47 protein-coding genes, 2 tRNA genes, 2 other RNA genes, 1 pseudogene and 1 CRISPR repeat array (1 of these 53 only partly in view) are annotated in these 57,543 nt (G+C 64.5%); of the genes and pseudogenes, 33 read left to right on the top strand and 19 right to left on the bottom strand.

Going from position 1 to position 57,543, the window contains the following annotated elements; all coding sequences use genetic code 11:
- Positions 1–88 precede the first annotated feature (88 nt).
- Complete coding sequence (locus FBT96_RS13125; protein WP_136907375.1) at positions 89–1,267, bottom strand: MFS transporter; 1,179 nt, start codon at positions 1,265–1,267, stop codon at positions 89–91.
- Between the two features lie 274 nt (positions 1,268–1,541).
- On the opposite strand from FBT96_RS13125, the gene FBT96_RS13130 reads away from it, so the two are divergent.
- A tRNA-Ser gene (locus FBT96_RS13130) sits at positions 1,542–1,631 on the top strand.
- Positions 1,632–2,251: 620 nt separating this feature from the next.
- Positions 2,252–2,327, top strand: a tRNA-Phe gene (locus FBT96_RS13135).
- Between the two features lie 105 nt (positions 2,328–2,432).
- Here FBT96_RS13135 and FBT96_RS13140 read toward each other — a convergent pair.
- The 4 genes from FBT96_RS13140 to FBT96_RS13155 are packed head-to-tail and all read right to left on the bottom strand — an operon-like array spanning position 2,433 to position 6,607.
- The gene (locus FBT96_RS13140) at positions 2,433–2,756 is read right to left on the bottom strand and encodes a helix-turn-helix transcriptional regulator (protein ID WP_136907377.1); all 324 of its coding nucleotides are present in this window, start codon (positions 2,754–2,756) and stop codon (positions 2,433–2,435) included.
- Positions 2,753–4,249: a hypothetical protein gene (locus FBT96_RS13145; RefSeq protein ID WP_136907379.1), complete on the bottom strand. Its 1,497-nt coding sequence runs from the start codon at positions 4,247–4,249 to the stop codon at positions 2,753–2,755. The genes FBT96_RS13140 and FBT96_RS13145 overlap by 4 nt, the downstream gene beginning before the upstream one ends.
- Positions 4,236–5,999 carry a site-specific integrase gene (locus tag FBT96_RS13150; RefSeq protein WP_136907381.1) on the bottom strand — a complete coding sequence of 588 codons (1,764 nt, stop codon included), beginning with the start codon at positions 5,997–5,999 and terminating at the stop codon, positions 4,236–4,238. Before FBT96_RS13150 ends, FBT96_RS13145 begins: the two co-directional genes overlap by 14 nt.
- Before the next feature lie 5 nt (positions 6,000–6,004).
- A complete protein-coding gene (locus FBT96_RS13155; protein WP_136907383.1) occupies positions 6,005–6,607 on the bottom strand; it encodes a hypothetical protein in 603 nt (200 codons plus the stop codon).
- 549 nt (positions 6,608–7,156) lie between these two features.
- Between FBT96_RS13155 and FBT96_RS13160 the strand changes: the two genes are divergently transcribed.
- From FBT96_RS13160 to FBT96_RS13185, 6 genes are all read left to right on the top strand, one after another.
- Positions 7,157–9,592: a type I restriction-modification system subunit M gene (locus tag FBT96_RS13160; RefSeq protein WP_136907385.1), complete on the top strand. Its 2,436-nt coding sequence runs from the start codon at positions 7,157–7,159 to the stop codon at positions 9,590–9,592.
- Entirely contained in the window at positions 9,592–10,875 is a 1,284-nt protein-coding gene (locus FBT96_RS13165) for a restriction endonuclease subunit S (protein ID WP_136907387.1), read from the top strand. The genes FBT96_RS13160 and FBT96_RS13165 overlap by 1 nt, the downstream gene beginning before the upstream one ends.
- 39 nt (positions 10,876–10,914) lie before the next feature.
- The gene (locus tag FBT96_RS13170) at positions 10,915–13,986 is read left to right on the top strand and encodes a type I restriction endonuclease subunit R (RefSeq protein WP_136907389.1); all 3,072 of its coding nucleotides are present in this window, start codon (positions 10,915–10,917) and stop codon (positions 13,984–13,986) included.
- Positions 13,976–14,695, top strand: coding sequence for a M48 family metallopeptidase (locus FBT96_RS13175; protein ID WP_136907391.1), 720 nt, complete (start codon positions 13,976–13,978; stop codon positions 14,693–14,695). Before FBT96_RS13170 ends, FBT96_RS13175 begins: the two co-directional genes overlap by 11 nt.
- 742 nt (positions 14,696–15,437) lie before the next feature.
- Entirely contained in the window at positions 15,438–15,947 is a 510-nt protein-coding gene (locus tag FBT96_RS13180) for a DUF6634 family protein (protein WP_136907393.1), read from the top strand.
- Between the two features lie 358 nt (positions 15,948–16,305).
- The gene (locus FBT96_RS13185) at positions 16,306–16,776 is read left to right on the top strand and encodes a 3'-5' exonuclease (protein WP_136907395.1); all 471 of its coding nucleotides are present in this window, start codon (positions 16,306–16,308) and stop codon (positions 16,774–16,776) included.
- Positions 16,777–16,779: 3 nt separating this feature from the next.
- Here FBT96_RS13185 and FBT96_RS13190 read toward each other — a convergent pair whose 3' ends face one another.
- The gene (locus FBT96_RS13190; protein WP_136907397.1) at positions 16,780–17,424 is read right to left on the bottom strand and encodes an NYN domain-containing protein; all 645 of its coding nucleotides are present in this window, start codon (positions 17,422–17,424) and stop codon (positions 16,780–16,782) included.
- 342 nt (positions 17,425–17,766) lie between these two features.
- Here FBT96_RS13190 and FBT96_RS13195 point away from each other — a divergent pair, with 342 nt between their 5' ends.
- The gene (locus FBT96_RS13195; protein WP_136907399.1) at positions 17,767–19,377 is read left to right on the top strand and encodes a magnesium transporter CorA family protein; all 1,611 of its coding nucleotides are present in this window, start codon (positions 17,767–17,769) and stop codon (positions 19,375–19,377) included.
- A gap of 623 nt (positions 19,378–20,000) precedes the next feature.
- On the opposite strand, the gene cas6 is transcribed toward FBT96_RS13195, so the two are convergent.
- Positions 20,001–20,951, bottom strand: coding sequence for a CRISPR system precrRNA processing endoribonuclease RAMP protein Cas6 (cas6, locus tag FBT96_RS13200; RefSeq protein WP_169583439.1), 951 nt, complete (start codon positions 20,949–20,951; stop codon positions 20,001–20,003).
- Positions 20,952–21,096: 145 nt separating this feature from the next.
- Here cas6 and FBT96_RS13205 point away from each other — a divergent pair, with 145 nt between their 5' ends.
- From FBT96_RS13205 to cas1, 5 genes are all read left to right on the top strand, one after another.
- Entirely contained in the window at positions 21,097–22,524 is a 1,428-nt protein-coding gene (locus FBT96_RS13205) for a Cas10/Cmr2 second palm domain-containing protein (RefSeq protein WP_136907403.1), read from the top strand.
- Positions 22,521–24,152, top strand: a complete 1,632-nt coding sequence (locus FBT96_RS13210; protein WP_136907405.1) for an RAMP superfamily CRISPR-associated protein — start codon at positions 22,521–22,523, stop codon at positions 24,150–24,152. The genes FBT96_RS13205 and FBT96_RS13210 overlap by 4 nt, the downstream gene beginning before the upstream one ends.
- The gene (locus FBT96_RS13215; RefSeq protein ID WP_136907407.1) at positions 24,145–25,386 is read left to right on the top strand and encodes an RAMP superfamily CRISPR-associated protein; all 1,242 of its coding nucleotides are present in this window, start codon (positions 24,145–24,147) and stop codon (positions 25,384–25,386) included. Before FBT96_RS13210 ends, FBT96_RS13215 begins: the two co-directional genes overlap by 8 nt.
- A gap of 3 nt (positions 25,387–25,389) precedes the next feature.
- Positions 25,390–27,429 (top strand): TIGR03986 family type III CRISPR-associated RAMP protein, encoded by a 2,040-nt coding sequence (locus FBT96_RS13220; protein WP_136907409.1) that lies wholly within the window; start codon positions 25,390–25,392, stop codon positions 27,427–27,429.
- 83 nt (positions 27,430–27,512) lie between these two features.
- Positions 27,513–27,952: direct repeats of the CRISPR family, unit length 37 nt; unit sequence GTCTCAATCCGCATTCATGCGGGCGTGGTCGTGCCAC.
- 225 nt (positions 27,953–28,177) lie between these two features.
- Entirely contained in the window at positions 28,178–30,025 is a 1,848-nt protein-coding gene (gene cas1, locus FBT96_RS13225; RefSeq protein WP_212635391.1) for a CRISPR-associated endonuclease Cas1, read from the top strand.
- A gap of 205 nt (positions 30,026–30,230) precedes the next feature.
- Here cas1 and FBT96_RS20740 read toward each other — a convergent pair whose 3' ends face one another.
- Positions 30,231–30,386: a hypothetical protein gene (locus FBT96_RS20740; protein WP_169583440.1), complete on the bottom strand. Its 156-nt coding sequence runs from the start codon at positions 30,384–30,386 to the stop codon at positions 30,231–30,233.
- Positions 30,387–30,426: 40 nt separating this feature from the next.
- On the opposite strand from FBT96_RS20740, the gene cas2 reads away from it, so the two are divergent.
- Together cas2 and FBT96_RS13235 are read left to right on the top strand one after the other, a co-directional pair.
- The gene (gene cas2, locus FBT96_RS13230; protein ID WP_136907413.1) at positions 30,427–30,717 is read left to right on the top strand and encodes a CRISPR-associated endonuclease Cas2; all 291 of its coding nucleotides are present in this window, start codon (positions 30,427–30,429) and stop codon (positions 30,715–30,717) included.
- A gap of 132 nt (positions 30,718–30,849) precedes the next feature.
- On the top strand, positions 30,850–31,713 hold the full coding sequence (locus FBT96_RS13235) for a CBASS oligonucleotide cyclase (RefSeq protein WP_136907415.1): 864 nt from the start codon (positions 30,850–30,852) through the stop codon (positions 31,711–31,713).
- Positions 31,714–31,725: 12 nt separating this feature from the next.
- Here the strand turns inward: FBT96_RS13235 and FBT96_RS13240 are convergent, their stop codons facing one another.
- Positions 31,726–33,129 carry a tyrosine-type recombinase/integrase gene (locus FBT96_RS13240; protein ID WP_169583442.1) on the bottom strand — a complete coding sequence of 468 codons (1,404 nt, stop codon included), beginning with the start codon at positions 33,127–33,129 and terminating at the stop codon, positions 31,726–31,728.
- Positions 33,130–33,540: 411 nt separating this feature from the next.
- Positions 33,541–33,971, bottom strand: a pseudogene (locus FBT96_RS13245) (hypothetical protein); the annotation flags it as partial.
- 351 nt (positions 33,972–34,322) lie between these two features.
- Here FBT96_RS13245 and FBT96_RS13250 point away from each other — a divergent pair.
- From FBT96_RS13250 to FBT96_RS13270, 5 genes are all read left to right on the top strand, one after another.
- A complete protein-coding gene (locus FBT96_RS13250) occupies positions 34,323–35,438 on the top strand; it encodes a sulfate ABC transporter substrate-binding protein (RefSeq protein ID WP_249306492.1) in 1,116 nt (371 codons plus the stop codon).
- A gap of 197 nt (positions 35,439–35,635) precedes the next feature.
- On the top strand, positions 35,636–36,715 hold the full coding sequence (locus tag FBT96_RS13255) for an efflux RND transporter periplasmic adaptor subunit (RefSeq protein WP_136907421.1): 1,080 nt from the start codon (positions 35,636–35,638) through the stop codon (positions 36,713–36,715).
- Positions 36,712–37,758 carry an efflux RND transporter periplasmic adaptor subunit gene (locus FBT96_RS13260; protein ID WP_136907423.1) on the top strand — a complete coding sequence of 349 codons (1,047 nt, stop codon included), beginning with the start codon at positions 36,712–36,714 and terminating at the stop codon, positions 37,756–37,758. The genes FBT96_RS13255 and FBT96_RS13260 overlap by 4 nt, the downstream gene beginning before the upstream one ends.
- Positions 37,755–40,838: an efflux RND transporter permease subunit gene (locus tag FBT96_RS13265; RefSeq protein WP_136907425.1), complete on the top strand. Its 3,084-nt coding sequence runs from the start codon at positions 37,755–37,757 to the stop codon at positions 40,836–40,838. Before FBT96_RS13260 ends, FBT96_RS13265 begins: the two co-directional genes overlap by 4 nt.
- Positions 40,839–40,895: 57 nt before the next feature.
- A complete protein-coding gene (locus FBT96_RS13270) occupies positions 40,896–41,612 on the top strand; it encodes a hypothetical protein (RefSeq protein ID WP_136907427.1) in 717 nt (238 codons plus the stop codon).
- 66 nt (positions 41,613–41,678) lie between these two features.
- On the opposite strand, the gene rpmG is transcribed toward FBT96_RS13270, so the two are convergent.
- The 7 genes from rpmG to gatC all read right to left on the bottom strand — a co-directional run bounded on the left by rpmG (position 41,679) and on the right by gatC (position 46,613).
- Positions 41,679–41,846: a 50S ribosomal protein L33 gene (rpmG, locus tag FBT96_RS13275; protein ID WP_011750518.1), complete on the bottom strand. Its 168-nt coding sequence runs from the start codon at positions 41,844–41,846 to the stop codon at positions 41,679–41,681.
- A gap of 130 nt (positions 41,847–41,976) precedes the next feature.
- Positions 41,977–42,687 carry a DUF533 domain-containing protein gene (locus FBT96_RS13280; RefSeq protein ID WP_136907429.1) on the bottom strand — a complete coding sequence of 237 codons (711 nt, stop codon included), beginning with the start codon at positions 42,685–42,687 and terminating at the stop codon, positions 41,977–41,979.
- Between the two features lie 219 nt (positions 42,688–42,906).
- Positions 42,907–43,312, bottom strand: an RNA gene (gene rnpB / locus FBT96_RS13285) — RNase P RNA component class A.
- 162 nt (positions 43,313–43,474) lie between these two features.
- The gene (locus FBT96_RS13290) at positions 43,475–44,164 is read right to left on the bottom strand and encodes an N-acetylmuramoyl-L-alanine amidase (RefSeq protein WP_136907431.1); all 690 of its coding nucleotides are present in this window, start codon (positions 44,162–44,164) and stop codon (positions 43,475–43,477) included.
- The gene (locus FBT96_RS13295; protein ID WP_136907433.1) at positions 44,161–44,838 is read right to left on the bottom strand and encodes a hypothetical protein; all 678 of its coding nucleotides are present in this window, start codon (positions 44,836–44,838) and stop codon (positions 44,161–44,163) included. Before FBT96_RS13295 ends, FBT96_RS13290 begins: the two co-directional genes overlap by 4 nt.
- A gap of 12 nt (positions 44,839–44,850) precedes the next feature.
- Positions 44,851–46,329 (bottom strand): Asp-tRNA(Asn)/Glu-tRNA(Gln) amidotransferase subunit GatA, encoded by a 1,479-nt coding sequence (gene gatA, locus FBT96_RS13300; protein WP_136907435.1) that lies wholly within the window; start codon positions 46,327–46,329, stop codon positions 44,851–44,853.
- Positions 46,326–46,613: an Asp-tRNA(Asn)/Glu-tRNA(Gln) amidotransferase subunit GatC gene (gene gatC, locus FBT96_RS13305; protein ID WP_055209390.1), complete on the bottom strand. Its 288-nt coding sequence runs from the start codon at positions 46,611–46,613 to the stop codon at positions 46,326–46,328. Before gatC ends, gatA begins: the two co-directional genes overlap by 4 nt.
- A 114-nt stretch (positions 46,614–46,727) precedes the next feature.
- Between gatC and FBT96_RS13310 the strand changes: the two genes are divergently transcribed.
- Positions 46,728–47,420, top strand: coding sequence for a metal-dependent hydrolase (locus FBT96_RS13310; protein WP_136907437.1), 693 nt, complete (start codon positions 46,728–46,730; stop codon positions 47,418–47,420).
- Positions 47,421–47,705: 285 nt separating this feature from the next.
- An RNA gene (ffs, locus tag FBT96_RS13315) (signal recognition particle sRNA small type) lies at positions 47,706–47,804 on the top strand.
- Between the two features lie 42 nt (positions 47,805–47,846).
- Here the strand turns inward: ffs and FBT96_RS13320 are convergent.
- Positions 47,847–48,971 (bottom strand): hypothetical protein, encoded by a 1,125-nt coding sequence (locus FBT96_RS13320; protein WP_136907439.1) that lies wholly within the window; start codon positions 48,969–48,971, stop codon positions 47,847–47,849.
- A gap of 242 nt (positions 48,972–49,213) precedes the next feature.
- On the opposite strand from FBT96_RS13320, the gene FBT96_RS13325 reads away from it, so the two are divergent.
- From FBT96_RS13325 to FBT96_RS13360, 8 genes are all read left to right on the top strand, one after another.
- The gene (locus FBT96_RS13325) at positions 49,214–50,983 is read left to right on the top strand and encodes a DNA polymerase III subunit gamma/tau (RefSeq protein ID WP_136907441.1); all 1,770 of its coding nucleotides are present in this window, start codon (positions 49,214–49,216) and stop codon (positions 50,981–50,983) included.
- A gap of 89 nt (positions 50,984–51,072) precedes the next feature.
- Complete coding sequence (locus FBT96_RS13330) at positions 51,073–51,417, top strand: YbaB/EbfC family nucleoid-associated protein (protein ID WP_023922022.1); 345 nt, start codon at positions 51,073–51,075, stop codon at positions 51,415–51,417.
- Between the two features lie 14 nt (positions 51,418–51,431).
- The gene (gene recR, locus FBT96_RS13335; RefSeq protein ID WP_136907444.1) at positions 51,432–52,031 is read left to right on the top strand and encodes a recombination mediator RecR; all 600 of its coding nucleotides are present in this window, start codon (positions 51,432–51,434) and stop codon (positions 52,029–52,031) included.
- Positions 52,031–52,378, top strand: coding sequence for a TfoX/Sxy family protein (locus tag FBT96_RS13340; protein WP_136907446.1), 348 nt, complete (start codon positions 52,031–52,033; stop codon positions 52,376–52,378). The genes recR and FBT96_RS13340 overlap by 1 nt, the downstream gene beginning before the upstream one ends.
- 74 nt (positions 52,379–52,452) lie before the next feature.
- On the top strand, positions 52,453–53,118 hold the full coding sequence (gene fzlA, locus FBT96_RS13345; protein WP_055209376.1) for an FtsZ-binding protein FzlA: 666 nt from the start codon (positions 52,453–52,455) through the stop codon (positions 53,116–53,118).
- A gap of 183 nt (positions 53,119–53,301) precedes the next feature.
- The gene (gene queG, locus FBT96_RS13350) at positions 53,302–54,318 is read left to right on the top strand and encodes a tRNA epoxyqueuosine(34) reductase QueG (RefSeq protein WP_136907448.1); all 1,017 of its coding nucleotides are present in this window, start codon (positions 53,302–53,304) and stop codon (positions 54,316–54,318) included.
- Positions 54,319–54,355: 37 nt separating this feature from the next.
- Complete coding sequence (locus FBT96_RS13355) at positions 54,356–55,306, top strand: DMT family transporter (protein ID WP_136907450.1); 951 nt, start codon at positions 54,356–54,358, stop codon at positions 55,304–55,306.
- 82 nt (positions 55,307–55,388) lie between these two features.
- A complete protein-coding gene (locus FBT96_RS13360) occupies positions 55,389–55,583 on the top strand; it encodes a hypothetical protein (protein WP_136907452.1) in 195 nt (64 codons plus the stop codon).
- 352 nt (positions 55,584–55,935) lie between these two features.
- Here the strand turns inward: FBT96_RS13360 and FBT96_RS13365 are convergent, their stop codons facing one another.
- The gene (locus FBT96_RS13365) at positions 55,936–56,805 is read right to left on the bottom strand and encodes a branched-chain amino acid aminotransferase (protein WP_136907454.1); all 870 of its coding nucleotides are present in this window, start codon (positions 56,803–56,805) and stop codon (positions 55,936–55,938) included.
- A 148-nt stretch (positions 56,806–56,953) separates the two neighbouring features.
- Here FBT96_RS13365 and FBT96_RS13370 point away from each other — a divergent pair, with 148 nt between their 5' ends.
- Together FBT96_RS13370 and FBT96_RS13375 are read left to right on the top strand one after the other, a co-directional pair.
- A complete protein-coding gene (locus FBT96_RS13370; RefSeq protein ID WP_013068473.1) occupies positions 56,954–57,454 on the top strand; it encodes a MarR family transcriptional regulator in 501 nt (166 codons plus the stop codon).
- A protein-coding gene (locus tag FBT96_RS13375; RefSeq protein WP_136907456.1) for a response regulator crosses the window boundary here: on the top strand, positions 57,454–57,543 show its start. The gene runs 621 nt beyond the window's last position; 90 of the gene's 711 nt are visible here — the first part of the coding sequence; its start codon is at positions 57,454–57,456; its stop codon lies off the right edge, out of view. The genes FBT96_RS13370 and FBT96_RS13375 overlap by 1 nt, the downstream gene beginning before the upstream one ends.

The raw sequence follows: 57,543 nt of genomic DNA on the forward strand, positions 1-57,543 counted from the left end.
GGCGGGGCGGGCGCTGGCCGGGGGCCTTTGGGCCCCCGTCTGACAAGGAGAACCGTCTCGCAGGGCGAAGGCGATAGCCTTCGCCCCCTCAATGAGGGCGGGCGCGCGAAAACAGATAGACCGCCAGCCCCGCGACGACCGGGATCAGGAAGAACAGGAACAGCACCCGGTAAGCCGCCACCGGATCGCCCGCACTTGAGGCGGCGGCAAAGACCGGACGCGACAGAAAGAGCCCGATCCCCGCCCCGGCGATGGAAAACAGGTTCAGAAGCGTCACCCCCCGCCCGACCAGATGCGGCGGCAGAAAGGCCCGGCCATGCGCCATCAAGACCGGAAAGGAGGCGCCGAAAAACCCGACGGCCGCCAGAAGCGCCGTCGCCTGCCACAGCCCAGCATCGGGCGCGAAAGCCAGCGCGGCAAGCGCCAGACAGAGCACCAGATTGCCCGCGATCGCCACCCGCTTGTGGCTGCCCAAAAGCCGATCCGCCGGACCATAGGCGAAATTGCCCAGCACCATCGCCCCGCCCATCACCAGCGTGACCGAGCCGATCAGCGCCGCATCGGCGCCATGCAGCGCGCTCAGCCAGGGCCCCGCCCAAAGGCCCCGGATCGCCGCGGCGGCCGTGTAATTGGCAAAGATCAAGGGCAGGATCAGCCAGAAGCCGGGCAGGCGCAGGATGTCGAAGACAGTGCCCTTTTGGCCCTTTTGCACGATGCGCTCGGGGTCGCGGGTAAAGATCAGGATCGCCAGCGCCACCAGCAGCGTCACCGCGGTCAGCCCCCACAGCGTGCCGCGCCAGCCAAAGGCGGCGATCGCCGCGGCCAGGGGCGCCGCGCCTGCCAGATTGCCCAGACTGCCGACCCCGATCACCGCCGCGGCCAAAGTGCCGAAGATCGCGGGCGAGAAGCTGCGGGCGAAGATATAGTAAGACCCCATCAGCACCGGGGCGCAGCCGATGCCGATCAGCACCATCGCCAGATGGATGCCCCAGGGCCCGGTGGCCAGCGCGAAGGTGGCAGCGCCCCCGCCCCCGCCCAGCGCCAAAAGCCAGCCCACGGTATGGCGCGGCCCGATCCGGTCGAGCGCCTCGCCCACCGGGATCTGCATCAGCGCGAAGGCCAGATACCAAAGCCCCAGCGACACGGCCAGATCCTCGGCCGTGGCGCCCAGTTCCGTCTTCAGAACCGGCGTCAGGACCGCAAGGCAGGCCCGATAGAACTGGCTGAGCACATAGCCCGCCACAAGAAACGCAATCGACAGACGCATGATCCCTCCCCGGAGCCGCGCCAAGCTGCCTTGGGCCGGGCGCAAACACAAGAGGGGCATGTCACGATCCCGATCGCGGGCCCCGCAAGCTGCGGGTCTCGGCCCGCCCGGGATGGCGGGGCGGCCGCCCGGGCAGATTGATCCCTGGACCGGCGGCATTCCGGCGCGTTCGGGACGGTTTACCGGGTTCGGCAACGCCGCCATTCGCCTGTGGCCACCTGCCGCACGGAAAAAGCTCTTGTTCTGCCCGCACGTGCCGCATATACGAGCAGGCGGAGCGGTGGCCGAGTGGTCGAAGGCACACCCCTGCTAAGGGTGCAGGCGGGGAACCGTCTCGAGGGTTCGAATCCCTTCCGCTCCGCCACTTCCCCTCGGATGCAGATTGCGCTCGAAATCAACCTGTTGGCACCGGGCCCCTCGCCCCACACCTGCCCCCCGCACAGTGACGTTTTGCCGAAGCTCGCTCCTCGGCCCCCGAAGGGCGCCTGCGGGACCGCGGACCGGAGCCGAGGTCAAGGCGGTCAATACCCGTGATCGGAACGTCACCAAGGCAAAGCCCGCCCGTCGGCGCGCGCCTCCGGAAACCGAGGTTGGGCCGGCGGCTCATCGCAGGGACCTCCGGCTCGGCGTCGCCCTTCTGACCGGCCGAACCGCTCTCGGGCGCGCCGTCATCAAGGCCGTGGGACAAGGCGTCGGGAAAAAGACGACGCGCGGCCATGCAACGAGTTTCACGCCAGAGCCTCGCGGGCCTGCCCGAGCCATCGCGCCAGCCCGGACCCGCCTGCCACGGAACACCTCCTGTTTCCTCCGTTTCGGCTCTCCGCCCTTCCCGGGCAGGTCGAAGCCAGCCCTTCCATGAGCAGGCCGTCGGAAGCGGCCGATTTTTACGCAAGAATTTGGCGATACCCTCTGGACAGTCCCTGCGCCCTCGTCTAGTAACCCCCCACCAACACCGGCTTGATGATCTTGTCGAGCAGGCCCGGTGCCCAGATAGCTCAGTTGGTAGAGCAGCGGATTGAAAATCCGCGTGTCGCTGGTTCGATTCCGGCTCTGGGCACCACTTAAATATCTCTGCAAAAACAGCCACATATGCCGTAACCTGCTTGTTGGTTTGTGCTTGTTTGCGGGCACGTTTTCGATCCCGTGGCACAACGGTGGCACAAGATCATGCTGCTGTCGAAGATTCACCTCCTTTGGCCATGCGGCTCTTCATCTCGATGACCGATGCCTGCGGCCCGTAGTTGGCATCGTTTTGGATATGCGCCTCGAGGCTGGCAACATAATCGGCCACCTGAGAGACCACGAAACGGGTGCTGCAGAATCCGGACCCGGGAACGCCCAACTTGACCTTGCCCGGAAAAGCCGGGTTTTCACGACACCAACGGTCGATCGTGGCGCGAGACACATCGAACAGACGCATCAGATCTTTGGTCGTGCAATAGTGGCGACTGGCAAGCCAATTCGGTAGGTATCTGGTCGTATTGCTCATTTGGCGTCTTCCATGCGCAAAGGGTCAGGTGAGATTTCATCTGATGGGTCGCACTCCGCCCCATCAGGCAATGGCAGGGCGGCGACACCGCCATCGCCAAAATAAGCCTGCCATTCCGCGTCGAAGATGCCCGCTGTTATTCGGTTTTGAGCCTGCTCAAGAGCAAGCATTTCGAACGCGCGTGTGCGGTAGGCCTCGGCCGTGCGCTCTGAACGGTGATCGCACGCGGCCATCGCGAGTTCGACACCACGTGTACCGAGGCGGCCGAAGCTGTCATGCAAATGTGTTCGGGCCGCATGGCATCCGGTCCCGAGATACTTGCTCCAAAGATATGAAGGATAGCGATCATGCACGTCAGTATCGTCGTAATTCGTGAACAGCGCTCGGCCACGAGCGAAGCAATCTTCTCTCAGCCTTGTCAGATGCTCTGAAGCGGCACCCTGCAAGATCAGCTGATCGAGAAAAAATCCAAACACCGGGATGACCGGGGCATTGAACGGTCGGCGTGTCTTGGAAACGTGGAACCGCAACCAATACTCGCCACCTTCCCAACGGATTTGATCTCCGAAACGGAGCTGCGTGTCCGCTACACGCAGCGGGAAGGGACACAAAAGAGTCAAGGCCACCGCCGCGTTGCGGAGATGCTGAGCGCGTCGCGGATGCGCCATGGCCGCTGCCCGACCTAGCAAATCGAGCGCCAAGCCGAAGATGTCGGAATATGTCGGCAACTTTGCAATCTTGGCCTCTTTTTGTGGGACGGATCGCAATGAGCGCGCATCGTGCAAACGTAAGCGTGCAGCCAGGTGCTCTTCGAGGTCAGGAGAGATCCCGATGTAGCGCGCGAAATCCCGGATTTGCCGCATGGAGGAAAGCACGGTCTTCGGGGAGAGGGGCTTTTCGCGAGTGGCCATCGATCTCTCGTAAGCGGTCACCGTCTCGACGCACATCGACACCGAAAGACCGACGTCTTTCGCAGCTTTCGCGAGTTCGCAGACCTTTGTTCGCATGGTGATTATCATGGCCGGTACGGGAACGGTTCCATTGCCGCCGACCAAACCGGCTTCCATGTGGAGAAATGCAACCTGAAGAGCATCGGGCAACTCATGTAGATGCACGGACATTCGTCTCGCACGCGCGGGGTATGGGGCGCGGACGCCGCTGCCCGGGCTGCGCAGAGCGATCACTTTGTCGAGGCTTCTCAGCAGCGGATGTGCGTCAAACAAGCGCCACATCGTTTTGCGGGCGAGGGAGAGGTCAGAGACGGTCATTTCAAGCGTACCACTGCGCAATGCCGCCACATCGACTTCCTTGTGGCGCACTGCGACGGAGATGATCCGATCAAGCTTTTCCAGTCCCGCCACGCTAATATGGCCCAGAATGACCAAGCGATCGATATCATCGACGTTGATGATCCCCTCCCAGTGCGGGCGTGCTGAGATTTCCCGTATCGATTCTCGGCGACTGTCCGCGCGGCCAAAATTACTGGATGCCATCAGTGACCCCCGCCATTTTTGCCACTTCCGATTGTACTTGGCGCAAAGCCGCCTCCTGGTCGATCCACGCATAGTGTAGGCGCACAGTATTCGGGGTAACGAAAAGCAATCTTGCGGCGCCGGAATAGTCGCCTGGGTGATCTCGCAAATATAGCGTTGCCAGCCCGTGACGATAATTGTGGGGGTGCATGGGCATGCCAAAGTCTCGGCTGGAGTCAGCAAGCCAATTACGGATAACTTGGGCGCAGAGCACCTCTCGCTCAAAACCTGGAAAGAGAAACTCCGAGCTTGCCGCATGGGGAAGCATTGGGCGGATCTCCCGTATGTACCACCACAGAACGTCAAGTGCGCGTGTTGGTCCGGAGTTCAGTTTTGCTCGAACTGGGCGTCGATTTTTGACGTCACCTGCATCGACCAAAACGTAAACGTCTCCACCTGCGCGACTAGGCAAAATCAGAGACGGGTTCGCGCCGTGAATGCGCAGACACCGCAGGTTCGAGATCCGCAGCGGGGTGCTCCACAGCGCGATAGCAGAATAGGCGGCCAGAACGCCCAGGGAGATGGCTTTGTGCCGCTTCTGTTCGAAATCTTTATCCGTGGCTTCTTTAAGAAAAGCCATTGATGCCTGTTGAAAACGCAGATGCAACGACAAAAATGTCAACTCGACGCGGCGATCACGCAATAGTCTGCGGCAAAAAATCTGTATCGCTTCCGGCATTTGCGTTGCGTCCTCTCGCCCTTTTTTAAGGTGCCGGTTATTTTTCAGGGCAGCATCGATATAATCGGATGCCAAGTTAATATGCGCCGAAATCTTTCGAATTTTTGCAGTGTAAGTGCGCATTGTTCTCGCAGATATCTTTCTGGATTTATCTGTTTCGGCCATCCAGGCTCGCATGACAGAGTTGAAGACATATCGATCTAGGAGGCGCGTCAGACAATTATCATTCGAAGGCACGGTGGCGACATTCAATGCCGTATCGACATATTTCCGTAGCGCTGCCTTATAGGAATTAATCGTCGCCTCGCTTTTCCCCCCAACGCGTTCGTCGAGAATTTCGTCATAGGTGCCGCCACAATAGTCGCGTACGACCTCGTCAATCTGCGCATCGATGTGCGCGGGGAAAATAGGAGCAGATTGGCGCCGCACGACCGCAATGTCGGGCAACTCAACCGGAAGCAATGCATCGACGAGCGGACATTGGGCACGTTCGTTGCGCAGCATTGAGATGGCTTTGACGATGCTCCGACGCCGCCCAACTCCAAGATCATCACACAATCGCAGGAGCCAATCGCGCTCCAGGTCTCGAGGAGTGAGGCCGGCCCTTCGCGCCTCATCCGCAAGGATTTTGATCGACACGAGAGCCGGGCCTCGGACGGCCTGAGATGCCTGCATTGCCGTTATCAACGCTGTCCACTCATCTTGCATATTCTTGCGAACCAAATATTCATCCGCAACCCCATGAAATCTTTTGAGTATCGTGACAATTTTTTTGCGCCAGGCATCGTATGCGGCGGGGGTTCGGAAGTTGTCCGGGAACGCCCTGCGGGCAAACCGCGCCTGAAATGCCGGGAGGTCGGCCAACACGTCGCAGAGACGATTTGCGTTGTAGATCTCCGGAACGCGCAAGACTTGCGCCGTGTAATCGCGCAGGGTTCCCGCGCTCCAGGGCTTAGATTCGGCCATCCAATCGAGCACCTCCTGCATCGTTGCGGCAGACGTATCAGTGTTTTCAACGTGGGTGCTTTTCATTTCCGTTATTTCCGATTTGTTTCGCTATTTTTCGGCAGAATACGAAGGCCCGTGTTGTTACCGCTGCCGAAAGGATATGAGCCTTCGTCATATTTTTCGTTGCTTTTGCAGGCGTTCGCTGTCGAGTCATATTGACCCAGAAATTTCTGCCTTTCATGCCGCAAGGACAAGCCAAGTGGGCCCTTGGGGCCGTGTCGCTTTTCGAGCCATGTCGCCACGGGTCTACCGTTCATCCAGGCGGTGATGTGAAGGGGAAGATACCGGCGGATTCGAGGGCCGATATCGACATGTATTGGCAAGTTCCAGTCTGGGTTACGACTGTTTCCCGCATTCCTGATTGTGTGCGGAGTTACGTTGATCATCCTTGCGACATCATCGACAGACAGCAGTGGTGCTGACATCGCCGTGATCATATCACTCGGCACCCTGTCGATCCCCCACATACGGCACCATAGGTCTGCCATGTCGACCCGGCCATTGGGCAACTTCGGGCAACCAAGATGCTCTAAGTATGCTTGAGCGACGACCGGAGAAATCGCCAGATGGCGATATGCGACGGAGCGCATCGCGACATGACTGGTCGCGTATATTTTTTCGGCGTTGCTCATGCCGTATTTTATAGAGAGACGCGTCAGAAATTTTCAAGGAAATATTCAGTCTTTTTTATCGTCGCCGGCAAAATAATGATATTTTCTTGGGTCAAAGTATTTCCTGAAGTGAATCCGGATGTTGAAAAAATTCAATGTTGATATTTTACTTCAATATTCAATTTCTACTCCGGCGCGCGATTTAGATGCCAATGTCGTTAGTGTGCCGAAAAAAGTTCGAAATCCACAGTGAAGCTAAGTGATTCGGCATGTTTCCGGAGTGATTTTTCAACAGATCGCCGGATACCTCGGGACCGAAGCGGCATCGGAGGCTGCGCTTCTGGCCAGCCATAGGCCGCCTTCGAGGTCGAAGGAGAACGCATCGCCCAAAACTGACTGCGGTCCGTGGTCGGCCCCGGGGCATTGTCCCGCAGGCAGTCCCCGCCGCGAGTAAGACGGCGAAGCACTGAGCCAAAGCCTCAGCGCGGCGCGCGTCATCCGGACCTCGAGCATAGCCTTGAAGGGGGGCGATCATTTCGGTCATAGTGCCCATCAACAAGCGAGGGCCGCATGGCGATTAAGAAAAGCGATATTTATCGATCTCTTTGGGACAGCTGCGATCAGCTGCGGGGCGGGATGGATGCCTCGCTCTACAAGGATTACATCCTCACGCTCTTGTTCGTGAAATACGTCTCCGACCGCGCCGGTCAGCCCGATGCCCTGATCGAGGTTCCTGCAGGCTGCGCCTTCGAGGACATCCGCAAGCTGCGCGGCACAAAGGACATCGGCGAAGGCATCGACACTGCGATCGCGGGGATCGCCGAGGCGAATGATCTGAAGAACGTCATCGACCGGGCCTATTTCAACGACACCGAAAAGTTCGGCAAGGGCCCGAAGATGGTGAACACGCTCACCGCGCTGATCAACATCTTCAGCCGGGAGGAGCTGAACTTCAGCCGCAACCGGGCGGATGGCGATGACATTCTGGGCGACGCCTATGAATATCTGATGCGGAACTTCGCCACCGAATCCGGCAAGAGCAAGGGCCAGTTCTACACCCCGGCCGAGGTTTCGCGTGTCGTCGCTGCAGTTGCGGGCGTGAACCGGGCCACCAGCCCGCAGCAAACGGTCTACGATCCCACCTGCGGCTCGGGTTCACTGCTACTCAAGGCGGCCGATGCGGCCCCCGTTGCGCTGACGATCTACGGGCAGGAATTCGACATCACCACCCGCGGCCTTGCGAAGATGAACATGATCATGCACGGCCGCGAGGATGCCGAAATCGCACAGGGCGATGTGATCGGCGAACCCCAGTTCAAAGCCTCGGAAACCGGAATCCAGACCTTCGATTTCGTCGTCGCCAACCCGCCGTTCTCGGCCAAGGCCTGGGGCACGGGCCTCACCAAAGACACCACATTCGGCCGGTTCGACCTTGGCATGCCCCCCGAAAAGAACGGCGATTTCGCCTTCCTGCTCCATATCCTCGGCTCGATGAAACCCACGGGCTCGGGCGCGGTCATCTTGCCCCACGGCGTCCTGTTTCGCGGCAACAAGGAGGCCGAGCTGCGCGAAAAGATCCTCCGGCGCGGCTACATCAAGGCGATCATCGGCCTGCCCGCGAACCTTTTCTATGGCACCGGCATCCCGGCCTCGATCATCGTGCTTGACAAATCCGAGGCCCGCCCCGAACGCCCCGTCTTCATGATCGATGCCGCCCGCGGCTTCATCAAGGACGGCAACAAGAACCGCCTGCGCGAACGCGACATCCACAAGATCACCGACGCCTTCGCCCGGCAGGCCGACATCCCCGGCTATTCCCGCCTTGTCCCCTGGGCCGAAATCACCGGCCACGACTTCAACCTGAACATCCCGCGCTACATCGACGGCTCCGACCCGGAAGACCTGCAAGACATCGAGGCGCATCTGAAGGGCGGCGTGCCCAACCGCGACATCGACGGGCTGGCCGAATTCTGGGCGGTCATGCCCGGCCTGCGCGCCACCTTGTTCGGGCCGAACCCGCGCCCCGGCTATTCCGACCCGCTGGTCGAACCCGAGGCGGTCCGCGCCACCATCCGCAACCATCCCGAATTCGCCGCCTTCCGCGACCGGGTCCATGCGATCCTTGACGGCTGGGCCGGGACGAATGCCGAGCTGATGGATGCCATCGCCCCGGGCGATCATCCCAAGGCGCTGATCCGCATCCTCGCCGAGGACATGCTGACCCGCTTCGACGACGCGCCCCTGATCGACAAATACGAGGCCTATCAGCGGCTCATGTCCTATTGGGCCGAGGTGATGCAGGACGATGTTTTCATCATCACCGACGCCGGATGGGAGGCGGCGCGAGAGCTGCGCGAGGCGCGCAAGGAAACCGACAAGGACGGCAAGGTCAAATGGCTTGAGGAGGCCGATCTGACCGTGAACAAGGTCCGCCTTGTGGCCGATGTCATCCCGCCCCGGCTGATCGTCGCGCGGTTCTTTGCCGATCTGCAAAAGACGCTGGAGGAGGCGCAGGCCCGCGCCGAAGAGCTGGGCCGCGAGATCGAGGAGATCACCGAGGAACACGGGGCCGAGGGCGGGCTGTTGGCCGATGCCCTGACCGAGGCGGGCAAGCTGACCGCCGCCTCGCTCAAGGCGCGGGAAAAGTCGGGGCAGGCCGAGCCCGAGGAGCGCGTGCTGTTGAAACAGCTGGCCAAGCTGATGGCGGCCGAGGCCGAGGCGAAACGCGCCGCAAAAGCGGCCGAGGAGGCGCTGACCGAGGCCACGCTGAAGAAATACCCCGAGCTGAGCATGGACGAAATCCGGTCGCTGGTCGTCGATGACAAATGGCTGACCGACATCGCCGAGCGGATCGAGGCCGAGGTCGAGGCCCGGACCGAACAGCTGACTGCAAGGGTTCGGGTGCTGACGGAGCGGTATGGGCATACGTTGGGGGAGATGACGGAAGCATTTGCAAATCTTGCCAAGAAGGTTGCCGACCATCTTGCCTCGATGGGATTCAAGTGATGCATGAGGCAGCACTTCGGGCGGACAAAATTCGTCGCGCTTGTATAGGTTTTGTCCCTGATGAATGGGATCTTATGTCCGTCGCGGAAATCGTCGAGCGGAAACCGAACGCGATCGTCGGCGGCCCATTCGGTTCGGACCTAGTGTCTACCGATTACGTGCCATCGGGCATTCCCGTGATCCGAGGGACGAATATGTCCGCGGCGATTGTATCTGGTGACTTTGTTTTTATTTCGCACGCAAAGGGCAAGGCCCTTGAAGCGAACATGGCGGTTCCGGGCGATATCATCTTCACCCAGCGAGGTACACTTGGGCAGGTTGCTCTAGTTCCAGATGCTCCCTACGAAAAGTATCTGATCTCACAGAGCCAAATGAAACTCAGCGCTAATGGCGATTTCGTTCATAAGCCGTATCTTCTGCACTATTTCGCGAGTTTTGCGGGGCAGAAACAAATCTTGGACAGTGCCATCCAGACCGGCGTCCCCCACACGAATCTTGGCATTTTGCGCAACTATGTGCTTCCTCTCCCTCCCATGGCTGAACAGGAAGCCATCGCCGAGGCGCTTTCGGATGCGGATGCGCTGATCGAGGGGTTGGAGCGGCTGATCGCCAAGAAGCGGCTGATCAAGCAGGGCGCGATGCAGGACCTCCTGACCGCCAAGCGCCGCCTGCCGGGGTTCTCGGGGGAGTGGGTGAAAACAACCCTCCGCAAACTGCTAAAGAGCGCACCGTCTTATGGTATCAATTCTGCTGCTTGTCCTCTCGGTTCGGGAGGTTACGACTACTTGCGCATCACTGACATCAACGAGCATGGTCAATTGCGGCAAGAAGGGCGCGCGGAGGTTCTGCACCCGGCTGCCGTTCATTACTTTCTTCAACCCGATGAAATTGTCGTCGCGCGAACTGGAGCGAGCACAGGCAAGGCTCACCGTTATGTGGGACCGGCAGAGCGCACTGTGTTCGCCGGCTTCCTTATAAAGTTGACTCCTGCGGCCGACGAGGTGGCATCCAGCTATCTTTTCCAGTTCATGCAGACGGATGCCTATTGGTCGTGGGTAGCGGAGAATTCGGCGCGCAGTGGCCAGCCAGGCATCAATGGGCAGCAGTTGTCCGGTATGACCTTGGTTCTCCCCCAAGACATTGGCGAACAGGAAGCCATTGCCGATGTCCTTGCCGATATGGACGCTGAAATCCAAGCCCTCGAAACCCGTCTCGAAAAAGCGCGGGCGGTGAAGGAGGGGATGATGCAAAACCTTTTGACCGGGCGGATCCGGCTGGTCTGACGGTATTTTCAACCGGTTCTTCCGAAACGGAGGCAGGGCATGAGCAAGATCGGCGAGGCGGAGCGCAAGGCGCAGGACCGGGTGATCGGCCTTTTGTGCGGCGGCACCTCGGGCACGGCGGGCGGCCTTGGCTGGCGTTATCTGGGCGATTGGCACGGCCGCGCGGGCAATGCCAACATCGAACCCGACCTGCTGCGCCCCTGGCTGGAAGCGCGCGGCTATCCGCCCGAGGTGGTGACGCAGGCGATCACCCGCCTGACCCGCGCGGCGCGGATCGAAGGCGAAAAGCTGTTCGATGCCAACCGGGGCTTTTACGATCTGCTGCGCTATGGCCTTGCCATCGCCCCCGGCCCGGGCGAGGCGCCGGTGACCGTCCGCTTCATCGACTGGCAAAACCCGGGGGCGAATGATCTGGGTCTGGCCGAGGAGGTCTCGGTCAAGGGCAAGGACGCGAAGGCCTGGACCAAGCGCCCGGATCTGGTGCTTTATGTGAACGGCATCGCCCTTGGCGTGATCGAGCTGAAGAAATCCACCGTGGGGGTGGGAGAGGGCATCCGTCAGACGCTCGACAACCAGCGCCCCGAGTTCATCCGGCATTTCTTCACCACGGTGCAGATCACCTTCGCCGGCAACGACAGCGAGGGGCTGCGCTATGCGCCCATCCAGACGCCGCAACCCTATTGGCTGGCGTGGAAGGAAGAGAGCGCGATCAAGGGGCTGCTTGACCGCGACGTGACGCAGATGATGGCGCCCGCGCGGTTCCTTGAGCTGATCCACGATTTCACCCTGTTCGATGGCGGCCTCCGCAAGATTGCCCGCCCGAACCAGTATTTTGCCGTGAAGGCCGCGCAAGAGCGGGTGGCGGCGCATCAGGGCGGGATCATCTGGCAGACCCAGGGCTCGGGCAAGAGCCTGATCATGGTGATGCTGGCGCGCTGGATCCGCGAGGCCATGCCCGATGCCCGCATTCTGGTGGTGACCGACCGCAAGGAACTCGACCGGCAGATATCGGAAGAGGTGTTCGGCGGCACCGGCGACAAGGTGCGCCGGGCGCGGTCGGGCAATGACCTCATGGCGGCGCTGGCCGATCCGACCGACCGGGTGATCTGCTCGCTGGTCCACAAGTTCGGCAAGCGCGAAGAAAGCGAGTTGGCCGGGCTGATCTCGGAAATTCAGAGCGCCCGGATCGGCGCGCCGGTGGGGGATTTCTACGTCTTCATCGACGAAGCGCACCGGACGCAGTCGGGCAAGCTGGCAAAGGCGATGCGGCAGGTGCTGCCGCGCGCCATGTTCATCGGTTTCACCGGCACGCCGCTGTTGCGGTCGGACAAGGAGACCTCGCTGGAAACCTTTGGCCCCTATATCGGGCGGCCCTACCGGTTCGACGAGGCGGTCGAGGATCGGGTGGTGCTGGATCTGCGCTACGAGGCGCGCGACATCGACCAGCGGATAAGCTCGCCCGCCAAGATCGACACCTGGTTCGAGGCCAAGACCAAGGGCCTGACCCCGGGGGCCAAGGCGACGCTGAAGCAGCGCTGGGGCACGTTGCAGCGGGTGCTGTCGAGCCGCGACCGGCTGGAGCAGATCGCCAGCGACATCATCATGGACATGGAGATGAAGCCGCGCCTGAAAGCGGGCATGGGCAACGCCATGCTGGTAGCGGGCTCGATCCCCGAGGCCTGCAAGTTCTTCGAGATCTTCCGGAAGTCGGGTTCGGTTCTGGCCGACAAATGTGCCATCGTGACGTCCTACAAACGCACGGCCTCCGAGATTACCGGTGAGGAAACCGGGATGGGCGAAACCGAACGGCAGTATGTTCACCGGGTTTACAGCGACCTGCTGGGCACGACCTCGGAAGAAGATTACGAAGAGGAGGCGCTGCGGCGGTTCAAGAAAGAGCCTGCGCAGATGAAGCTGTTGATCGTGGTCAGTCGCCTGCTGACCGGGTTCGACGCGCCGACGGCGACATACATCTACATCGACAAGCAGATGCGCGATCACGGCCTGTTTCAGGCGATTTGCCGGGTGAACCGGCTTGATGGCGACGACAAGGATTACGGCTATATCGTCGATTACAAGGATCTGTTTCGCAGCATCGAAAGCGCCGTGGACGATTACACCTCCGAGGCGTTCGACGCCTTTGACAAGGCGGATGTCGAGGGGTTGATCAACGACCGGGCGGAACAGGCGGACCGGGATCTGCGCATCGCCCGGGAGGCTTGGCTCGGGCTGATGGAGGCCGTCGAGCCGCCGAAGTCGGATGACGAGATCTTCGCCTATTTTTCCAGCCCGCAGGGGATCGACAAGGATCCGGATGCCGATGAAAAGGCGCGCCGTCGGCAGGCGCTTTACAAGATTTCGGGGCGATACGCGCGCGCCTTCGCCAATATCGCGGCCGAGCCCGAGGGATCGGACTTCAACGATCTGGAACTCGACGAGTGCAGGCGCGAGGTCGATCGGGCGATCGGCATCCGCGATGCCGTCCGGTTGCACAGCGGCGATGCCGTCGACATGAAACTCTATGAGCCGGCGATGCGGCACCTGATCGATACCTATATCCGGGCAGAGGACTCGCAGGTCATCTCGCATCTCGATGATATCAGCCTGATCGATCTGGTCGAAAGCAAGGGGGCCGCGGCGGCGGAGGCCTTGCTGCCCGCCTCGAAGCGCAAACGCGAAAATGTGGCCGAAGCGATCGAGAACAACGTCCGCAAGCTGATCATCGAGGAGACCCCGGTCAACCCGCGGTTCTATGAAAAGATGTCAGAGCTGTTGACCGATCTGATCCGTCAACGTCGGGATGACGCGATCGAATATGCGGAGTATCTTGAGCGTATCGCAGCACTTGTTCGGGATGCGAAAGCTGGTCATGGGCAGACCTACCCCGAGGCGATGGACAGCCCCGGCCGCAAGGCTCTTTACGACAACCTTGGTGGCGACGAGGCGATGGCGCTCCAGGTAGATCATGCCATACGGGAGACTGCCCCCTTTGGTTGGCGAGGGAATGCGATGAAGGAACGCCGGGTTCGACGCGGCCTCGAGCAGGTGCTGAATGACCCTGAAACCGTGGAGCGGATCTTCGAGATCCTGAAAAACCAGAGTGAATACTGAAATTTCGCAGATCGGCGGCATCGACGTCGAGATCCTGCGCAAGAAGATCAAGAACCTGCATATCGGCTGTTATCCCCCGGAAGGTCGGGTCAGGGTTGCGGCCCCGCTACATGTGAGCAGCGATGCGATCCGGATCGCCGTCCTGAGCCGTCTGAGCTGGATCCGGCGGAAACAGGCACAATTTCAGCGTCAGGAGCGCCAGACACCGCGGCGTTACGTGTCTGGGGAGACGCATTTCCTGTTCGGCAGGCCGCTCCGGCTTGAGGTCGAAGTCTGGGAGAAAATGGTTCACCGAATTTCCCGCTCCGGGAATGATCGGCTGCGGCTCCGGGTTCCAGTCGACAGCACGCCCGATCAGCTTGGGCGATGGCTTGATGTCTGGCTGAAGGCTGAGCTGCGAAAATTCGCTGCACCAAGGATGTCGCTGTGGAGCGATCGCCTGGGTGTGATGCCCGCCAAATGGGGGATCCGCCCGATGAAAACGAAGTGGGGCAGCTGCAATCCCGAAAAGGCGATCATTTGGCTGAACTCCGAACTGGTGAAAAAACCAGAGCGGATGATCGACTACGTGATCGTCCACGAGCTCGCCCATCTCGTCTCGCCTGTCCATGATGATCGGTTCACGGCCATCCTTGATCAATACCTGCCAAGGTGGCGACAGGTGCGTCAGGAGCTGAATTCCCTGCCGCTGGCGGCGTGGACAGACTGAGGTCTTGTTCGATCTCCTTGTCGGAGCCTCTAACCGAAAAACTCAGCAATGGCGAAAGCATTCTGCGTCGCGCTCCATTGTTCGCAAGCATGCGCTTACGGGATGAAACCGGCCGGCATCTGAATTCAGGCTGCTCGTTTCATTTTTCGCATTTCTTTTATAATCAATGCGTTACACTTGACTTCACCCGATTCTGGGTCCATCATATCCCCATGATATCGTTCCCCGAATCCTGCCAGGGTCCCTCGCTGCGCTGATCGCCATCGGTCGGTCACGGCCGGGTCACCCATCCGTAAATCCCTGATCTTGCGAGGCCGCGCCCGGCTGTGGGCGGTTTTCGCACGCCCATGAACGCCAGCATGCCCCGACCGATCGTGGTCGGCCGAGGGCGCATGACCGGAGCACACCATGTCCACGCCAACGCCCTCCCACCTGTGGGCATGCCTCCGCATGTCTGCCGCACCGCCGAAGCCCGACCGGCCGTGCCGGGCGCAATTGCCGATATTCGCAACGCCTCTCTCGGGCCGCGGAACGGTTTCGTCCCGTTATTCGCGCACGGCTCTGATCGCCCTTGGCCGCGCGCGTCTCGATTCCATGTCTGCCCTAGGCCTGAGCTTGCGGCAGCTGCAATCCTGGGTCGCGGCGGTGCGCGGCTATTCCGACCGTCCCCGTCATCATTGATCGCAACCCCGCGCGGCCAATCCGCGCAGAGCCCCCCACATTCTCGATCCCGGAGCCCCACATGACCCCTGACGATATCTTCGATCCGCTGCGCCCGATGCTTTACGTCACCGACTGCCTCCGGACCGGCAAGCTCACGGAGTTCGATCCCGGTATCGCTCCCCTGCTTCTGACGCAACGGCTGATAACAGGGGCCAACCCTTTCGCTGAAGTCCTGCGCCAGGATCTCCGCGACCTTTGCGATCGCATCGACACTATTGCCGGGACGGTTCCGGAGCCGTCGACGCTTGCCGACGCCCCGCGCATCGACAGGTGGTGCGGCGCGATCGTGGATGAGTTGCCGGTACTCGTGGGGGTCGTCACTGGTCATCCCCGGCTGAGGCACGGTGCGCGTTGCATCACGTCGCCGCTGGTCCGCATCGAGCCTGATAAGGGGTGGGCGCGCACATTTTCGCGTTATTATCGCCTCGGCCGCCCCGACCGGTCTTGTCTGACCGATCTTCTGGCCGAAGGACGGCTGCGCCCGGATACCCGAGCCTTCGATATTCCTGCTTCGGGGGTCTGGAGCTGAGCTGGAAGCCCGGGCCGAGCCACGAGGGGCTAAGGGCGGCCCGTAATGTTGCGACATCGGATCCGAAGAACCCTCGTTCGCGGGTCCCACGGTGGATGGCGCACTGCGCACGAAACGGACGGGCGCCAGTCACTCATTGCGAAGGTGCCGACGTTGAGGGGGCTGCGACGAGATGGCAAATCCGAAAATGTTCCATATGGATGCCACAATGCGATTTCAGCACCTGAACGAAATGACATGTCGTTCTTGAAGCATTGAAATAGTTGGCGTTAGGCTGTGATCTCCGCGCCGGACGTTACCGCCTGGACCGTGAGACAGACATTATGCCCGTTCCCCCTTCAGGATCTTATTCCCCGCCATGACCCCCGTCTTTCTCGACATCGAAGCCTCGAGCCTCACCGGTTGGCCCATCGAAATCGGCCTGTCCCGGCTCGGCCCGATCGGCATCGAGACATGGTCGTGCCTCATTCACCCTCGCCCGGGCTGGAGCGAGGCTGACTGGGATCCGCGCTCCGCAGAGATCCACGGCATCGCGCGAGAGCGGCTGCACACCGCCCCCGCCGCCGATCTCGTGGCCGAGGCGGTCGAGGCGCGGCTTGGGCCGCATGTCCTGTCAGACTGCCCCGAATTCGACGGCAAATGGCTGGCCCTGCTGCTGCGCCGCCCGGTGCAGCTTTGGCATTTCGACGATGCCGTCCGCGAGACCTTTGGTGCCAAGGCCCTGCCTCGGGCGCTCACCTTGCTCGACGCCCTGCCGCATCCGCATCGCGCGGGGCCGGATGCGGAAGCGATGGCGCAGGTCTGGCTTGAACTGGTGCAGGGCCGCTGAGCCTCAGCCCTCGGGCGGGGCGTATTCGTCGGGCCGCCGCGCCTTGCCAACCGTGGCGCCCATCACCGCGCGCTGCAGATGCCCGGCATTGAGCTTGATCTTGCCGCCCGAGGCATGGCGCAGGATATGCACCGAAGGGTCGCGGCCGGGCGGCGCCACCGTCGTCAGCCGCTTTTCGGGGAAACGCCGCGCGAACATCGCCGCCGTCGCCGCCTGATCGGAATCGGCCGTCAGCAGATAGGCATGGTCGAACACATCCTCGAACGCGTCATGCATCAGATGGATGGCGAGGTTGATATCCCCCGCCTTCTCGGTCGGCTTCTCCCAGCGATCGCCGCAATTGCGGCACATCATCCGCTCATGCACGTAATGGCCCAGCGCCACCTCCACCCCCTCGGCCCGCTGCGCCGCGATCACCTGCTCGTGCCGCCAGCGCTTGCCCGCCGAGCCGGGATAGAACGCCGTGCAATAGACCACCCGCACCAGCTTTTGCGTCTTTTGCGGCAAGATCACCTGGCCCAGCCGCCAATAGCTGAGCCATTTCAGATGCGGCTGCCCCAGCCGGTCGATCGCGTGATAAAGGTTGAACCCGTCGATATAAAGCGCCGCGCGCGCGACCTTCGTTTCCTGTTGATCTTTTTCACTCAATCTGCTACCTCGCAAACATCCACGCGAAGCGGTACGCCGCCAGCAGGCCCTCGACCCCGGTCGGGGGTTTTTCTTTTTCACCCCTTTCCTGAGCGCATTTTGCCGCCCTCGCAATGAAATTTCTTCGAGAACGCGACGCCGTAACGCCGCAAGCCTCCGCTTCCACCTGGAGAGAATTGGATTTCCCTTGCCCGGCGGGACTGCGCCGCCTAACCCTGTTCGGGATTTGAGCCCCGACCTGTGCGAGAGACAATGCTGCCTGCTGCTCATCTTCAGTCCGGACGATCGGCGCCAACCATCGCCGTGGCCGATTTTCGCCAGATATTTCACTGGCCCCTGTCCTTGCGCGACCCTTCTGATGCGCGCCGAAAGATCAAGGATCTCCGCGCAAGCCTCGGCGCCGAATGGGGTGAGCGGACCTCAAAGGACGACGGCATTGCCTATGAGGAAGCGGTTTATTTCCACGATTTCGTGCAGGAGTTCCTCTATACCCGGGCCGAAGATCAGGATGCCCGCGGGCATTGGCATTTCGATCGCTCCGATATCGAGGAACTTCGCGTTGCGCTTCCCGGAGATCCCGTTGGCGACATCGAGATCGGCGGAACGGATTTTCGCATCGAACGTCTGGAACTCGACATCTTCGAATTCGGCGTCGCCATCATCACGCTCGAGGTCGTGGCGAAACAAAGGCAAGACCTGAACCTTGCCCGGGTCATGGACCTGATCGAATATGTGCGCCGCGCCTTTCCCGGTTTCTGGAAAACCGAAGACGGGATCGAGCGCCCGGGCTATTGCCCGCAGGCCGTCATGCTGACACATCGTTCCGGCAAGATCCGCAATCGGATCCTGCGTCCGCAACCGTCCTCGGACGCCCGAAAGGCGCTGAACTCCAATCGCGTGCCGGAACTCTTTCCCTGGTGGGCCGAATTCGCCCGTGGACTGCGCTTCACAAGTCGCCGCAACGGCGCGCTGGAATGGCGTCATGTGCTTGACGAACGCATCCCCGCCATGAGCTACATCCGGCTCGAGGATCATCCGGGCACGGCGGACCGCGCCGTTTTCGAACAGATTTCCGAGGCCGACTGGCACCGCATCGCCGAAGCCGACAGTTCCGGCAACTCGCTGAAAATGCCGTATAACGATCACTTCCTGCGCAACACCCTGCCCACCGCCTTTTACGACCGTCACGCCCCCGGCGACACCTTTTCAAGCACCACCCGCATCACCTATGCCGGGCATCATCACGCCTTTGTCGGCAACGGCTGGTTCTTCAAGACCCACATCGTCAACCACTTCGAGGGCCACTATCGGCGCATGCATTTCATTGCCATCCTCGAATTCGCGGCGATGCTGACCTTTTCGCGCCGGATCACCGACATCGTGCGCGCCGCCACCGACACCCGGGACCGGGGCGCGCAGGAGGCGCTGGCCGACCGCGTCCATGCCACCCGGCAGGATTTCCTGAACTTCATCCACTGCTACCACTTCACCCATGTCTCGAACCACCTTCAGGCCCGCGAGATGAACGAGCGGCTGCGCGCCAGCATGGGGCTTGATGCGTTGCGCGCCGATGTCGAGACCGAATTGCAGAACGCCTCGGATTTCGTCGGCATGATCGAGCAGCGCCAGATGGCGCAATCGCAAAGCGATCTGACCGAATTCGCCACCCTGTTCCTGCCCGCAACCCTTGGCGCCGGGTTTGGCGGCATGAACTTTCTGGCCGGGCTCGATGTCAACGCGCAGGGTTCGGCCACCGCCATCACCGGCACGGCGGTGGCGCAGCTCTTCACCTGGGGGGGCATCGCCTATCTGCTGGCGGCGCTGGTGCTGGTCTGGTTGCCGCAGCGGGACGAGCGTCTGCCCGAGGCGCGGCGCAGGATTCTGGATCGTCTGCTGGGCGCGGCGGCGCTTTTGGGGCTGGCGGCTTTCGGGACATGGAAGCTGTTCGGATGAGCCCGGGCGCGCAAATCCCGGTTGGAAAAACGGCAACACCTTGGCCGGGAATGCATAATCGCGCCGGAAGTCGGAAAATTGTGGGTCCGGCCCCGGTTTTTGCGTCATTGGTCGGCTCATCGTTGGAAATATGGCTGCAAACTTTCTTCTTGACCAAGGGGCTCCAGAGGGCCAGTCTGAGGCCCATGCCCGCATGAATGCGGATTGAGACCCCATGACACACATGGTGTCCTCCTTAACAAGTCTAAGGCCCATGCCCGCATGAATGCGGATTGAGACTGGGGTAGGAACCTCCCTGCTTCTCATTGAGTCTGAGGCCCATGCCCGCATGAATGCGGATTGAGACCAGTGCAGCCGCTCGGCTGCTTCATCAAGCGTCTGAGCCCCATGCCCGCATGAATGCGGATTGAGACAGACCGAGCATGACGTTGGACATGGTAGTGCTCCCTTCCGTCTGAGGCCCATGCCCGCATGAATGCGGATTGAGACCGGTGTTCGAGCGTCGCCGTCACCATTTCGCTCTGAGCCCCATGCCCGCAGGAATGCGGGGAAAGCGGCGAAAACACCAAGGCCGGGCGCGTCACCCAGCGCCCGGCCTTGCCATGTTCGGGGCAGGGGCGTGCTCAGCCCGGTTTGGCCAGCTGCAGGTCGTAGCGCCCCGCGCCCTTGCTTGTGTGCGAGCCGATATGGGTGGTGGCGCCGAAATGCAGCATCGACAGATCGAGCGGCGCCGGATCGGCCAGCACCAGCCGCCCCAGCACCCCGCCACCCGGCACCACCCGCCCCTGTCGCCGCGAGCCGCTGGCCCAGGGCGCCGGTTCGACCGCCTGCCAGATCCCCTCGGGGCTGGTCTCGGGACGGATCAGGCAGGGGGTTGCGCCGTGCCACAGCGCCATCGCCGCGCTGCGCCGCCAGGCCGCCTCGATCACCGTGGCGGGCTCGGCGTGGCGGTGATCGCCCGCGCGCAGCGACAGCGGGGTCAGAAAGTCAAGCGCGGCCATCCGCACCGGCCCCTCATGCGCGGGCAGGCCCTCGGCGCGGCCAAGGCCGAGATCAAGGAGCGCAAGGCGCAGCTTGCGGTTGCCTGCCATGTCGAGGCCAAGCGCCAGCGCCGCCCGCAAGGCCTCGGCCGCTTCCTCGGCCCAGTCGCCCGCAAGGCCGAACAGATCGAGCGTCAGCCGATAGCCCTCGCGCTGCGGGTCGAGCGAAAAGACATAGGGTTTGGGCAGGTCCTGAAAGGCGCAGGGTGTGGTGTCGCGGTGAAAGAAATTGATCCGGCCCTGGGGGCGGAAGAACAGTTCCGCCGCCGTTGGCACCCCGGCTTGCGCCCCGCCCCGGTCGAGCCGTTCGGCCCCCAGCGCCGTGCCCCATGCGCCGCGCAGCCGCGGGATCGCCGACATCGGCTCGAGCGGTTGCGGGCTCCAGATCAGCGCCGAGATGCGGGTTATGCGCCAGATCCGGTGCAGCCCCGATAGATCGACCGGCGTTGCCGCAGCCTGTGCGAGCGCCTCGGCCAGCCGCGGATGCGCTTCGGGCAGGGAGGAGCAAGCGACAAGGCGGTCTGAAAGGGGCACGGGCACCGGAAATCCTTTGTGACGGTGGCCAGAGTGGCAAATCTGTCGCGGCGCCACAAGCCGGGGCGGCCGAGGTTTTTCTTGCCAGCCCGCGACATTCCGTGCCTGATGGGGCGGTGATGGGTGATGTGGGCGGGCTCGACGCATGGCGCAGAAGGTGCTTGTGGTCGAAGGCGTGAACTTCGATCAATGTCTTTATGATACCAACGATTTGTCGGTGATCCGCGGGGCGTCGCTGTTGCTGGACGGGGCCTTGCCGGTGATCTGCGGTGCGGTGACCAGGACGGGGGCGCGGATCGGTGCCAGTCTGGGCGGGGCCTCCAGTTATGAAATCGCCTTCGAGGGCGCCGAGCCGGCCGAGGTCGAGGCGGCTGTTCGTCGTGCGCTGGCGCAAGACCCGTGGCGGGCCTTGTCTTGGGTGGTTTCGGTGGCGGATACGGCGACCGCCGCGCGCGGGCGCAACCGGCGCCAGCAATTCCAGACCTGGACGGTCAAGCTCAGCGATGTTCCCGGCGCGGTATGCGAGGATGCGCTGGATCGGGTGCGCCCGGCCAGTCCGGGGCGGGACGATGCGATCAAGGGGCCACTCTCGCCCGAGACACGGATCCGGCTTGAACATGGGCGTCAGTTCCGGCGTCAGTTCTTTCGCAACGGCACGCGCAATCTGGTGGAAGACGACATCCTTTGCGCCTCGTTCGAGGAACTTGTCACCCCGCCGCCGAAAGGGCTGCGCGAGGGGATGAAGGGCAAGATCGCGGTGGTGCATTTCGACGGCGACCGGATGGGCGATCTGCGCCGTCTGGTTGGCGATGATGCGGAATTTTCGGCGCAGATGGGAAAGATGACCGAGGACATCCTGACCCGGCTGGTCGCAGGTGTCCGGAGGCGGCGTGCCCCCGAGGATCGGCGCTTCCGGATGGAGGTGCTGCTGTGGGGCGGCGACGACATCACGCTGGTGGTGCCTGCCTGGGACGTGCTGCAGGTGATCGGTGATTTTCAGGCCGCGATTGCGGGGGTGAAGATCGCAAGCCTTCCCGTCAGTTTCACCGGGGCGGCGATCGTGGCAAACTACAAGGCGCCGGTGCGAAAGCTGGTGCATCTGGCCGAACGTGCCGTGAAAGTGTCGAAACAGGCGGAGGTGCGCGGGGCCGTGACCTTCGACATCTTCAAGATGTCGCCGCCGGAGAGACCGCTCGAGGCGCATCGGGCGCAGCTTTTCCCCGGTGCGACGGCGCGCGACATCGCTTTTTCGGGAGATGACTTCGGTGGCCTGATGGCCCTTCTCGCCGCACGCCGGGAAGCACAGGAAAGGGGGCAGTTCCTGTCACGTTCGCGCGCGCATGATCTTGTGCAAGCAACGCCGGAAGACCGTGACGATCTGCTGAAAAAGTATCATCTGCGGGTCTTGCAGGTTTCGGCCGCCGATCATCCGCAGGACGCCTTGGCAAATCTTTATGCGTTGCCGCAAATGGAGGGGGTGGAGCGGGATCTCTCCCTTGACCTGATGCTCTGGCTCGATCTTGACGAGTTGTATTATGCACCGCCGCAAGACAGCGCGGAGGCCGCAGCATGAAGCGATTTCAGGCGCGACTGAGCGTGACCTTGCGCAGCCCGTTCATCTTTCCGGATTCCGAGGCGGTGATCCCGGGCATCGACATTGTCGCACACAGGAACCGCGCGGAATGTCCTCTGCTGCCACGCGATCAGTTGAAGGGCGTTTTTCGGGATGCCTTGGCCAAATCCCTGCGCGCCGGCGCGCCAGGGCCGACGGTCGAGGATATCTTCGGCGTGGCATCTGACGACGGTGGGATGCGCGGCGCCTATGAACCAAAGCCCGGGTTGGTGCTGTTTTCCGATGCGATCGCGGTTGAGGGGCAGGACTTGGGGCGCGTCATCTCGCACCGGGTCGAGATCGATGCCGAAACCGGGGCAGCAAAGGAAGCCCACCTGTTGTTCGTCGAACTTGTCGCTCCGCGCAGGCAGGCCGTGCGGTTCGAAGCCGATATTGTATGGTTCTGCCGGGATACTTCGGTTGGCGATGCGTTGCGACGCGCGCAGAGCTGGATCTCCGCCATTGGTGCAATGAAGTCTTCAGGGTTCGGCGAAGTGCTCGACATCCGGATCGGCGACGAAACCGTGGTGGATTTGGCCGGGCTGACGCCTCAGGCTCCTCCCGCCGAGCGCACGTGCTACGTGTTCGGGTTCGATCGCCCCTATCTGGTCGACGCGAGGATCGCGGCCGACAACGTGCTGGTCGGGCAGGTTACCGTTCCCGGCGGTGTCATCAAAGGTGCATTGGCGCGCAAACTTGATCTGGCCGGGGTGCTGCCTGGCCATGCAAGGGCACTGACGGATATGTCGATATCGCATGCGCGCCCCGAAGGCGCGCAAGAGGTCTTGCCCTTGTCGGTTGTGCGTAGCGCGGCCACGGGGGAGGCGTTCGATTTGTGGCAAAACCCCGATACCGATCTCGATGACATCCAGTTTCAGATCGACTGGAAACACGGTTTTGCCGATCAGGAGAACCGGGAAGTCAGGGTCCACACGGCCGTGACCGAGGAAACCGAGATCGCCGAGACGGGCAACCTGTTCGTGATCGATGCCGTCGATCCGGCAGACGGGCGATATCGAGTAGAGGTGGATTATCGCCGTGTGCAGCCTGAATCCCGTGATCTTCTTCATGCAATGCTGATGGACGGCTTGCACGGGATCGGGCGTACCGGCGCGATTGCGACGGTGCAGGCATGTTCCGCCGTCGAGCCAGTTGTGGACAAGCTGACCGGCACCGTGTTTGCGGTCAGCTTGATGACCGATGCAATTCTCGCATCGCCGGTGGACGAAACGGAGGCTGGCGCCGCATATCAGGCTTACTGGTCGAGAGTTCTCCATCCGCACCCGGTGGAACTCATCGAGTTTCTCGCTTCCCAGCGCGTTGTGGGCGGTTATCTTGCCAAGCGCTACCGTAGCGGTGCCGCGCAAAACTACCGTCCATGGTGCGTGAGCAACGCCGGTTCCACCTTCCTGCTGCGCGGCGAGACCCTCGGTGTTGCGCTTTCGGAGTTGCGCAAGGCACGTCTTCCGGCCCCTTTCTTCGACGGTTCGCCGATGACCTGGGACACCTGCCCATTCCAGCCCGAGAACGGGTTCGGGGAAATCAGTGTGACCGCCGTCGATCTGCGCGAGGACCCTCGCCATGGCTGATTTTCGCATATCGGATTTTCGGTTCGAACTCGAAGTTGTATCGGATCTTCATATAGGCTCCGGGCAAAGTGAACTCATGCCGGCCTTCGCCAGGGCGCGCGCCAGCGACGAGGCCCCCGAGGTGGCCGAAATCGTCAGGGATTGCGATCACTTGCCGGTCATTCCCGGGACCAGTCTGAAGGGCTGCCTGCGCAGCTTGCTGGAGGACGAGGCGCAGATTCTGCTGTTCGGCACTCCGAAGTCGAAAGCCGATGATGGTGGTGGCCGCATGGGGGTCTTGCGCGTGCGCGACGCCCATCATCTTGCCGCCCCCGAAGAGACGCAGCCGACCCCGATGCAGAACGGCACCTTCGTCCTGATCAAGAATGCGATCGACACGGGGCGCGGTACGTCGAAGACGAATTTCCTGTTTGCCAAGTGGATGGTGCCGCAGGGAACGATCTTCTCTGGCTGTCTTCGACTCGAATTGTGGGGCGACTATCCGCTTCAACTTCGAGCAGCGGAAGCCTTGTTCCGCCTTTTCAAAAGTCTCGCGCAAGATGAGGGCGTGTCCTTGGGAAAGGACACCAACAGTGGCGACGGCCGTGTCCGGCTCCGGGGTGAGATCCGCGAAACCCAGTTCGTCGCTCAAGACGGTTCGCTCGTTCCCGGACCCGAACGGATCTTCGAAGTGCCGGGGGAACCAGACCTGCGCTTCACCAGTTTGCGCATGTCGCATCGCGGTCCGAGTTTCACCAGCGATTTCGCCTATGATCGCGAAAAGGAAAAAAAGCGAAATCCGAATGCGCCGCATCTTCGGGCATTGCGACGGAACGGTGTGCCGGTGATTTCGGGCTCGGCGGTTGCCGGAGTTCTGCGCGCCGATTTCGCCTTCCTGCTGCGCAGGCAGGGGCTGGAAGAAGCCGCAGTCACCGATCGGATCACCCGACTGTTCGGGGCGACGTCCCGCGCAGGTCGCCTTGTCGTTATTGCCGAGGACGTTTCCGCGACGGGGAGGCAAACGCTCATGTCGAACAAGATCGACCGTCTCTCGGGCGGCACCATCGACAATGCCCTCTTTGCGATCGACGCCGATCATGGCGTGAAATTTACTCTGCGCTTGGGGCTTTCTGATCTGGCCGACGACGCCGACCGGGAGCTGCTCGGCGATCTGGTCGCGATGGTGCGCAAGAACGGCGTCGAACTCGGTCATTCCGTCAACGCCGGGTTCGGCTGGTTCCGTGTCGAGGAGTAGCAGATGTCCACATCCGACAAGACCCGCGACAACGGCTTTCGGCACAAGCCCCGGCATGATGGGCCTTCGTCCGGGCCCGGCAAAGCCGGAAAACACCACAACGCTCCGATCTCCTTCGAAACACCCCCGGCCCCGTTCCGCTTCATTCCGCTTCCCGAAAAGGTTCATCTGGCCGAGCCCGCGGTGCGCGCGGCTTGGGAGGCTGGCACGCTCCACTCGCATCCGCTGCCGGGCGGCTTTTCGGGCAGCTTGACGGTCGAAATCGCCTTCGACGGGCCGATGTTGGTGGGGGGGGCAGCCACCGGGCCTGCAGATCAGGCGCAACAGGTGCGGCCCGTGTGCCTTGGCGCGGAATACGTCCTGCCCGGCTCCACCCTGCGAGGGCTTCTGCGCAGCGTCACCGAACTCGTCAGCGCCTCGCGCATCCGGCAGATGAACCTGCATCGCCGCTACGGCATCCGGGATTTCTCCCACCCGCTGTTCAAGGACACCGACCGCAAGCGCCCGCGCGCGGGATGGCTGACCCTCGTGAACGGCAAGGCTGTCCTGACGGAAACCGAATGGTACGAAATCCGCATCCGCGATCTCACCGAAGAGGCCAATTCGGGGCAATTCCATTACGACTGGCTGAACATGAATATCGCTGAGCGCTACGCGCATGTTGGGTGTGTCGCCGAGGGCAGCGGCAAGCGTTTCGTATTCGACCAACCGACCGCTTTCGCAAAAAAGGGCAATCAGGCGCATCTGGTTGTCCCGCGAGACGGCGGCGACGTTGATGGTATTTTCGTTTTTTCCAACGCCTCACCGACGCTGGAAGGCTTGAGCGTCGAAACCCTTGACGCGCAAGACCTCGTGAAGCGCAAGCGGCTGTTCAAGAAAACCGAGGCCGTCTTCGCGCATGAACCTTTCGGGGAGCCGCAGCCCATTCCCGATGATGTCTGGGAAACCTTCGAACTCAACAACTCTTCGCCCTCGCGCCACAAGCCCGAACGCGAGGGGAACTGGAAGGAACTCTGGCCGACCCTCAAGGCGGGCGGGCGCATTCCCGTTTTCTGGCTCTCCAACGCTGATCTGAAGCGCGAGCCGCACGACCAGGCGGTGGCCGACTTCGGCCTTGTCCGGGTGTTCAAGCGCGCGCATCTCTATTCGGTCAAGGACAAGCTCGATCTGACCGATGCGGGCGCGCATATGACGCTGCCGGGCAGCCCCGACTATCAGCCGGACCTGACCGAGGCGCTGTTCGGCTATGTCCACGAACCCGAGAGCAAGACCGAAAACACCGCCGCCCTGCACAAGGACCGACATCTGGCCGGGCGGCTCGGCTTCGGGTTCGGCTATCTGAGCTCGAACGCAGATGTCCGCACGAGCGACACCTGGGAAACCGTGCAAAGTGCCCCGAAACCCTCCTTCGGTCCCTATTATCTGGCGCAGGGGCAGCATGACTGGTCAGACCCCGCCTCGACCCTCGCCGGGGTCAAGACCTATCCCGCGCGCGAGGCGAACGAGGCCGCGCTGAGATCCACGCTGCAAAGCTGGATCCCGACCAAGGGAAACGCCGCAAGGAACACGAAGATCCGCTCGAAACTGGTGTTCCTGCTGCCGCGCAACCGGGGCGACAGGATCACCTTCGCCGCCGAGATCCGTTTTCACAATGTCACCCCGGTCGAACTGGGGGCGCTTGTCTGGGCGATGACCTTTGGCGGCGCGCCGCAGTTGCGCCACATGATCGGTCGCGCCAAGGCCGCCGGGGCCGGGCAGGCGCGCCTGACCCCGGTTGCGGTGCAGCTGCGCCACGGCGACGAGGAGAGGCCCGAGGCCGAGGCCTTTTGCGCCGCACGGATGCGCGATTTCGAAACTTTCATGGGCGAGGGCTGGCGCGAGAGCGACACCGTCCGCGCGCTTCTGGCCCATGCCGATCCGGCCCGCGGCCGCGATCTCGATCGGGCCGGGCAGCTGAGCTATCTGCCGCTTCAGCTGCACCGCAAGCTGCGCGATCACGCCCGCACCTCGCCCAAACCCCGGATGCTCGGCCCGGACGGCTGAGCCAGGACCGGCCCTTGCCACCGAAACGCATCAGAGCCGGAGGCAACTCCGGCTCTGAAGCGTTTCAACGCTCACATTTCTAGCGCCAAATCCGCATTCATGCGGGCGTGGTCGTGCCACCCAATCCGAACTACCCAGCCGCTGTGATGGCGGGTCTCAATCCGCATTCATGCGGGCGTGGTCGTGCCACTCCGCTTCACCGCCCAAGGAGGGCGACACGTCTCAATCCGCATTCATGCGGGCGTGGTCGTGCCACGAAGAGGAGCCAGTAAATGGCCCATTCGAGTCTCAATCCGCATTCATGCGGGCGTGGTCGTGCCACACAGTAAATCAGCCGAGCGACCGGTTGCTAGTCTCAATCCGCATTCATGCGGGCGTGGTCGTGCCACGGAGGGGCTGTCGTTCGTTGTCGTCGCTGCGTCTCAATCCGCATTCATGCGGGCGTGGTCGTGCCACGTAAGAGCCGGCGCCTCCGTTGCTGGCAAGGTCTCAATCCGCATTCATGCGGGCGTGGTCGTGCCACACACCCTCTGCAATCCGCGCCCGGAAATCAAGGAAAAAGTGGCACTTCCAACCATCCTCACCGCCGCAGGGGCAAAACGGCCCCGAAACCACCGATTTTCTGTTTCATGATCCGATTTTCTGTTACATTCCAGAGCGCTGCACATTTTCCAACGAGGTTTCCCTGTCTGACACCCTGTTCGAGCGGATCACCACCTGGGAGGCCCTCGATCGGGCCTGGGCCAAGGTGCGCGCCAATGGCGGCGGTGCCGGGGGCGACGGTGTCACGCTCGACGATTTCGCGCAAGCCGCTGCGGCGCGGCTGTCGGCCCTTTCGGCGGCCTTGCGGGCCGGGATCTACCACCCCGCGCCGCTGCGCCGCCTCGACATCGCCAAACCCGACGGCGGCAGCCGACCGCTGGCGATTCCCGCCATCCTCGATCGCATCGCGCAAACCGCCGTCGCGCAGGCGCTCTCGCCGATCTTCGAGCGCGAATTTTCCGACGCCAGCTTTGGCTATCGCCCGAACCGCTCGGTCCGCATGGCGGTCGAGCGCATCGCGATGCTGCGCCGACGCGGCTTTACCCATGTCGTCGAAGGCGACATCGTGCGCTATTTCGAGAATGTCCCCCATGATCCGCTGCTGACGCTGCTCGAGACGCAGCTGCCCGATGAGCCGCGCCTGTGTGCGTTGATCGGGCTATGGCTGGAACATGGCGGGCAGATGCTGGGCACCCCGGGGCGCGGGCTGGCGCAGGGCTCGCCGCTGTCGCCGCTGCTCTCGAACCTCTATCTTGACAGCTTCGACGACACCTTGACCGCCGAGGCGGCGCTGGTGCGCTTTGCCGATGATTTCATCCTGTTGACCCGCAAGGAGGCCGATGCCCATGCGGCGCTGGCGCGGGCGGCCGAGGAACTGGCGGCCCGCGGTCTTGCCGTTGATGCGGCAGGCTCCAAAGTCACGGATTTCGACGCGGGCTTCGCCTTTCTCGGGCATCTGTTCCTGCGCTCGCTGGTGCTCAAGTCCGAAGGGGCCGATCCCGTTCCCGCGCCCGCATCCGGGGCCGAAACCGAAACCGATGCGGGATATGACCCCGGTCCCCGGGTGTTGCGCCTGTTCGAGCCGGGGCGCCGGCTTGGGCTGGGCAACGACAGTTTCCGGGTGCTTGCCCCCGATGGCGCGGTGCTGGTGCAACTGGCGCAACACCGCGTCGGGCGTATCGAGATCGGGCCTTGTGCCGGCATCGACGATGACGCGCTGCGCCAGGCGCTCGGTGCGGGGATCGAGATCGCCCATCTGGATGGGCTGGGTCAGGTTCTGGGCACCACCATGCCGGCGGCGGGCGATCATGGCGCGTTGCATCTTGCGCAGGCGCGGGTGGTGCTTGATCCGGCACTTCGGTTGGCGTTGGCGCTTCAGCTGGTGTCGGGGCGGATCCGCAACCAGCGCGCCCGGCTGCAGGTGCTCAACCGCCGCGCCGAAACCGCCAAGGCGGTCAAGGCTGCGCAGGAGCTGGGCATCTGCCTGCGGCGCCTGCGCGGGGTCAAGACGCTCGAGGCGCTGCGCGGCGTCGAGGGGCTGGCCGCCGCAGTCTATTGGCCCGCGCTGGCGTCGCTCTGCGCGGGGGCGCCGAAACGCTTCACCCGGCAACGCCCGGCGCGCGATGCGTTGAACGCGGTGCTCAACTACCTCTGTGCTCTGCTGGAACGCGACATCCGCGCCGCGATCCTGTCGGCGGGGCTGCATCCGGGTTTCGGCGTCCTGCACGCCAGCACCGATCGCGGCGAGGGGTGCGTCTACGATCTGATGGAGGGGTTCCGCGCCCTTCTGACCGAGGGGGTGGCGGTGACGCTGTTCAACCGCAAGGTCCTGCGCCCCGAGCATTTCACCGAAGATGGTGCGCGCATTTCCCCGGCCGGGCAACGCGCGATCATCGAGGGGTATGAGGCCGCGCTTGACCGGGTCGTGCGCTCGAACCACAGCGGCGCGCGGCACAAGCTGCGCGTGGTCATGCGCGAAGAGGCCCGCGCCTTTGCCCGCCATTGCCGCGCCCCCGACCAGGGCAGCTTCGAGCCGCAGGTTCAGGACTACTGAGCCACGCCCTCCCACCCCGCCGCCCGCAGGAGCACGGCAGCCGGATCCCTTTGGCGGAGATCATGGCTCCGATCCGCATTCATGCGGGCGTGGTCGTGCCACCTATGAAATTCTCGATGTTCCTGAACGCCACGTCTCAATCCGCATTCATGCGGGCGTGGTCGTGCCACTTAGATACAGAAGGAGGCCAAAATGGCCCAAGGTCTCAATCCGCATTCATGCGGGCGTGGTCGTGCCACTCACCCTCTGCAATCCGCGCGCGGAAATCAAGGAAAAACTGGCTTTTCCAACCCTCGGCACCGCCAAGACCGACGGAACCCGCAAAACCTTCGGATTTCTTGCGTTGCGAGCGGATTTCCATAATAATCGCGGCCTGTTAGCGGTTTTCCAACGAGGATTGCATGGCCAGGGGCGAAATGCTGACCGTCTTTTCCTACGACATCGGCGCCAATCGCAAAAGACGAAAAGCCGCAGCCATCCTTGAGGAGGCGGCCAGCCGGGTGCAGAAATCGGTCTTTGAAACCCGGATGTCGCGCAACCGCGCCCAGGCGGTGGCGCAGCGCGTGGCGGCGCTGCTCGACCCGGGCGACAGCCTGCGGGTCTATGTTCTGGGCGCCGACGGCGAGACCAGCAGCCGGGTCTATGGCGATGCCGTGCCGCTGGAGCCCGAAGGCGACCACTGGCTGTTCTGAGCCGCGACACGGCCCGCTGGCTCTGGCCCTTTGTGCGGAAAGCTGACAGGATCGGTCGTGCGGCCTTTCGGGGCAAGGACATTTCAACGAACCCGATCGGGGGCCGTCGCGGTCCCGTTTGCAAGGTGTTTCATGGCGACGACGATTTACGATGCCTTCAATCAGTTCAGATCGAACCTGGAAATCACCAGCCTGCAGGAAAGCACGACCTCCACGCGTCAGCAAAACGTGCGCGAGGCAGTCGAGGCCGATTTTTCGGTGCAGGAGTCGTTTCTGGCGGGGTCTTACCGGCGTCACACGATGATCGCGCCACTGAACGCGGCGGATATCGATGTGTTTGTGGTGCTGCATCCGAAATACCATGCTCCGCTGGGACAACGCGATCTTTTGTCGGCGCTCATGACGACGCTGAAGAAAAAGTATCCAAGGACGCCAAAGATCAAACCCGACGGGCAGGCGGTGACGATCACCTTCACCGATTTCGAAGTCGACGTGGTGCCCGGGTTTTACCAAGTAGGTGGCGGGTTTCTTATTCCCGACGCCGGACTGAATCGCTGGATTGCCACGGACCCGAAACGCCACGTGGAAATGTGGTCGATAGTGAACAAGGGCCACAACGGGATGATGGTTCCCCTGATCAAGATGATGAAATGCTGGAACCGGCAGCAGAGGTATCCGCTGCGGTCGTTTCACCTTGAAGTGATGGTCATGCATGTTCTCCAAGGTATCGTCATCACGGACTATCCCAGCGGTGTTCGCTGGGCCTTTGACAAGATGCGAGGCGCGATCCGGGCGAGGATCGCCGATCCTGCGGGATACAGCGATGACATTGCGCCGGGGCTTTCGCCCATGGACAGGGAAAGGCTTGCACGCCGGTTGGATGCCGCGTTCAACACCGCGATGCAAGCCGAGAGCAATGCTCAATACGGGAATGTAAAGACCTCCATGGATTTCTGGAGAAGCCTGTTCGGAGATTTCTTTCCGGCGTACGGCTAGCGATTGGGGCCCTCAGCGATCTTTGCCAGAACGCTTTCCGGACCGCCGTTCTTTGGGTTCCTTCAAACTCGGCGCGTTCGTTTCGATGTAATCAAGCGCGGCGGCCAGTTGATTCAACGCCGATTTCTGGGGGTCTTCGATATGGTCCAAGAGATGCCCAGAGGCGAAGTAATGTTCCAAAGACCGGGTCGTCCCCTCGTCCGTTGAGGGCGCGTTATGGGCGAGGATTTCATCGATCACGCGCGGCGAGACCTGCAACGCTTTGAGAATTGTCGCTCCTGTTCGCCGCAGGTCATGCCGATGCCAATTGTGGGTTCCGCTCTCCCTGTGTATGGCGCGTGTCATTCGGTCCCAATTGCCCAGACGGCCTCCCGTGGCATTCTGAAAGACATAGTCGTCGGGCCGACGGTTCTGATAGGTCGGCAGCGACCGCAGCAAGGCAATCGCCGCATCTGACAGCGGCAGGTTTTGTTGCCGCACCGGCCCCTGGATCGTCTTGACCCGCGGCTTGTGCCAGATGCCAAGGTTGTCACGGAAATCTCGCCAGCGCATCGCTTCGAGTTCACCGCGACGCGCCAAGGTCAGCAGCAAGAAACGACAGGCAAGGGGGCGGATGTCGTCGATCGGCGCCACACGCATCCCAAGCCGCGTAGGTGCGGGCCATTTCAACAGTTGCAGCACGGCTCCAAGCTCGGTGTGGTTCAGGGCCCGATCGCGCCGCCCGGTAATTACCGGATCGCTCGATGCCGGATCAGCCGTCTTGCGCAGATCCACGACATCCAGACTTACCGGACGCCCGAGCCCCTCTTTTTCGAACGGGGCACGATGTGCGCACCAATCCAGAACGGGCAGGAGATACGCCCGCGCTCTCGAAACCTGTCCGTTCGCCGACGCGCGACCGGATTTCGGGATGTAATTCCGCATCGCCTGTGCGAAGTCTCGTGCGGTCAGTTCCGTAACATGCGCCGACAGAAGAGAGGCGAACACGCCCTCGATCCGCCGTCGGGCGTCACCCGGTCGGCCAGTTTTGGTTCGCTCCCAGATGCCACGACTTGGCGCCATCTCCCTCTCGTATTCTTCTATGATAGCGGCAAGGGTCGGGATCGCCTCACCGTCCTGCGCCTGAGAGGCCGCGATGGATTTTTGCGCTTTCGCAGTTATGTCATCGCCATTGCGTACACGGATACGATATTCGGCGGCCAAGGCGCGGGCATCAGCGAGACCGAGGTCAGGGTAATGACCTAGGACAGCGCCCTGCAACCGCCCAATTGGGTCACGCAGTCGAAACGCGAACGTAATTTTGCCGCTGGGGTATGCCCTCACCAACAGCCCTGTTTCCCGCGTATCGGATATTTCTGTCCGTGCCTCGACTTTCAGCCCGCGCAGGTATGCAACAGTGAGTTCGCGCTGTGCCATCGGCTTTGTCTCCTTGATGCCGATTGATCGCATATCTCGGCCCGTGGCACAACGGTGGCACAGAATGCGCGCGGTATGGCGATGTCACAAGAAGAGAGTTGATCGACTGTTGGAAATATTTTATGTCATCAATACAATGATCTAAGCGGAAAAACTATTTCCAGGATTGCCTCATGTCGGCTCATCGAAGGCTAAGATTTAATGCCCTTGCACGGATTGAAAATCCGCGTGTCGCTGGTTCGATTCCGGCTCTGGGCACCACTTCAAACACCTGATAACAAAAACCACCTAATTTCGACTTGTGCCGGTCGCGTCATTTAGCTCGCGTTCAGGGCACCATTGCCCGCTCGTCAGGGGCTTTTGCGCAGCTCACGCCTGAGGCATGAGCCCCCCCCCCTTTCCGCTTCGGGATCAGGCCATACGGACGATCTCGGCCGTCCCGAGGGCCGAGAAGCGGCAGATGACCGAGCGGCAAGTGCCATTGGGTCAAATCCCGCCGCGAAGGATGCGGAACTGGATTTCGGCGGTCTTGGCGATCATTCAGCGATACGTGCCCCGAAGTCCCTGAGCCGCGCAGGTGAGGGCAGCTTCGCTTCGATCCGGCTTCGGACATGGTATCCGATCCAGCGTTTCCAGAACGCCCGTCCGTGGCGGCGCATGACGCGGAGGGTTTCGTTTCGGGCGATTGCGGCAAGGCCGTCCTCTTTCCACGGGTGCCCGGTCTTGCGGATCGGGATGATCGCGGCACCGCCGTCGGCGGCCACGGTGCCGATCCGCGCGCCTTCCGGGATCTGGTTGAGCCCCCCCGGCGGCATCGGGCTGTCGCCGTCGCCGCCGGAAGATGGCTTGCTGCTGCAAAACCGCCAACTACATGAATTCAAACAGGGACTCCTCAACAGCCAAAGCTGTGCGACACCCGCTCGGAGAATATAATTCTATAAACACGACAAACTAAGGCGCGATTATTTCCTTGCTAATCCCGACTAACTCGGTGGATATTATTTACATCACGCCGATCACCCGCCGGAAAGGAGATGCCGATGATCCGCCATGTTCAGACCGCTCCCGCCGCATGCCTGCGCGCGCCGATGCGGGAGATGACTTGCCTCGGCCCGCGCCATCCGGGCCCCCACGCTCCGGGTCCGGTTCCGTCCCGCCCGCTTCCGCCCCTCTTTTCCTGATCGAGAGACACCATGCTCACCACGATTTCGCTGTCCCGCCACATCACCGCCCAGGGCCACAAGACCGCAGACCATGCCGACGGCCGCGTCACCATCGCCGATGGTGCCCGTCGCCTGACCGGCTGGCCGATCGCCCGGATCGCCCGCACCACCACCGCGCTGGTGGCGCTGCTGCTGGCGGGCCTCGTCGCCACGCCGCAGCTGCAGGCCGAAACCCTGCTCAACGTCAGCTACGACCCGACGCGCGAACTTTACCGCGAGGTCAATGCCGCCTTCACCGACTGGTGGACCGCGCAGGGCCATGACGCGCCGCAGATCGAGACCTCGCATGGCGGCTCGGGGGCGCAGGCCCGCGCGGTGATCGAGGGGCTGAACGCCCAGGTCGTCACGCTCGCGCTGGCCTCCGACATCGACAAGATCGCCAAGGCGGGCAAGCTGCCCAAGGACTGGCAGGGCAAGCTGCCGCACAATTCCTCGCCCTATACCTCGACCATCGTCTTCCTGGTGCGCGAGGGCAACCCGAAGGGGATCAAGGATTGGGGCGATCTGGTCAAGGAGGGGGTCGAGGTGATCACGCCGAACCCGAAAACCTCGGGCGGGGCGCGGTGGAACTATCTGGCCGCCTGGGCCTGGGCGGAAAAGAACGGTCAGGATCCGAAGGCCTTCCTGCATGACCTGTTCGCCCATGTGCCGGTGCTGGACAGCGGCGCGCGCGGGGCGACGACGACCTTTGCCCAGCGCGGCATCGGCGATGTGCTGCTGGCCTGGGAAAACGAGGCGTACCTGTCGCTGAAGGAGCTGGGCGACGATCAGTTCGACATCGTCGTGCCCTCGGTCTCGGTTCTGGCCGAGCCGCCCGTCGCGCTGGTCGAGGGCAACATCGCCAATGACGATCAGAAGGAGCTGGCGACGGCCTATCTGAGCTTCCTTTACAGCCCCGAGGGCCAGGCGATCGCCTACAAGAACTTCTATCGCGCCTGGGATGCCTCGAAGGCCGATCCGGCCGATGTGGCGCGGTTCCCGAAGCTTGACCTTGTGGACATCGCGCATTTCGGCGGCTGGGGCAAAGCGCAGCCCGAGCATTTCGGCGACGGCGGCATCTTCGACCAGATCTACACCGCGAAATAAGCCCGGCCCCGGCCCGGCCCCGACCCAGCTTGCGGCGCCCCTTCGGGGGCGCCTTTCGTTTTGCCGCAACGGCATCGGGGCTTGCGCGCATCAACGCTTCCTTGTCGGTTTTCCTGCCCTATGATCGCGCGAACGTTCGGCAAGAGCGTCCCGAATCAATCCGTCCGACGCCCGGAACCGCGACAAAGGGAGAGACGATGCGCAAGACGGCGTGGCAAGGCCCCGCCCTTCCGGCCCTTGTGCTGGCAGGCCTGATCCCCTTCGCCCCTCCCCTGTCCGCCGAAACGCCGCTGGCGGTGGAGGTCGTGACCGCCCATACCGCGCCGGTCTTCGTGCATTTCGAGCTGTCGGGCAGCATCGAGGCGGCCGAAGCGGTGCCCGTGGGCTTTCGCGCCGGCGGGCGGATCGTCGCGCTGAAGGTGCAGGTGGGCGATCAGGTGCAGGCAGGCCAGGTGCTGGCCGAGCTGGACCCGACCCAGGCCGCCGCCGCGCTGCGCGGCGCCAAGGCGCAGGCCGATGCGGCGGCGGCGATGCTGACGCAGGCGGAACAGGCGCGGACCCGGGCGGCAGAGCTGACCCAGCGCGGCGCGGCGACGCAGGCGGCGCTGGATGCCGCGACCGAGGCGGCGCTGTCCGCCCGCTCGGCCCAGGATCAGGCCCAGGCGGCGCTGGCCAAGGCCCGGCAGACGCTGGCCGATTGCACCCTGACCGCGCCCGCCGCGGGGATCGTCACCGCCCGCTCGGCCGAACCCGGCCAGATCGTCGGCGCGGCGCAGACGGTGCTGACGCTGGCCCGCGACGGCGCCCGCGAAGCCGTGCTGTACGTCCCCGATTTCCCCGCGCTCGACCGCTTTCGCGACCGCCGCGTGACGCTGCGCCCGGTCGAGGGGACCGGCCCCGTCATGGACGCGGTGGTGACCGAGATCGCCCCCCTTGTCGCGGGCGCCACCGGCACCGTGCGGGTCAAGGGCAAGCTGCGCGAAGACGCCCCCGCCCCGGGGCTGGGCACGGCGATCGTCGCCGTGCTGGATCTGCCGCTCGGCTCGGCGATGGGGCTGCCCTGGACCGCGCTGGTGACCAAGGACGGCGGCCCGGCAGTCTGGACGGTCGATCCGAAAACCCTGCGCGCCACGCTGCGCCCGGTGCGGGTGTCACGCTACACCGACCGCGGCATCGATGTCGCCGAGGGCCTCTCCGAAGGCGCGCTGGTTGTCGCCCGCGGCGCACATCTGCTTTACCCCGGCCGCGCCGTCCGGCCGACGGAGACGACGCCATGATCCGCCCGGTCCTGCTTCTCCTGCTGGCGCTTGCCCCTGCCTCCGCGCGTGCCGAGGCGCCGGCCCGCCCGGTGGTGTCGGAAATCGTCACCGGCTCGGCGATCGCCACGCGCGATTTTCCCGGCGTGATCGCGGCCGAGGTGGAAACCACGCTCGGCTTTCAGACCGCGGGCCGGATCGAGACCCGGCCGGTCAATCTGGGCGATGCGGTCACCGCCGGGCAGGTGCTGGCGACGCTCGATCAGGTGACGCTGGCCGAGGATGTCGCCGCCGCCGAGGCCGGTCTGCGCGCGGCCCGGGCCGAGGCGGATTTCGCCCGGCAAAGCCTTGAGAGGGCACAGGAATTGCAACGCCGCGGGGTGGCTCCGCTGGCCACGCTCGAAGCCGCCGCGGCCAAATCCGCCGCCGCCCGCGCCGCGGTCGACCGCGCCCGCGCCGATCTGAGCCGGGCCCGCGATGCCGAACGCTTCGGCCGCCTGAGCGCGCCTTCGGCGGGCGTCGTCAGCCAGATCCTGGCCGAACCCGGCGCCGTCGTCACCCCGGGCACGCCGGTTTTGCGTCTGGCCACCGCCGCCGGGCGCGAAGCGGTGATCGACGTGCCCGACGACATGCTGGCGGTGCTGCCGAAAGACGCCCGCTTCACCATCGAGACCCGCGGCGACGGCCCGCAGACCCTGCCCGGGCGGCTGCGGCTGATCGAACCCGTCGCCGATGCCTCGACCCGGGCGCATCGGCTGCGGATCTCGCTGGCCGACGGCGGCCATGCCTTTCGTCTTGGCACGCTGGTCACCGCGCGGCTCGATCTGCCCGAGGCGCCGCTTCTGACCCTGCCCATGGCCGCGATCCGCCCCGACACCGAGCCGCCGCAGGTCTGGCGCCTCGGCCCCGACCGGCGCGCCGAGGCGGTGGCGGTGACGCTCGGCCAACGCCTTGACGACCGCGTCGTGATCAGCTCGGGCCTGACCGCGGGCGACGAGGTGGTGATCCGCGGCATCCGCTCGATCACGCCGGGCCAGCAGCTTGGACCAAGGGTATCGCCATGAATTTCAATCTGTCCGACTGGGCTTTGCGGCATCGCTCGATGGTCTGGTATCTGATCCTCGTCTCGCTTGTGGCGGGGGTTCTGGCCTATCGCAACCTCGGCCGCGAGGAAGACCCCTCCTTCACCATCAAGATCATGATCGTCACCGCGATCCTGCCCGGCGCCACCGCCGAGGAGACGCGCGAACAGGTCACCGACCGGATCGAGAAGAAGCTGCAGGAACTGCCGAACCTGAAGTTCACCCGCTCGGAAACCTTTCCCGGCCGCGCCGTCGTGCAGCTGGAGCTGACCCCCGAAACCCGGGGCGAGGCGGTGACCCGGACCTGGCAGAAGGTCCGCAACATGATGGCCGACATCCGCCCCGATTTCCCGGCGGAATTCGCGGGGTTCTATTTCAACGACAGCTTCGGCGATGTCTATGGCTCGATCTATGCCTTTACCGCCGACGGGTTTTCCCCGCAGGAGGTGAAGACCCGGGTGGAAAAGGTCCGCTCCGCGGTGCTGACCCTGAAGGCGGCGGGCAAGGTCGAGCTGATCGGCACGCAAGACCCTGTTGTCCATGTCGAATTTTCCGCCCGCAAGCTCGCCGCGCTGGGGCTGGATCAGGCGCAGGTGCTGGGCACGCTGGCGGCGCAGAACGCCATCGTGCCCTCGGGCGTGATCCGCACCGCGGACGAGCTGATCGCCGTGCGGATGTCGGGGCGCTTTGCCGATGCCGCCGAACTGGCCGCGGCGCCGCTGCGGGTGGGCGAGATCTTCTTTCGGCTCTCCGATGTGGCGACCGTGCGCGCGGGCTTTGCCGACCCGCCCGACACCCTCTTTCGCTACAAAGGTCAGCCCGCGGTGGGGCTGATCATCGGCATGAAACAGGGCGCCAACATCCTTGAGTTCGGCGCCGAGCTGACCGCGGTGATGGACCGGGTGGCGGCCGAATTGCCGGTCGGCATCACCCTGCACAAGGTCGCCGATCAGCCGCAGGTGGTCGAGCAATCGGTGAACCACTTCCTGCGCGCGCTGGCCGAGGCGGTGGCGATCGTGCTTCTGGTCTCGTTCGTGTCGCTGGGCTGGCGGGCGGGGCTTGTCGTGACGATGTCGATCCCGCTGGTGCTGGCGCTGACCTTCGTCATTCTGGATGCGATGGGGGTGACGTTGCAGCGGATTTCGCTGGGCGCGCTGATCATCGCGCTGGGGCTTCTGGTCGATGATGCGATGATCGCCATCGAAACGATGATCGCGCGGCTGGAGGCCGGGGACACGATCGCCAAGGCCGCCTCGCATGCCTGGACCTCGATCGCCTTTCCGATGCTCTCGGGCACGCTGGTCACCGTCGCGGGCTTCATTCCGATCGGGCTCAATTCCAGCCAGGCCGGGGAATATACGCTGTCGCTGTTTTACGTGATCGCGATTTCGCTGATGCTGAGCTGGGTTGTCGCGGTGCTGTTTGCGCCCTTGATCGGCGCCAGTTTCCTGCCGAAGACGATGCCGCATCACGACGCCACCCCGGGCCGGCTGCGGCGCGGCTTTCACGCGCTGTTGCGGGCCGCGATGCGGGCGCGCTGGCTGACCATCGTGCTGACGGTCGCGCTCTTTGGCGCCTCGCTTTACGGCATGCGTCAGATCGAGCAGCAGTTCTTCCCCGCCTCGGACCGGCCGGAACTTCTGATCGACGTGACGATGCGGCAGAATTCGGCGATTGCGGCGACCGACGGCGCGATGGCGGAGCTTGACCGCTGGCTCGCCACCCGCCCCGAGGCCGCCTATTGGACGACCTATGTCGGCCGCTCCGCGCCGCGGTTCCTGCTCTCGCTCGATGCGCCGACGCCGGTGCCCTTCATCGGGCAGATCGTGGTGATGACGACCGGGCTCGCGGAGCGCAACGCGCTGCGCCAGGCCTTGGCGGAGCATGCGGCGAAACTGCCCGGGGTCGATGTGTTCTCGAAGCTGATCGAGCTGGGGCCGCCGGTCGGCAAGCCGGTGCAATACCGGCTGATGGGCCCCGACCGCGGCCTGTTGCTGACCGAGGCGCGGCGGCTTGCCGAACGGCTGGCGCAGGATCCGCGGCTGTCGAACATCACGCTCGACGAGGGCGAGCCGGTGCGGGTCGCCCGCGTCGTGCTGGATCAGGAGCGGCTGCGCCAGCTTGGCCTGACGCAAAAGGACGTGGCGCAGGCGCTGCAGACGCTGTTCGAGGGCGTCACCATCACCGAATTGCGCGACGGTCAGACGCTGGTCGATGTGCTCGCCCGCGGCGCCGAGGCGGACCGCTCGCGGGTGGGCTCGCTCGCCTCGCTGCAGCTGCCCTCGCCCTCGGGGGTGCCGGTGCCGCTGCTCAGCTTCGCGACGCTCGATTGGCAGATGGAGGCGCCGGTGCTGCATGCCCGCAACCGGGTGCCGACGATCACCGTCAAGGCCGCGGTGGTGGGGGCGAACCAGCCCGCCACCGTCACCCGCGATCTGGCCCCGGCGATTGCCGAGCAGATGGCGCGGCTGCCCGCCGGAACCACGATCGAGCCCGGCGGCGTGGCCGAAAGCAGCGGCGAAAGCCAGGCGCCGATCGTCGCCGTCGTGCCCTTGATGGTGCTGATCATCCTGACCCTTGTGATGGTGCAGATGCAAAGCTTCCGGCTGATGTTCATCGTTCTGGCGGTGGCGCCGCTCGGCCTGATCGGTGTCGTCGCGGCCATGCTGCCCTCGGGACAACCGCTTGGGTTCGTGGCGATTCTGGGCGTGCTGGCACTGGTCGGCATCCTGATCCGCAATTCGCTGATCCTGATGGCCGAGGTCGAGGTGCTGATCGGCGCCGGGAAAAGCCGCTGGGACGCGGTCTTCGAGGCCTCGGACAGCCGGGCGCGGCCGATCCTGCTGACCGCCGCCGCCGCCTCGCTGGCGCTGATCCCGATCTCGCGCGAGGTGTTCTGGGCGCCGATGGCCTTTGCGATGATGGGGGGGATCATCGCCGGCACGCTGATCACGCTGGTCTTCGCCCCCGCGCTTTATTGTGCCGTGTTCCGGGTGCCCGCGCCGCCGCGGCCGCCCCGCCCGCCGCGCCCCGAACCCGAGGCGCTGCCCGGAAGGCCTTAACCTTCCGTTCACCAAACCCTGTCATCCTCGGGCATCGTCGTTGTCCGAGGCCTGCACATGCTGACGCCCCTGCCTTCGCCTGCCCTCCCCAGCCCGCTGCCTGCGGGCACGCAGTCCCTGCCGCTGCCGCACGGGGCCCAGACCGTCCGACAGGGGCCGATCCCCCTGCCCGATCTGCCGGACCTGCCCGATGCGGCCCCGACGCCCCAGCCCCGCCCCGGCCCCGCGGCCGAGATGCCGCTGCCGGGCGCCACAGCCGACCGCGCGGCCCCCCTGATGGCGCGGGCCACCGCGCTCTCGGCCGAGGCGCTGGCCAGAGCCACCGCGGCGCCGCAGGGCAGTGCCGCCACGCCGATGTCGCTGGTGACGGCGCAGATGCTGGTCGACCCCACGGCGCTGCAGGCGGTTCTGGCGCAGCAGGCGGCCACCCGCGCCCTGCCCGGCGCGCATCACCGCCGCGCGCCCCATTCCGACGATCCGCCCGCGCCGCTGCTGGCCGCCGCGGACGACAGTTTCGATCCCCATGCCCCGCATCCGCCGCCGGTCCCGCCCGGCGCGCAGGGCACCCGGGCCCCGCCCGACACCGACGGGCCCGACACCACCGCCCCGCCGACCGGGCGCAAGCGCCAGCAGGATCCGGCGCCGCTCCCGGCGCATCGTCCCGATCTTGCCCTGCCGCCGCTCCTTGGTGATCTGAGCGCGCGCCCGACCCTCTGGGGGCTGGCCGGGGCGGTCTTCACCGGCGTCTTTGTGCTGGCGCTGCTCTTGATCTGACCGCCGCGCGGCAAAGCAAAAGGCCGCCCCGAAGGACGGCCCTGAACCCGTGCGGTCCGCAAGATCTTACTTGATCTTGCCTTCCTTGTATTCGACGTGCTTGCGCACGACCGGGTCGTATTTGTTCACCGTCATTTTCTCGGTCATGGTGCGGGCATTCTTCTTGGTCACATAGAAGTGCCCGGTGCCCGCCGTCGAGTTCAGACGGATCTTGATCGTCGTCGGCTTCGCCATTCTCAGTCTCCCAGAGTCGGATGCGCCTGCATCCGCGAAATCCTTGAAGCCTGCCTTTTAGTCAGCCGCCGCGCGGAGTCAACCGCAAAGGCGCGCGACGGCGCGTTTTTTCGCAGCATCCCGGGCCGGATCACGCCGCGGGCTTGCCCATGCCCAGATGCACCTGCGCCACGGTCTCGGGATCCAGCGCCAAAGCCGCCGCAAGATTGCGCAGATAGGTCTTTTCCGCCTCGGTATCGACGGTGATCGCCATCAGCGCGGCGGAATAGACCTGCACCCGCGCCGCCTCGTGGACATCGGCCGCCAGCCCGGCAATGTCGATCGGCGCATCCAGCTCGGCCTGCACGAAGGCCACTTCCTCCGCGCTCGCCTCGCCCAGATGCGCGAGGATCTGCGCCCGTTCCGCCGCATCGATCGTGCCATCGGCCTTGGCGGCCTGAATCATCGCGCGGATCATCAGCTTGGCATGGTCCTCGGCGCCCGCCGCCACCGCCGGATCGGCCAAAGCCGTGCTCAGCATGTCACCCAGGCCCTTCGCCCCGGTCCCCGCCGCCGCGCTCATCGAGCCCAGCATCGTGCCGATATTCGTCTGCGCCGTCTCGGTCGCCGCCGCGGCCTGGGTGCCGAAATTGGCCAGCATCCGGCTGACCGTCTCCTTGCCGCCCGGAACGCCCATCCGGGCCGCCCAGTCGCCCATCTGCTCGGCCATGCCGCCAGGCTTGCCCGCATCGCGCAGCGCGCCCTTCATCGCGTCGATCCCGCCCGCCTGCTGGAATTTCTGCACGCCCTTGGCGGCGGCGAAGCCCACCGCCAGCGTGGCCAATGTCTTGACGAAACTCATCCCGTTCCTCCCGGTTTGGTGGTGTCGACCCGGCCCGGAGCGCGCCCGGACCGGTCCTCGGCGCGGCAGGGATCGTCCGGAGGCGACCGATCGCGTCTCCCCGCTGCCCCTTGCCTTCGTTTCCCAATCTCGGGGCACACCCGCCCCGGTTCAAGAGGAATCACGTCAAAGCGAAGAGCCCCGAACGCCGCAGGCCGCCGCCGCCCCGAAAGGAGGCAGGCGCGCGGAAGACCTGTAAGCCGGATTTTGTCCGGGGTTGCCCCCTGGATGACCATTCCTCTGGGTCTGCGGTCACCCGCAGCCTCAAGCCGCCAACCCGGACACCTCGGGGCGAAGCTCCCCTGCCGTCCCCCGTTTCCGGTTGCGGCGCGGCATCCCTATTCGGCGTTGCTCCCGGTGGGGCTTGCCGTGCCGGTCCTGTTGCCAGTCCCGCGGTGGGCTCTTACCCCACCGTTTCACCCTGACCCCGCAAGCGGGGCGGTCTGTTCTCTGTGGCGCTTTCCCTGGGGTTGCCCCCGCCGGGCGTTACCCGGCACCGTTGCTTCATGGAGTCCGGACTTTCCTCGGCCGCCCAGCTATCCGCAGGAACGGAGCTATGGGCCGCCGCGGTCATCCGGTCTTCCGCGCCCGGCCCTGATACGCCGCGCCTAGGCCAAAGGTCAATGGGGGCTCTGCCCCCATACCCCCGGGATATTTGGAGCAAGATAAACAAGGATCCCCATTTCGGCTTTTATCTTGCCACAAATATCCCGGGGGGAGGCGCAGCCGGGGGGCAGAGCCCCCCGCCTCAGCTGGACCGCCAGGCGCCGCCGTCCGAGCCGAAGCGCAGCGCCAGATCGTTGATCATCGCGATGTCGGTGGCATCAAGCGGCCCTTCGTGGCGCGGCCGGAACCGCAGCCGGAAGACCGAAAGCAGCACCTCGACCGGCGCCTCGGGATAGCCGAAGGTTTCCGCCAGCGCGAGGAAGGCATCGGGCGTGACGGGCGGCAGGCGCCCCGCGGGCGCGGGCCAGATCGCCAGATCCTGCCGGGCGAGCCGCGCCCAGTCGAAGCGCGGGCCGGGGTCGATCTTGCGCCCGGGCGCACAGTCGGAATGGGCGATCACCGCCTCGGGGCCAAGGCCCCAGCGCGCCATGATCTCCGGCAAGAGCCGTTCCAGCGCCGCCATCTGCGGTTCCGGGAAGGGCGCATCGCCCGGATTGGCCAGTTCGATCCCGATCGAGCGGGAATTGACGTCGCCCTGCCCCATCCAGCCGCCCGCCCCGGCATGCCAGGCGCGACAGCGTTCCGGAACAAGGGCTTCGACCCGGCCATCCTCGGCGATCAGCCAATGCGCCGAGACCTCGGCCGCCGGATCGCAGAGCCGGTCGCGGGCCGCGGCACAGCTCGCCATGCCGGTGTAATGCAAAACGATCAGCTCGGGCTGCGCGCCGCCGCGCCGCTCTCCGAAATTCGGAGAGACGGGCGTTCCGGTCACGGGCGTGCCGCCTGGAAGGGCCGCGGATCCCAAGCGCAGGCGAAGCCGTCGCCGTCGGGATCAAGGTTGCCCGGATCCTTGACCGGGCCGCCCTTTTCCAGAAACGCCCGCTGCGCCAGATCGGAGGAGACGAATTTCGCGCAGGCCTTCTCGGTCGAGGTCATCTTGAAGCCGTTGCGCTCATAGACCTTCTGGCCCGGCGTGTTGGTCGCGGCCAGGGCATAGGCGGCCAGGTTCGGCCCCGCCGCGCCCTGCGTCGTCATGTCGGTGACCGGCGCCGGTTTCGTGCCGTCGTAATGCGACATCGCATCCATCGGCAGGCCGGGGGCGCGCGGCTGGCCGTTCACCCCCACATATTCGCCGGTCGCCGGATTGACCGGGGCCGGGCCGGGGCCGGAGGGCGCGGTGGCGCGCAGCGCGGCGATCGCATCGGCGCCGATCGTGCCCTGCGTCGTCTTTGCCGCCGCCGCATCGAGCGCCGCGGTCGAGCTTGCGGGTGCCCCGGGCGCGGGCAGGGTGGTGGCGCTCAGCGGCGCCCCCTGCAGGGCGGCTTCGCGCTGCTGCTGATAGCTTTGATAGTCGCCAAAGCCCACGCCCGCCGCCGAATTCGGCACCGAGGGCTCGCAAGCCGCCAGCGCCAGCCCCATCAGAACGAACCCGCCTGCCCTGCGCATCGCCTTATCTCCTTACCACCATTTCGCCGGTTTCGCGGCAAAGCCCGCGGCCGTTTCCAGCACCAGCGCCTGATTGAGCAGATCGCCCTCTTCCCAGGGCCGACCGATCAGCTGCAGCCCCATCGGCAGGCCCTTGGCATCAAGACCCACCGGCACCGAAATGCCGGGCAGACCGGCCAGGTTGACCGTGACGGTGAAGACGTCGTTGAGATACATCTCGACCGGGTCGGCGTCCTTCATCTCGCCCAGCCCAAAGGCGGACGACGGCGTCGCGGGCGTCAGGATCGAATCGATCCCGGCGGCGAAGGCCTGGTCGAAATCCTGCTTGATCAGCGCCCGCACCCGGCGCGCGCGGTTGTAATAGGCGTCGTAGAAGCCCGCGGACAGCACATAGGTGCCGATCATCACGCGGCGCTGCACCTCGGGGCCGAAGCCCTCGGCGCGGGTCTTTTCATACATGTCGACGATGCCCTCGCCCGCCGACAGCTTCGCGCGGTGGCCGTAGCGCACGCCATCATAGCGCGCGAGGTTCGACGACGCTTCGGCGGGGGCGATGACGTAATAGGCGGGCAGCGCGTATTTCGTATGCGGCAGCGAGATTTCCACGATTTCCGCGCCCGCATCGCGCAGCATCGCCGCGCCGTCGGCCCAGAGCTTTTCGATCTCGGCGGGCATGCCCTCCATGCGATATTCGCGCGGAATGCCGATCTTCTTGCCGCGGATGTCGCCCGTCAGCGCCGCTTCGAAATCCGGCACCGGAATATCGGCACAGGTCGAATCCTTGGCGTCGTTCGAGGCCATAGTGGAAAGCATGATCGCCGCATCGCGCACCGATTTCGTCATCGGACCGGCTTGATCCAGCGAGGAAGCAAAGGCGACGACGCCCCAGCGCGAGACCCGGCCATAGGTCGGCTTGATGCCGACGATGCCGGTGAAGGCGGCGGGCTGGCGGATCGAGCCGCCGGTGTCGGTGCCGGTCGCGGCCAAGCACAGATCGGCGGCGACGGCGGCGGCCGAGCCCCCCGAAGACCCGCCCGGCGTCAGCTGCCGGTCATCGACCTTCCACGGACTGACGACGGGACCATAGCAGGCGGTCTCGTTGCTCGACCCCATGGCGAATTCGTCCATGGACAGCTTGCCCAGCATCACCGCGCCCGCATCCCAGAGGTTCTGCGTCACAGTCGATTCATATTCCGGCTTGAAGCCCTCAAGGATGCGCGAGGCGGCCTGCGACGCCACCCCCTTGGTGCAGAACAAGTCCTTGATCCCCAGCGGAATCCCGCACATCGCGGGGGCATCGCCTGCCTTGATCCGGGCATCCGCGGCCTTCGCCTGCGCCAAAGCGATCTCGGGGGTTTTCGCGCAGAACGCATTCAGCGCGCCCGCGGCGTCGATCTCGGCCAGACAGGCCTCGGTGATCTCGACCGAGGTCACTTCGCCCGCCTTCAGCGCATCGCGGGCGGCGGCGATCGTCAGTTTGTTCAGGCTCATTCGACCACCTTCGGCACGGCAAAGAAACCCTCGCGGGCATCGGGGGCGTTTTTCAGCACGGCTTCGGGATAGTTGCCGTCCGTCACCACATCGGCGCGCCGTTTCAGCCGCATCGGCGTGACCGAGGTCATCGGCTCGATGCCGTCGACGTTCACTTCGTTGAGCTGTTCCATGAAGGTGAGGATGCCCGAGAGCTGCTCGGCCAGTTTCGGCAGGTCGGTTTCGGGCACGCGGATCCGCGCCAGATGCGCCACCTTGCGGGCGGTGTCGATGTCGATGGACATGGGTTGCTCCGGTTGACTTGGGCCGGGTTTAGCGTCCGGGGGCGGGTGATTCAAGCGCCGCTTCCCTTTGGGCGCGCCTGCGCTAGACTTTGCGCGGAAAATGGGAGGAGCGGCATGAAACTGACATGGTTCGGGCATTCCGGGTTCCGGCTGGACATCGAGGGCGCGATGATCCTGATCGACCCCTGGCTGAGCGGCAATCCGATGTTCCCGATGGCGCGGCGGGCCGAGGCGCTGGCGGGGGCGACGCATATTCTTTTGACGCATGGCCACGGCGATCATTCCGCCGACACTTTGGCGCTGGCGCGGGAACTCAAGGTGCCGGTTGTGGGCATCTATGACACGATCAGCCATTGGGAAGCGGCCGAGGGGATCGCGGGGCTGGGCTTCAACAAGGGCGGCACCGTCGATCTGGGGGGCGCCAAGGTGACGATGGTGCCCGCCTCGCATTCGTCCTCGATGAGCGGGCCAAGCGGTCCGGTCTATGCGGGGACCGAGTCGGGCTACATGATCGCGGGGGAAGGTCGGATGATCTATGTCTCGGGCGACACCGGGATTTCGGCGGACATGGGCTGGATGGGCGAATACTTCCGCCCCGACATCGGGATCCTGTCCTGTGGCGGGCATTTCACCATGGACATGAAGGCCGCCGCCTGGGCCGCGAAGAAATACTTCGATTTCAAGGTGGTGGTGCCGTGTCACTACCGCACCTTCCCGCTTCTGGAGCAATCCGCCAAGGGGCTGGCCGAGGGTCTGCCCGGCGTGCAGGTGATCGAGCCCGAGGTGCTGGTGCCGATCGCGCTTTGAGCGGGAAGATTTGACCGAGGCCATCGCCGAGGTCACGCGCCACATTTGCCCCCTGACCGCCGGGGGCCCAAAGGCCCTCGGCCTGCGCCCGCCCCGCCATCGGCGGGCGCATTCGCGCCGCCGGGGCAGGCGCCGGCCTCTCGCGTGCTTGGGGAAACGGTCTTGCAACGACCGCCGCGCACCGGGCGGGGAAAAGCGGTGCTTTTCCTGATCCGCCCGAAACAGCGACGAACAGGGACGCACAGCCCGCTTGCAAGCCATCGCATCCGCCCTTATATGAGCCCCTGAGAGGTTGGCGCGGGCGAGCGCCTCGCCAACCCGGTCAGGTCCGGAAGGAAGCAGCCGCAACGAGCCCCGCTTGGGTCGATGTCCAGCCTCTCACCCTTCCCCCCCCCTTTCGTAGACGGCCCATCGCCTTGGGCAAGATCACTGGTAGCTCTGCCGGATCCGGCACAGCACCTCGGCCACCTTGAACGGATCCGCTGAAAGATCGGCCGTGGAAATCCCGAAACCGGCCGCATGAGCCGACAATTTCGCCAGCTCCTCCTCGCTGAAGCAGAGCAGATCCGCCTCGCTCCGAATCCCGGTCCCGGCTTTGACCTCCGGTTCGGGGAAGGGACGGCCCAGCCGCGCCTCGGCCCAGCCGAAGATGTGGCTGTTCACCGCACGCGCCCTGTCGCGCAGCTCCGGATGCAGCTCGAAGGGCACATCCGGCAGACACCCCAGATCTTCGGCAAACTTGTGCTCAACCCTCCGCGGCCCGCGGTTGGCAAAGGGACAGGCGCCAAGGCGGCGATAGGTGTAAAGCAGCTTGACCGCCAGCTGCGACATGCCTTCGTTACTGTCGATCCGCGCAAGCGCGCCCGGATCGACCCCCAGCACCGAAAGGAAATGCCGGACCACGCTGCCCTCGGGAAAGCTTGCCCGGTCATAGATGAAGACCTGCACCCGCTCCCGCCCGACGCGGCGATCCAGCGTCTCGACGATGGCGTGATGGGTCAAGGGCAGCACGGTCGCGTCGGCGGGCGCGAAGACCGGATTCGGCGGCATCCTGAGCTTGAGAATTTCCTGAAAGCTGGAGCGCAGATAGGTCACCGGCTCGCGGATATAGCCGATGAACTCCGGCTCGACCGGCAAATCCTGAAAGAAGGCGAGCATCATGTCGACCTCTTCCGGCGCGAAGGAAGAGATGGATTCCGCCGACAGGATCAACGGCCCCTCGGGACAGGCCGCGATCCCCTCGAGGATGATCCGGCGCAAATGCCTCCGCGCCCCGTCGCGCATCGCGGGCAGGTCCCCCCGGGTCGCTTCGCTTGCCCGGATCGAGAGCAGCTTCTCCGGAAGCAGGAAAGCGTTCTGCATCAGGGCAGAGCTGTTCGGATGCGTGACGAAAAGGAAAAGAAAGCCGTTTTTCGGGTCGTTGCGCGCGTGCAGCGTCTCCTGAATCGACGAACTGCCGGTCTTGTGGCCGCCAAAATGCACCACAAGCCGGGGGCGGCGATCGGACGGCGCGCGGCTCTCGCACAGCCCGAAGCTCGTGGTTTCCGTCATGCCAAAAGCTCCCCGCTCACAGACGCCGAGGCCGATGTCGCCTTCCCCGAAAGGTCGATCCCGTGGCGCCAATCCCGTCCCGGGCGGAAGACATCGCCCTGAGGCGGGAGTCTTGAGGAAGTGGCAGCCCGTTTCAAGCGCGATCTGGTCTTGCGCGCCCGCAGGGCTTAAGGGGCCATGGCGGGGATCGGTTTGACTTGCGCGCCCCCGCGGGTAGAGTGACGCCGAACCGAGGAGACCCCATGACCGACGCCGCAAGCCCCGCCGAGACCTCCCCGGGCTATCAGGTTCTTGCCCGAAAATACCGCCCCGCCACCTTCGCCGACCTGATCGGACAGGAGGCGATGGTCCGCACGCTGAAAAACGCCTTTGCAGCCAGCCGCATCGCGCAGGCCTTCATCATGACCGGCATCCGCGGCACCGGCAAGACCACGACCGCACGGATCATCGCCAAGGGGCTGAACTGCATCGGCCCCGACGGCACCGGCCAGCCCACGACCGAGCCTTGCGGGGTGTGCGAACATTGCCGCGCCATCGCCGAGGGGCGCCATGTCGACGTGCTGGAGATGGACGCCGCGTCCCGCACCGGGGTCGGCGACATCCGCGAGATCATCGAAAGCGTGAACTACCGCGCCGCCTCGGCCCGCTATAAAGTCTATATCATCGACGAAGTGCACATGCTGTCCACCAGCGCCTTCAACGCGCTGCTCAAAACGCTCGAAGAACCGCCCGCGCATGTGAAATTCATCTTCGCCACCACCGAAATCCGCAAGGTGCCGGTGACGGTTCTGTCCCGCTGCCAGCGGTTTGACCTGCGCCGGATCGAGCCCGAGGTGATGATCAACCACCTCTCCAAAGTCGCGACGCAGGAAAACGCCCAGATCGCACATGACGCGCTGGCGCTGATCACGCGGGCCGCCGAGGGCTCCGTCCGCGATGCGATGTCGCTGCTCGATCAGGCGATTTCGCACGGCGCGGGGGAAACCACCGCCGATCAGGTCCGCGCCATGCTGGGGCTGGCCGACCGCGCCCGGGTGCTGGATCTTTTCGACATGATCCTCAAGGGCGACGCGGCGGGGGCATTGACCGAACTGGGCGCGCAATACAGTGACGGCGCCGATCCGATGGCGGTTCTGCGCGATCTGGCCGAGATCACCCATTGGGTGTCCGTCATCAAGATCACCCCCGAGGCCGCCGAGGACCCTACCGTTCCGCCCGAGGAACGCACCCGCGGGCAGGCGATGGCGCTGGCGATCCCGATGCGGGTGCTGTCGCGGCTGTGGCAGATGCTTTTGAAGGCGATCGAGGAGGTGTCTTCCGCGCCGAATGCGATGATGGCGGCGGAAATGGCGCTCATTCGGCTGACCCATGTCGCCGATCTGCCCGATCCGGAAACACTGATGCGCAAGGTGATGGCGGGCCCCGGCGGCGCGGGCGGGCATGGCCCGTCGCAGGGCGGCGGCGGCGGTGGCGGCACAAGGGCCGAGGCGACGACGCGGCACCTGCTGGGCGGACGGCCGCTTTCCACGCAGGGGTCTGCGGCGCTGGCGCTCTCGCCCGCGGCCTCGGCTTTGGCGAAATACGCGCGCTTTGAGGATGTGGTGGCGCTGATCGGCCGGATGCGCGACGTGAAACTGCTGGTCGAGGTCGAAAAGGGCGTGCGGCTGGTGCATTACGCGCCGGGCCGGATCGAATTCGAACCCGCCCCCGGGGCGCCGCGCGATCTGGCGCAGACTTTGGCGCAACGGCTGCAGGGCTGGACCGGCGCGCGCTGGGGGGTCTCGGTCGTCTCCGAGGGCGGCGCCGCCACGATCGACGAGACCCGCAATGCCGCGACCCTTGCCGCCGAGGCGGAGGCGCGGGCGGAAAACCGGGTCGTGCAGGCGATCTTCGCCGCTTTCCCGCAGGCGAAATTCGAAGAGATCGTGCTGTCCGACGCGCTCGAGGCCGAACAGGCCGCCGAGGCCCTGCCCGAGGTCGAGGACGAATGGGACCCGTTCGAGGACGGCTGACCCCCTGCCCCACCCTGCGGCGCCGACTGCCTTGCCGCGGCAGCACGCGATGCTTATCTGTGACCCGCGAAACCGATCGGAGGACCACGATGTTCAAGGGACTGGGACAGCTTGGCGACATGGCCAAGATGATGAAGGCGGCCAAGGAAATGCAGGAGCGGATGCTGACCCTGCAGGAAGATCTGGGCCGGATGATCGTCATCGGCGAGGCCGGCGGCGGTCTGGTCAAGGCGCGCGTCACCGCCAAGGGCGAGCTGACGGGGCTGGATATCGACCCGACGATTCTGGTCGCCTCGGAAAAGGAAGTGGTCGAGGACCTGATCGTCGCCGCGGTCAAGGATGCGCAGGCGCGCGCGCAGGACAAGGCGGGCGAGGAACAGCGCAAGCTGATGACCGAGCTTGGTCTGCCCGCCGACATGGGCCTGCCCGGCTGAGAGGGCGGGGTGAGATGAGCGGCCCCCGCGACGAGATCGAGGCGCTGATCGCGCTGATGGCGCGATTGCCGGGGCTTGGGCCCCGCTCGGCCCGGCGCGCGGTGCTGCATCTGCTGCGCAAGCGCGAGGGGCAGATGGCGCCCCTTGCGGCGGCTTTGGCGCGGGTGGCGGAAGCGGCCCGCGACTGCCCGGTTTGCGGCAATATCGCGGTCGGCGCCACCTGCGAGATCTGCGACAGCCCCGCCCGGGCCACCGGCGAAATCTGCGTGGTCGAGGACGTCGCCGATCTTTGGGCGATGGAACGCGGCGGCGCCTTCAAGGGCCGCTATCACGTGCTGGGCGGCACGCTTTCGGCGCTGGACGCCATCGGCCCCGAGGAATTGCGCCTCCCGCAGCTGATCGCCCGTGTCCGTGACGAGGCGGTCAGCGAAGTGATTCTGGCGCTGAACGCCACGGTCGAGGGGCAGACGACGGCGCATTACATCGCCGAAGCGCTGGAGGGCACGGGCACCCGGGTCACCTCGCTGGCGCAGGGCGTGCCGATCGGCGGCGAGCTGGATTATCTCGACGACGGCACGATCTCGGCGGCGCTGCGGGCGCGGCGGGCGCTGTGATGGCAACCCGCCCGGAAACGGTTGAATTCTTTCTGGAACAGCTCGACGGCCGCGGCGTCAGCGCGCGCAAGATGTTCGGCGAATACGGCGTCTATGCGGGGGGCAGGATGGTGGCGCTGATCTGCGATGACGCGCTGTTCGTGCGTCCGATCCCCGAGGCCGCCGCCTATCTGGGCACTCCGGTCGAGGGCCTGCCCTACCCCGGCGCGAAACCGCATTTCCGCATCGCGCCCGACCTTTGGGAAGAGGCCGACTGGCTTTGGGGCCTGATCGCGCTGATGGCGCGCGGCCTGCCCGAGCCGCAGCCAAAGACGCGTAAACCCGCCAAACCAAAGGGGAATGGTTAACACCATCGCAAGAAGCATTGATCCCACCCCCCGCCGGGTCTATCAGGGGGAAAAGCTTGCAGCGGGTGTTGCCGATGAACCGCCTCTATCACGTTGCTCTGTCGCCCTTTTGCCGCAAGGTGCGGTTGACGCTCGCCGAAAAACGCATCGAGGTCGAGCTGGTCGAAGAGCGCTACTGGGAAAAAAGCACCGACTTCCTGCGCCGCAACCCGGCCGGGAAAGTGCCGGTGCTGCGCTATGACAACCGGCTGTTTTCGGAAAGTCAGGCGATCTGCGAATATATCGACGAGGTGGTGCCCGGCCCGCCGCTGATGCCGCGCGACGCCGATGCGCGCTACGAGGTCCGCCGCCTCTGCACCTGGTTCGACGACAAGTTCAACACCGAGGTCACCGCCAAGGTGATGGGCGAACGGGTCTGGAAGAAGGTGCAGAAAAAGGGCTATCCGGACAGCAAGACGGTCAAGGAAGGCCTGGGGGCGATCAAGTATCACATTGATTACATGGCCTGGCTTCTGGACAGCCGCCGCTGGCTGGCGGGCGACGTGATGACCTTGGCCGATTTCGCCGCCGCCGCGCATCTGAGCTGCCTCGACTATATCTCGGACGTCGACTGGCACCGGTCCGAAGCGGTGAAGGAATGGTATGCGAAGATCAAGTCGCGCCCGGCCTTCCGCTCGCTGCTGGCCGATCAGCTTCCGGGCGTGCCGCCCTCGCCGCAATATGCGGAGCTGGATTTCTGAGACCGGAGAGGGGGGCTCTGCCCCCCGTCCGCAAGCGGACTCCCCCCGGGATATTTGCGCCAAGGTGAAAGGCAATCCGGTTGCTGTTTCACCTTGGGACAAATATCCCGGGGGTGAATTTGCCGTCAGGCAAAGAGGGGGCGGCGCCCCCTGCCCCGGCTGAGGGAGGCGGAACTGGAAACGTTGAAGAGCCGCCTGATCGAGGAAGCCCTTGCGGTCGGCTTCGCGAAGGCGCGGATCACCCGCCCTGACGCCTGTCCCGACCTGCCCGACCGGCTTTCGGCCTTTGTCGCGGCCGGGCATCACGGCCAGATGTCCTGGATGGCCGAGCGGATGGAGTGGCGGGGCAATCCGGCCGCGCTTTGGCCCGAGGCGCGTTCGGTCATCCTGCTCGCCGAAAGCTACACGCCCGAGGTCGATCCGCGGGAGGCGACGCGCCTGCCCGGGCACGGCGCGATTTCGGTTTACGCGCAGGGCAAGGATTACCACGATCTGGTGAAGCGGCGGCTGAAGCGGCTCGGGCGCTGGCTGATCGAGAATTCCGCTTGCGAGATCAAGGTCTTCGTCGATACCGCCCCGGTGATGGAAAAGCCGCTTTCGCAGGCGGCGGGGCTGGGCTGGCAGGGCAAGCACACCAATCTTCTGGCGCGGGATCTGGGCAATTGGGTGTTTCTGGGCGCGATCTTCACCACGCTCGAGCTGCCGCCCGATACGCCCGAGATCAGCCATTGCGGCAGCTGCACCGCCTGTCTCGACGCCTGTCCGACCGGGGCCTTTGTGGCGCCTTATCAAATGGATGCGCGGCGCTGCATTTCCTATCTGACGATCGAGCACCGCGGGCCGGTCGATCCCGCGCTGCGCCCGGGGCTGGGCAACCGCATCTATGGCTGCGACGACTGCTTGGCCGCCTGCCCCTGGAACAAATTCGCCGCCACCGCGCGCGACATCGGTTACACGGCAAAACAGGGCACACCGGCGCTGACCGAGATCCTTTCGCTCGACGATGCCGCCTTTCGCGCGCGTTTCGCGGGCAGCCCCGTCAAGCGCATCGGCCGCGACCGGATGATCCGCAACGCGCTTTACGCGCTGGGAAATTCCGCCCGCCCCGAGCTGGCCGCGGCCGCCCGCCCGCATCTGGACGACCCCGATCCCGCCGTGGCCGAGGCCGCCGCCTGGGCGCTGGCGCGGCTTGGCCTTTGACCCTTTCCTTCGGCCCGCAAAGGCGTAAGCTGGCCGCATGTCTGCCCCCTCCGCCGCCGCCAGCCTGACCCCCAACCCGGTCACCGGGATCACTTTGAAGATCCTCTCGGTGCTGGTCTTCATCGCCATGTCGACAGTGATCAAGGTTCTGGCCCCGCATGTCCCGCCGGGCGAGACGGTGTTCTTCCGCTCGCTTTTCGCCATTCCGGTCATTCTGGCCTGGCTTTTGTGGCGGCGCGAACTTTCGGTTGGGCTGAAGGTGCGCCAACCCATGGGCCATGTCTGGCGCGGCGTCGCGGGCACCTCGGCGATGGGGCTGGGCTTCGCGGGGCTTGCCTTCCTGCCCCTGCCCGAGGTCACGGCGCTGGGCTATGCCGCGCCGCTGCTCACCGTGATCTTCGCCGCGATGTTTCTGGGCGAGGAGGTGCGGGCCTTTCGTCTGACGGCCGTCACCCTCGGGCTGATCGGCGTCCTGATCGTGCTTTGGCCGCGGCTGGGCGATTTCGAGGGCCGCGACCCCGCCGCGACGCTTGGCGCGATGCTGGTGATCATGGGGGCGACATTCGCCGCGCTGGCGCAGGTCTTCATCCGCAAGATGGTGGCGACCGAGCGCACCTCGGCCATCGTGTTCTGGTTTTCCGTCACCTCGACGGCGCTGTCGCTGATCTCGGTGCCCTTCGGTTGGGTCATGCCCGCGCCCCATGAGGCCACGCTCTTGATTTCCTGCGGAATTCTAGGCGGGATCGGGCAGATCCTGCTGACGTCGTCCTATCGCTTCGCCGATGCCTCGATCGTGGCGCCGTTCGAATATGTCTCGATGCTGTTCGCGCTCGGCATCGGCTACTGGATGTTTGCCGAGGTGCCGACGGTCTGGATGCTGGGGGGCGCGGGGCTGATCATCCTGGCGGGGGTGATGATCATCTGGCGCGAACGGCGGCTGGGGCTGGAACGGCAGCGGGCGCGCAAGGCGGTGACGCCGCAGGGGTGAATTTCGCCCGAAATGATCCTGAGCAAAGACAGGCCGGTGATTCTGTGCTAGTCTTTCCTCAGATGAAGCGAAGGAGGCACCCATGACCCGTTCCATCATCGACCATGCCGAACAAGCGGCCGAAGGCGCGCGGATGCGGCAATTCCTCGAAATCGACCGGCGTGGCGGCATGCATCCGGCTGTGGATGCGCTGGTGCGGCGTCCCGCGGAACGCTCGGAAGCTAAGGTCCGGGAATTCCTGCGGATCGATCGCGAGGAAGCCCGGAGGGACGAGTGAACCGGATCCCCTGAAACCCGGGGGCCGCGGCGGTGACGGGCATGTCTCCGGCGTGCCACCGTAGCGGCGGGATGAAAAAGACCAAGGCGGGCCGTGAGCAGACGGCCCGCCTTGGTCTTTCTGTCCTTCGGGCTGTCATTTCGGGCGGAACAGGAAACGCGACCCGCGTTTCCCCGCCCGTTGTGCAGCGCCCGCGACAGGACCGTTTCCCTCAAGCGCAACAGAGGCCAGCGCCTGCCCCGGCGGGCGAGAAGCGCCCGCCGGGGCAGGCGCTGGCCGAGTGCTTTGGGCACTCGGCAGTCATCGCACAGATGTCGCGCATGGCCGCGTCAGCGCCGCGGCCAAGACAGGGTCAGGCCCGCACCAGCTTTTCGTAGCTTTCCGCCACGTCGCGGGTCAGCGCGCCGACCTCGAAGTGGAAATCGCCGATCTGCCCCACCGGGGTCACCTCGGCCGCGGTGCCGGTCAGCCAGCATTGCTCGAAGCCCGCCAGTTCGACCGGCTCGATGTGGCGCTCATGCACGGCGATGCCCTTGCCCTTCAGCATCTCGATCACCGTCTGCCGGGTCAGCCCGTTCAGGAAGCAATCCGGCAGCGGCGTATGCACTTCGCCGTCCTTGACGAAGAACACGTTCGCGCCGGTCGCCTCGGCCACATAGCCGCGGTAATCCATCATCAGCGCATCCGAGCAGCCCTTGGCCTCGGCGGCGTGTTTCGACATCGTGCAGATCATGTAAAGACCGGCGGCCTTGGCGGCAGACGGAATGGTCTTCGGATCCGGGCGGCGCCATTTCGAGATGTCGAGCTTCGCCCCCTTCATCTTCGCATCGCCGTAATAATTGCCCCATTCCCAACCGGCGATCGCCAGCCGCACCGGGTTGCGACGGGCCGAGACCCCCATGTCGTCGCCCGCACCGCGCCAGGCGATGGCGCGCACATAGGCATTCGTCCAGCCGTTCGCGGCCAGCATCGCATATTTCGCCGCCTCGATCTCTTCGACGCTGTAGGGGATCTCGAAATCCAGCAGTTCCGCCGATTTGCGCAGCCGGATCGAATGCTCCACGCCCTTGAAGATCTTGCCGTCATAGCAGCGCTCGCCCTCGAAGACGGAGGAGGCATAGTGCAGCGCGTGGGTCAGGATATGGACCTTGGCATCGCGCCATTCGACCAGTTTCCCGTCCATCCAGATCTTGCCGTCACGATCGTCGTAAGCCCCGGCCATCACGCCCTCCTTGGCTGCTTCGTTTTCACAAATTGCGCCATCTAGGTCCGTCCCGGACATAATATTGCGCAAAATCTGCGCTTCGGTAACAATTGATTCTTGGAAAGTCAACAAGGCTGACATAAAGTCGCGCAAAAGCGAGGATCACATGGCCGATACCGGAGCCCCCGGGGGCGAAACGCTCCTGTTTCTGACCGACGAACAGCTGCGCAAGGGCATCGAGGCGATGTTCTTCGCCTATCGCGGCTTCACCGCCGATCCGGACCGGATCCTGGATCAGCACGATTATGGCCGGGCGCATCACCGCGCCATCCACTTCATCAACCGCGAGCCGGGGCTGACGGTGACGACGCTGATCTCGGTTCTGGGGGTGACGAAGCAAAGCCTGAACCGGGTCTTGCGCACGCTCATTGACGACGGTCTGGTCGAAAGCCGCGTCGGGCGGCGCGACAAGCGCGAGCGGCATCTGCATCTGACCGAAAAGGGCGCGGTGCTGGAACGCGAATTGTCCGAGGCGCAGCGGGTGCGGATGCGCGCCGCCTATCGCGCGGCGGGGCCGCAGGCGGTGGCGGGCTTCCGGCAAGTGCTGGAAGCGATGATGGATCCGGCGATGCGGCGCCATTACCAGATGCTGAAGGATGCCGAATGATGTCGGCCTCGCCCCCGCATCTTCTGATCGTCGATGACGACGAACGGATTCGTGGACTTCTGCAGAAGTTCCTGATCCGCAACGGCTTT

The sequence above is a fragment of the Rhodobacter capsulatus genome, assembly GCF_005144475.1.
In the GTDB taxonomy this organism is placed as follows: domain Bacteria; phylum Pseudomonadota; class Alphaproteobacteria; order Rhodobacterales; family Rhodobacteraceae; genus Rhodobacter; species Rhodobacter capsulatus_C.

Coding starts and splice junctions, on each gene's coding strand:
- FBT96_RS13185 (WP_136907395.1), top strand. CDS start 16,306: ATGACCCCCGTCTTTCTCGACATCGAAGCCTCGAGCCTCACCGGTTGG.
- FBT96_RS13355 (WP_136907450.1), top strand. CDS start 54,356: ATGTCTGCCCCCTCCGCCGCCGCCAGCCTGACCCCCAACCCGGTCACC.
- FBT96_RS13220 (WP_136907409.1), top strand. CDS start 25,390: ATGTCCACATCCGACAAGACCCGCGACAACGGCTTTCGGCACAAGCCC.
- FBT96_RS13280 (WP_136907429.1), bottom strand. CDS start 42,687: ATGAGTTTCGTCAAGACATTGGCCACGCTGGCGGTGGGCTTCGCCGCC.
- FBT96_RS13215 (WP_136907407.1), top strand. CDS start 24,145: ATGGCTGATTTTCGCATATCGGATTTTCGGTTCGAACTCGAAGTTGTA.
- FBT96_RS13140 (WP_136907377.1), bottom strand. CDS start 2,756: ATGAGCAATACGACCAGATACCTACCGAATTGGCTTGCCAGTCGCCAC.
- FBT96_RS13240 (WP_169583442.1), bottom strand. CDS start 33,129: ATGGCACAGCGCGAACTCACTGTTGCATACCTGCGCGGGCTGAAAGTC.
- FBT96_RS13270 (WP_136907427.1), top strand. CDS start 40,896: ATGCTGACGCCCCTGCCTTCGCCTGCCCTCCCCAGCCCGCTGCCTGCG.
- FBT96_RS13250 (WP_249306492.1), top strand. CDS start 34,323: ATGCTCACCACGATTTCGCTGTCCCGCCACATCACCGCCCAGGGCCAC.
- FBT96_RS13180 (WP_136907393.1), top strand. CDS start 15,438: ATGACCCCTGACGATATCTTCGATCCGCTGCGCCCGATGCTTTACGTC.
- FBT96_RS13235 (WP_136907415.1), top strand. CDS start 30,850: ATGGCGACGACGATTTACGATGCCTTCAATCAGTTCAGATCGAACCTG.
- FBT96_RS13155 (WP_136907383.1), bottom strand. CDS start 6,607: ATGAGCAACGCCGAAAAAATATACGCGACCAGTCATGTCGCGATGCGC.
- FBT96_RS13310 (WP_136907437.1), top strand. CDS start 46,728: ATGAAACTGACATGGTTCGGGCATTCCGGGTTCCGGCTGGACATCGAG.
- FBT96_RS13255 (WP_136907421.1), top strand. CDS start 35,636: ATGCGCAAGACGGCGTGGCAAGGCCCCGCCCTTCCGGCCCTTGTGCTG.
- FBT96_RS13125 (WP_136907375.1), bottom strand. CDS start 1,267: ATGCGTCTGTCGATTGCGTTTCTTGTGGCGGGCTATGTGCTCAGCCAG.
- gatC (WP_055209390.1), bottom strand. CDS start 46,613: ATGTCCATCGACATCGACACCGCCCGCAAGGTGGCGCATCTGGCGCGG.
- FBT96_RS20740 (WP_169583440.1), bottom strand. CDS start 30,386: ATGGAAATCCGCTCGCAACGCAAGAAATCCGAAGGTTTTGCGGGTTCC.
- FBT96_RS13360 (WP_136907452.1), top strand. CDS start 55,389: ATGACCCGTTCCATCATCGACCATGCCGAACAAGCGGCCGAAGGCGCG.
- FBT96_RS13320 (WP_136907439.1), bottom strand. CDS start 48,971: ATGACGGAAACCACGAGCTTCGGGCTGTGCGAGAGCCGCGCGCCGTCC.
- FBT96_RS13370 (WP_013068473.1), top strand. CDS start 56,954: ATGGCCGATACCGGAGCCCCCGGGGGCGAAACGCTCCTGTTTCTGACC.
- recR (WP_136907444.1), top strand. CDS start 51,432: ATGAGCGGCCCCCGCGACGAGATCGAGGCGCTGATCGCGCTGATGGCG.
- FBT96_RS13260 (WP_136907423.1), top strand. CDS start 36,712: ATGATCCGCCCGGTCCTGCTTCTCCTGCTGGCGCTTGCCCCTGCCTCC.
- FBT96_RS13170 (WP_136907389.1), top strand. CDS start 10,915: ATGAGCAAGATCGGCGAGGCGGAGCGCAAGGCGCAGGACCGGGTGATC.
- FBT96_RS13340 (WP_136907446.1), top strand. CDS start 52,031: ATGGCAACCCGCCCGGAAACGGTTGAATTCTTTCTGGAACAGCTCGAC.
- cas2 (WP_136907413.1), top strand. CDS start 30,427: ATGGCCAGGGGCGAAATGCTGACCGTCTTTTCCTACGACATCGGCGCC.
- FBT96_RS13365 (WP_136907454.1), bottom strand. CDS start 56,805: ATGGCCGGGGCTTACGACGATCGTGACGGCAAGATCTGGATGGACGGG.
- FBT96_RS13165 (WP_136907387.1), top strand. CDS start 9,592: ATGCATGAGGCAGCACTTCGGGCGGACAAAATTCGTCGCGCTTGTATA.
- FBT96_RS13295 (WP_136907433.1), bottom strand. CDS start 44,838: ATGCGCAGGGCAGGCGGGTTCGTTCTGATGGGGCTGGCGCTGGCGGCT.
- FBT96_RS13330 (WP_023922022.1), top strand. CDS start 51,073: ATGTTCAAGGGACTGGGACAGCTTGGCGACATGGCCAAGATGATGAAG.
- FBT96_RS13210 (WP_136907405.1), top strand. CDS start 22,521: ATGAAGCGATTTCAGGCGCGACTGAGCGTGACCTTGCGCAGCCCGTTC.
- rpmG (WP_011750518.1), bottom strand. CDS start 41,846: ATGGCGAAGCCGACGACGATCAAGATCCGTCTGAACTCGACGGCGGGC.
- FBT96_RS13150 (WP_136907381.1), bottom strand. CDS start 5,999: ATGAAAAGCACCCACGTTGAAAACACTGATACGTCTGCCGCAACGATG.
- FBT96_RS13205 (WP_136907403.1), top strand. CDS start 21,097: ATGGCGCAGAAGGTGCTTGTGGTCGAAGGCGTGAACTTCGATCAATGT.
- FBT96_RS13325 (WP_136907441.1), top strand. CDS start 49,214: ATGACCGACGCCGCAAGCCCCGCCGAGACCTCCCCGGGCTATCAGGTT.
- gatA (WP_136907435.1), bottom strand. CDS start 46,329: ATGAGCCTGAACAAACTGACGATCGCCGCCGCCCGCGATGCGCTGAAG.
- FBT96_RS13145 (WP_136907379.1), bottom strand. CDS start 4,249: ATGGCATCCAGTAATTTTGGCCGCGCGGACAGTCGCCGAGAATCGATA.
- FBT96_RS13160 (WP_136907385.1), top strand. CDS start 7,157: ATGGCGATTAAGAAAAGCGATATTTATCGATCTCTTTGGGACAGCTGC.
- fzlA (WP_055209376.1), top strand. CDS start 52,453: ATGAACCGCCTCTATCACGTTGCTCTGTCGCCCTTTTGCCGCAAGGTG.
- FBT96_RS13265 (WP_136907425.1), top strand. CDS start 37,755: ATGAATTTCAATCTGTCCGACTGGGCTTTGCGGCATCGCTCGATGGTC.